Here is a 57,671-nt window from a genome sequence, read left to right as displayed (position 1 = left end):
GCGCGTCGTAGACGGCAATGTGCACGATTGCCATTGCCCGGCTGGTGCGCGTCGGCCCGAGCTGCTGGGCACGCTGCACCACGTTGCCGACGACGGCCGGGGTATGGTCGACCGCGATGGCGCGCTGCGCCACTTCGTTCCAGTACGCCAGGCGGGCACGCGCGTTCGGACCCGCCGGCGGCGTATAGCGCGGCGGCAGTTCGCGGGTGCCGGGCTGGGTCTGGTAGGTCGGGCCGCCGATCGGTGGATGGGAATCGGCCGAGGCCGGCGCCATGCACAGGGACACCAGCACACACCAGCAAAATTGCGAGCACAACAGCGCGGCGCGCGTCTTCATGACTACCTCCTGACGAGATGGGACCGGAGCCGGCGCGGCAGGCGCTCCTCTGGCGGCAGCAAAAGCCCCGGGTGGTGAAGTCGAGCTTAGGAACGGATGAGTCAAAAGACAAGCGGAACGGTGCCGGGCATTGATATCGCCCAGCGCAGATTCTGCTCTGCATTAAAGTGCTCAGCGCCATTCTTTCTTCTTGCCCAACACCAAAGGGAAGAGGACAGGCCTGCACGGGGCCGCCCGTCCTGCGATAATTCCACGCATGAGTGCACTCACCTTCCATGCCGGCCCGCGCGCGCTGGCCCGCATCCGCGCGCAGGGCCTGCGCGCCGCCGACGTTGCAGTCATCCCGGCCGCCGCCGGCGGTCCCAAGGGGCTGATCTTCCAGAAGCTCGACCAGTACATGTTCGGCGAGTGGCTGCCGGCAGCGCCGCGCGAGCGCACCCTGATCGGTTCCTCGATCGGCGCCTGGCGCATGGCCGCCGCCTGCCAGAAGGATCCCGTGCGCGCCTTCGAGCGCCTGGGCGCCCTGTACGCCGGCCAGCGCTACACGACCACCAAACCGAGTCCCGCCCAGATCAACGAGGTGGTGCAGGGGCTGCTGCACGCCTTCGTCAGCGGCCACGAGGACGACATCCTGGCCCATCCGCAACACCGCCCGCACCTGCTGGCCGTGCGCGGCAAGGGCGCCCTCGCTGCACCGACCCACCGCCGCGCCGAGATGCGCGGTTTCGCCGCCGCCGCGCTCACCAATTGCGCTTCGCGCGCACGGCTGGGAGGACTGCTCGAGCGCGTCGTGATCGCCGACGGCCGCGCCCAGGCAGGCTGGCTGAAGGAAGCCTTCGACGGCTTCGCCACCCATTTCGCGACGCTCACGCGCGCCAACCTGGCCGCCAGCCTGCTCGCCTCGGGCACGCTGCCTTTGATCATGCAGCCGGTCACCGGGATCGAAGGCGTGCCGCAGGGCCATTACTGGGACGGCGGCATCATCGATTACCACCTGGCGCTGCCCTACGCGCGCCTGGAGCGGGAAGAGCCGGACGCGCTCGTGCTGTATCCGCACTTTAACGAGCACATCGTGCCCGGCTGGCTCGACAAAGCCATGCCCTGGCGCCGCTGCGCGCGCGGGCCGAACCGCGCCTGGCTCGACAATGTGCTGATCGTTGCGCCCTCGAAGGAATTTTTGAAAACGCTGCCGCAGGGGAAATTGCCCGACCGCAGCGATTTCAAGCGATATGGCCTCGACCATGACGCCCGCATTCGTGCGTGGTCGCAGGCGATGGACGAGGGTGCCCGCCTGCGCGACGAGCTCGCCGCCTTTGTCGAGCGGCCCGACCTGTCGCGCTTGCGCGCCATCTAGGTTCGGGGGCCGGGGCGCCGTGGTACCGGGCGCCGCAAATGCGCCTGTTTTTGCGGCATTCGAGCGCATCCCCGGTTACAATGCGGGGTTTCGAGCTGAAGTTACCGGCTCCACCATCATCGAAAGAAAGAATTCCCATGAGTCTCCAATGCGGCATCGTCGGCCTGCCTAACGTCGGCAAGTCCACCCTGTTCAATGCGCTGACCAAGGCCGGCATCCCGGCCGAGAACTATCCGTTCTGCACGATCGAGCCGAACGTCGGCGTGGTCGAAGTGCCGGACCCGCGCATGCAGGCGCTGGCCGACATCGTCAAGCCGGAGCGCGTGGTGCCGGCCATCGTCGAGTTCGTCGACATCGCCGGCCTGGTGGCGGGCGCCTCGAAAGGCGAGGGCCTGGGCAACCAGTTCCTGTCGCACATCCGCGAAACCGACGCCATCGTCAACGTCGTGCGCTGCTTCGAGGACGACAACGTCGTCCACGTGGCCGGCAAAGTGAGCCCGATCGACGACATCGAAGTCATCCAGACCGAACTGGCGCTGGCCGACCTGGGCGCCGTCGAAAAGGCGATCCACCGCGAGAACAAGAAGGCGCGCTCGGGCGACAAGGACGCCGCCAAGCTCGTCGCCCTGTGCGAACGCATGCTGCCGCACCTGAACGAAGGCCAGCCGGTCCGGACGCTCGGCCTGGACGCCGACGAGATGGCGCAAATTCGCGAACTGCACCTGATCACGGCCAAGCCGGCGATGTATGTCGCCAACGTCTCCGACACCGGTTTTACCAACAACCCGCTGCTGGACCAGCTGACCGAATTCGCGAAGAAGCAGAACGCGCCGATCGTCGCCATTTCGGCGGCCATCGAGTCGGAAATCGCCGACCTCGACGATGCCGATAAAGCCGCTTTCCTGGGCGATATGGGCATGGAAGAGCCGGGCCTGGACCGCCTGATCCGCGCCGCCTATAAACTGCTCGGCCTGCAGACCTATTTCACCGCCGGCGTCAAGGAAGTGCGCGCCTGGACCGTGAAGGTCGGCGCCACCGCCCCGCAGGCGGCCGGCGTGATCCACACCGATTTCGAACGCGGCTTCATCCGCGCCCAGACGATTTCCTACGACGACTACATCGCCTACAAGGGCGAAGCCGGCGCCAAGGAAGCAGGCAAGATGCGCGCAGAGGGGAAGGAATATGTGGTCAAGGATGGGGATGTGTTGAACTTCTTGTTCAACGTCTAAGCATGCCCGCCTGCGGCTGAGCCGCCAGGTCGACAGCCCCGGTTCCTGATGAACCGGGGCTTTTTTTGGTCCGTTCGCCGCGGATGCTGTCATGAACGTGACATAAGGCTCAACTATTCTGCCCCTCCATGGACGCGGCCACCGCCGCACGCAATCACGCAAACCCTGGAGAAAACCGCATGACCACGAATCCCGAACTGTCCCGCCGCCGCCTGCTGCGCATGCTGGGTGGCATCCCGATGCTGCCGCTGGCGAGCGTCGCCGGCGCCTCGCTGCTGACCGCCTGCGGTGGCGGCAGCGACAACGATGGCGACACGCCGCTGGCCACCGCGCCCGTCGCGCCGGTCGCCACCATGGGCAGCGTCACCTTCAGCTCGATGCCCGCGCCAACGCTCGCCAACCCGGCCGCGATGGCGACCACCACCGTCGGCTCGACCATGACGGTCAACTTCAGCGACACCAGCAAGCTCGATTTCAAGCTCGCCTACCAGCCCTTCTTCGTGACCGGCGACATGGTCCCGAACGGCAGCGGCGGCACCATCCTCGCCGGCGGCTACTACAACATCCGCAACCAGCCGATCATCGACGCCACCGTGCCCGGCAAGGAGCGCCAGTTCTTCTCGGACGCGCCGGACGGCACCTCGCTCCTCTCCGTGCCGAATGCGAACGTGGCGGGCGTGAAGGGCAAGTCCGTGTTCGCCGTCGTGCAGTTCGAGTACGCGACCTATGCCCAGGACGGCAAGACCGGCATGTACGGCCGCCTGCCGTCGCCGATCGGCGTGCTGACCCTGGACCAGGACCAGGCGACCGGCAAGCTGTCGCTGGTGAAGTACCACAACGTCGACACCTCCAGCGTCGAAGGCCTGTGGATCACCTGCGGCGCCAGCCTGTCGCCCTGGGGCACCCACCTGTCGAGCGAGGAGTACGAGCCGAACGCCTTTACGGCCGCCCTTGATCCGCAGTTCCGCGCCTTCAGCCTGAACCTGTACGGCAGCGAGACCGCGGCCAACCCGTACAACTACGGTCACATGCCGGAGGTGACGGTCAACCCGGACGGCACCGCCTCGATCAAGAAGCACTACTGCATGGGCCGCATCTCGCACGAACTGGTGCAGGTGATGCCGGACGAGCGCACCGTGCTGATGGGCGACGACGCCACCAACAGCGGCTACTTCGTGTTCGTGGCCGACAAGGCGAAAGACCTGTCCAGCGGCACGCTGTACGTGGCCAAGGTCGGCGCCGGCTTCTCGCTCGACCCGCAGGCGGCCGGCGCGCCGCTCACCTGGATCAGGCTCGGCTCGGCCACCAGCGCCGAGATCCGCTCGCTCGCCGCCAGCCTGAAACCGACCGACATCATGGACGTGCGCACGAGCGATCCGCAGGACGCGGCGTACAGCAAGGTCGCCTCGAACGGCGCCATCGAATGGATCAAGCTGATGCCGGGCATGGAAAAGGCCGCGGCCTTCCTCGAGACCCACCGCTATGCGGGCCTGGTCGGCGCGTCGATGGGCTTTACCAAGATGGAAGGCACGACCGTCAACGCCGCCGACAAGGTGGCCTACTCGGCGCTGCAGAACTGCCAGAGTTCGATGGTTGCCGGCCACGCGCTGAACGCGCCGGGCAATGGCGTCTCGATCCCGAAGGCGCTCAATGCCGGCGCCGTGATGGCGCTGAACCTGCGCGGCGGGCAGCGCGATACGGCGGGCGCCGCGATCGCCAGCGAATGGATGCCGGTAGACCTGAAGGCCCTGCTGACCGGCGAGGACATCGCGGCCGACGCCCTCGGCAACACGGCCAATCCTGAGCGCATCGGCAATCCGGACAACCTGAAGTTCTCGGAAAAGATGCGCACCCTGTTCATCGGCGAGGACAGCGGCCAGCACGTGAACAACTTCCTGTGGGCGTACAACATCGACACCCGCGTGCTGTCGCGCGTGATGTCGATCCCGGCCGGCGGCGAGTCGACCGGCCTGCATGCGGTCGACGAACTCAATGGCTGGACCTACATCATGAGCAACTTCCAGCACGCGGGCGACTGGGGCGGCATCCACAATGTCGTCAAAGGGACGCTCGATCCGCTGGTGCGCGCGAACTACAAGGACAAGTTCGGCGCGGCGGTGGGGTATCTGACGGCGGAGTCGAGCCAGACGAAGCTGGCCAAGGCGTGATGGCGCGCCGTTTCCTTTTTTAGAAGCGGTACTGCAGGTCGGCCAGCACCATGGGCGAGGAGGCGCGGGCATCGGACTGCGCGGCGCCGCCGCGGCCGCGCCAGGCGGCGGCCAGCCCTCCGTACCAGGCGCCGCGGTGGTAGCGCACGCCGATGCCGCTGCCGGACAGGCTGCGGCGGTTGGCGTCGCCCGACCACGGGTTGCGGTTGACGGTCACCCTGCCGGCGTCATGGAACAGGTAGGGCGCCAGCGCGTGCGCCGTGTAGCGCAGCTCGATCTGCGCGATCGTGCCGGCGTCGCCGAAGCCTTCGCCGCTCGGGTAGCCGCGCACGCCCTGGGCGCCGCCGAGGCCGAATTTTTCCGACGAGTCAAGGTTCTTCGAGGCCCACTGGCGCGACAGGCGGCCGTACAGGTCGACGTGTTCGCCCAGCGCCTGGATGCGGGCGATGTCGAAATTGATCTTGTGGAAGCGGCCGGCGCTGCGCGCGCTGGCGCGGTCGGCGGCGGAGAGGACGTCGTCCAGGTCGAGTTCGCCGACGCTCCAGCGCAGGGCGCCGAAGGTGACGCCGGTGCGGATGAACTCGTCTCGCGCGTCGAAGTTCAGCGCTGCGCCCAGCACCTTGCTCGACTTGTCGGCCTCGGCGTCGACCGCGCCCTGGCGGTCGTTCAGGCGCTTGTGCTCGAACTGGCCGGACAGGGACAGGTTGCGCCGTTGCGAGCGCACGATCGGGTAGCTGAACCCGGCGCTGGCGATGTCGGCGGTGCCGGTGGCGTCGAGCGCGCGGAAGTCGCCCGCCAGGGTGTAGTACGAGTGGGTGAGGCCGATCCGGCCGCGCAGCCCGGAAGCGCCCAGCGGACGGCTGTAGGCGAGCGCGCCGAACCACATCTTTTCGTCGGTCACGAGCGCCTGCGCGGCGATCTGGTCGCCGAAGGTGAACAGGCTGTTCAGGTCGAGGGCGGAGCGCACGCGGTAGCGGCCCGTGTGACGGTTGCCGTGGTTGTCGATGGCGACTTCGCCCGACTGCGGCTGCTCGCGCTGGACGTCGACCAGCAGGTCGCCGGTGCCGAAGGCCTGGCCGGGGCGGATCGTGGGCGCGGTCTTGATGCCCGGCTGGTCGTCGAGGATCAGCGTGATGCGCTCGAGGCGGCTGCTTTCGATCGGCGCGCCCGGTGCCAGGAAGTCGAGGAAGTCCTGCGCCGGACCGGCGAGGCGGGGCGCGCCGGTGGCGGCGATCTTGCCGTAGCGGCCCTCGATGACGCGGATGCGCAGCTGCCCGCCGCTCACATCCTGCTGGGGCAGGAGGGCACGCGCGAACGGATAGCCGGCTCCCTGGTAGTGCGCGGTGATGCGCGCCGCCAGGCGGTTCAGGCCGGCGAAATCGAATTCCTTGCCGGCGACATCGCCCAGCAGGGCCAGCAGCGTGGCCTGGTCGAATGCGGTATTGCCTTCGATCGCGACCTGGCGCAGCGTGAGCTTCAGGCCGCCCTGGCTGGGTGCCGGCGCCGGAGGCTCGACCTGGACGCCGGGCGCCGCGCGCGGCGCCTGCAGCGGCGGGGCCGCGTTTTCCTGCAACAGGCGGCCGGCATCGGGCAGCTGCTGGGCGCCGGCGGGATGGGCCGCGAGCATCAGCAGGGCGGCCGGGAGGAGGGAGGGTAACTTCTTCATTTATCAGTGCAATCCAATATCGGTGAGCCGCGCATGCGCTCAGTTGCCGGGCGCCGGTGCGGCGGCGCCGGTGTTGATGCCGCCCGAGACGACCATCACGTCGAGGAACTTGACGTCGCGGCCCGACGTCGGCGCGTGCGAAGCGGCGCGTTCCAGCGTGCCGCCATCGGCGCTTTCCGTGCCGCCGTCGGCAGCCTTGGCGCTGTTGTCGGACACCATCACATACGAGAGGGCGCCCACCGTCGGCGGCACCAGCGGCGGCACGATCGTCGTGTATTGCGAGGCGTTGACGGCGGGGCGTGCCGGCGCGGGAACGACCGGCGCCGGCGGGAGCGGAGCTGGTGTTTCCACGACGGGCGGCAGCGGTTGGGGCTGCGGCATCGGCTGAAGCACCGGCACCGGCTGCGGCGCCGCGGCGATGTCGAGGCTGGCGCTGTTGAAGGCGATCGCATAATTGGCGTTGCCCAGCGTGCCCTGGCCGATCGCATAGCTGCCGGCGCTTTCGCCGGATGCGCGCGCCAGCTGGCCGGCGAGGCTGTCGTTGCCGACCAGGTTGCCGCCAGTAATGCGCCAGGTCAGGCGCGGGTCGGTGTCGCCGGTCTGCTTGCGCTGGCTGTCGGCGCTGACGGCGATCGGCCGCGCGGCGATCGACAGCGTGCCGCCCTGTACCGTCAGCACGTAATTGCCGTTGGCCAGGGCGCTGCCGTCGATCGTGTAGCTGCCGGCGTTCTCGCCGGACTGGCGCCGCAGCGCACCGCCGAGCAGGTCGCCGTTCACCAGCTGGCCGGCGGCGATGCGGTAGCCCAGCACCGGATCGGCCTCGCCATACACCTTGCTGGCGTTGTCGACCGTGATGGCGAGCGCGCGCGGAAGAATCGTCAGGGCGGCCGGCGTGCTGCTCAGGAGGTAGTTCGCACCGGCGCTGGCGTCGATCGCATAGCTGCCCACGTTTTCGCCGGCGGCGCGCACCACGTCCAGGGCATCGCCCGCCACCAGGCTGCCGGCCGTGATGCGGTAGGCCGGCAGTGGGTCGGCATCGCCATAGACCTTGTCCTGCGCCTGGAACAGCACCGAAAGCGGACGCGGCGCGACGTTCAGCACGCCGTTCTGCACCGTGAGCGCGTAGTTGCCGTTGGCGAGGCGCGAAGCATCGATCGCATAGCTGCCGACGTTTTCGCCGGCGGCGCGCGCCAGGCTACCGCTCAGGGTGTCGCTGCCGACCAGGTTGCCGTTGACGACGCGCCAGGTCAGGGCAGGATCGGCGTCGCCATACACCTTGCTGCGGTCGTTCGCGGCGACCGTGATGGCGCGCGGTGTGACGGTCATGTTCGCGCCGGTGGCAGTGACCGCATAGTTCGGATTGGCGAGGGCGGACGCATCGATCGCGTAGCTGCCGACGTTCTCGCCGGCGGTACGCGCCAGGCTGCCGTTCAAGGTGTCGCTGCCGACCAGGTTGCCGTTGACGACGCGCCAGGTCAGGGCCGGATCGGCATCGCCATACACCTTGCTGCCGCCGTTCGCGGCCACGCCGATGGCGCGCGGTGTCACGGTCAGGCTGGCGCCGGTCGCAGTGACCGCATAGTTCGGATTGGCGAGGGCGGAGGCGTCGATCGCATAACTGCCGACGTTCTCGCCCGCGATGCGCGACAGGATGCCGGACAGGGTGTCGCTGCCGACCAGGCTGCCGTTGACGACACGCCAGGTGAGGGCAGGGTCGGCGTCGCCATAGACCTTGCTGCCGCCGTTCGCAGCGACGCTGATGGCGCGCGGGGTGACGTTCAGGCTGGCGCCGGTGGCAGTGACCGCATAGTTCGGATTGGCGAGGGCGGAAGCGTCGATCGCATAGCTGCCGACGTTCTCGCCCGCTACGCGCGACAGGATGCCGGACAGGGTGTCGGCGCCAAGCAGGTTGCCATTGACGACGCGCCAGGTGAGGGACGGGTCGGCGTCGCCGTACGACTTCGACTGCGCGTCGACGGCGACGGACAACTGGCGTGCGCCGATGCTGCCGGCGACGTCCTTGCTGCTTGCGTCGAGGACGTAGTCGCCGGCGTTGGCGACGCCGCCCGTGACCGCGCCGACCGCCAGGCCGGAGACGGTGAGGCGCTGTGCTTCGGCCACGTTGGCGCTGTTGTAGGCGGCGCCCGTATGGGTCAGCGCGACGCTCGCGCCGAGGTCGGCCGCGGCCAGGCCGGTGAGGCTGTAGCCCGGCTGGTAGCCGGCCGGGGCGGCGGTGCTGCCGTCGTAGGTCTTGGCGACGTTGGCGTCGGTCAGCTGCACGCCCAGGGTACGCGGCGTGATCGCTGCCGTGTTGGCGGACGAGGCGGCGTTCAGCGCGGGCAGCACGTAGTTCGATGCCGATCCGAGCGTGCCGTTGCCCAGCACGATCGCACCGACATGGGTGGCGCCGTCGACATGCAGGCTGTTGGCGGCGGCGCCGGAGTAGGACAGGTCTTCGCCGGCGACCAGGTTGCCGATCACGACGGCGCCCGCCAGGCTGTCCGTGCCGTCATAGGTCTTCTGCGCGGCGAGGGTGACTTCGCGCGGCAGGATGGCGGCGCGCATGCCGCTCACCGCCGTGCCGCCGAGCGTGTAGTTGGCGGCGTCGGCGCCGCTCAGGGTGATGCCGCTGGCGCTGACGTTGTCGTACTGCCCGGCCTGGGCGGCGCCGAAACTGCCGCTGCCGCTCAGGCGCACGTTGTCGCCGGCGACCATCCCGGTGGCCGTGACGGCGGCCGCGCTGGTGCCGTCGTAGACCTTGTTCGCCACGACCGGGGTCAGGGCGCGCGGCGTGATGGCATAGGTCCCGCTGTTGAAATAGCCGACCGCGTAGTTCACCCCGTTGGCCGTCAGGCTGGTCGGGTTGGCGGCGTCGCGCACCAGGCGCGCGTAGGTGCCGACGTTCTTGCTGGTCGTGTGGAACAGCGGGGCAGGCTGCAGGCTGGACGGCGTGAAGCCCTGCGGGCCGCCGAGTCCCTGCAGGGTCAGGTTGGTCGCGAGCGTCGAGCCGTCGTAGACCTTGGTGCCGGCGCCGCTCTGGATCACGTAGGCGGCCTGGGTGGCCAGGCTGACCGACTCGTAGCCGGCATACAGGTAGCTGTTGTTCGAGCCCGGCACGACCAGGTAGCCGCAGTTCAGGTAGCCGGCCACGCAGTTGAGTTGCGGTGTGCGGGTGTAGCCCGACAGTTGGGGCACGCCGTTGATGAACACCAGCCAGCTGGCCACCGAGGGACCGTAGAACGACAGGCGGGCGACGCTGCCGTAGTTGACCATGCCCATGGCGCCGGCATCGCGCTCGGCCGCCGTGCCGGCCGAGCTGTTCACCGCGTTCATGAGCATGTTGCCGCCGTTCGTCGCGCTGCCGAGCACGGTGTTCGTACCGGACGCCGCTTCGAAGGCGATGCCGAAGGTTTTGAGGCCGCCGCTGCTTTCGCCGGTGACGTACAGGTCGCCGGTGCCGGACAGGATCTTCGCGCCCGACTTGATGTATACGCCGCCGGTCACGCCCCCATAGCTGCCGTTGTTCGAGCCGACCGTGGAGCGGCCGTTGATCGTGATGTTGCCGCCGTTTGAGAGAATCGATTTGTGCTGCTCGACGACGACCGCCGCTTCCGAGGCGTTCAGGTTGGCGGCGAAGCCGATGCCCTGGTTGGCCGTGCCGCGTGCGCCGCCGACCAGGATGTCGCCGCCATTGGCATTGAGGTTGCCGCCCACGCGTACGCCACCGTAGGCGCCGCCGCCGTTGCCGCCGCTGAGGACCATGCCGAGCTTGCCATTGGTGGCGCCGATGTCGGCGCCGACCAGGACATTGCGCCCGGCACGCAGGGTCAGCGTGGCGTCGCCGCCGGCGCTCTTGGCGACCGCGCTGGTGACGGCGATGTCGGCGCCGGCGGCCGTGCTGCCCGGCCGGGTGGCGACGGTGACGCTGGTCCCGGTGTTCAGGGCCGAGGAGATGGTCTGCGCAGCCGCCGCGTTGATGGTGTAGTCGGTCGGGGCCAGCAGCCACTGGCCGCCGCTGCCCTGTGCGGCCCCGGCATTCACGGCCAGGCCGGCCGAGGTAGCCACGCGTCCGGCCGAGGTCGTGACGGCGCCGCCGTCGCCGCCTGCCGGCGCGCTGGCATCGAGCGTGCCGCCGACGTTCAGCTGGCCCTGTCCCGCGTCGGCCAGCAGCAGGATCTCTCCCTTGGCGCCGGTGGCCAGCGTCTGGGCGCGCAGGGTGCCGCTCTGGTTGATCACGCTGCCGGCCAGTTCCGATGCCGCCGCCGCGGTGAGCAGCACCGTGCCGCCGTCGGCACGGATGGCGCCGCCATTGTCGATCAGCGCGTTGACGATGCCTTGCTGGACCTGCAGCTTCACCGGACCGCCCATGTCGACCAGGACTTTGGAGCCGGCGCCGAGGGCCACGCCGCCACCCGGCGCCTCGATGGTGCCGGTGTTGATGATCTGGGCGGCCACCAGCGCCACCGCGCCGCCGTTCGCGGCCTGCAGCAGGCCCTGGTTGATCACCATGCTGCTGTTGGCGCCTTCCAGCTGGTAGCGCCCGTTCATGAAGTCGGCCGTCTGCATGCCCAGCGTGGAGGCCAGCAGCCCGCCCGTATTCACCTGGGCGGTCGGCGCGAACAACACCCCGTTCGGGTTCAGCAGGAAGACCTGGCCGTTGGCGCGCAGCGCGCCTTCGATGAAGGAGGCGGTGCCCCCGACGACACGGTTCAGGGCCACTGAGGACGCCGACGGCTGGCGAAAGACGACGGTGTCGCCCTGGCCGATCGAAAAGCTGAGCCAGTCGATGGCGGCCTTCGCCGTCGACTGGTCGATCGTCATGACGTTGCCCGACTGGCTGATCGTCGCCTGGCCGGCCACGACCGTGCCGCCGCCCGGCAGCTGGCCCGACCAGGCCGCCGAGGCCAGCGCAAAGGCGGCCACGCCGGCGAAAGGACGCAGCGCGCGCGAAGACTTGTTCTTGCCGCGGCCTTTTGCGGTTTCGGGGGCGGCCTGCCACAGGCTGAGCGTGGCATTCCAGACGAGACGATAAGTATTGTTCATGATTTAGGGCAATAAAAGATGCTCTAATTCTATTCGATCTGCGTAGGAGCTGTCCTACAGGTTGAGTTAAAACAATTTTTTTGTAACTAAAAAACGACGTAAAATCAGTAACTTATCTATTTGTAAATATTGAACGGCAGGCTGTGGCAAGCGTGTTAAGCCAGGGCCATGACTGGAGGGTTTGATGCGATACTGTCGCCCCCGACATCTCCGACCGCTCCATGCCCACGCTCGCCCAACTCATCCTGTATCCCATCAAATCCTGCGCCGCCATGCCGGTGCTGGAGGCGCAGGTCACCGTCTCCGGCCTCGTGGCCCACGGTGTGCACGACCGCGAATGGATGCTGGTGACGAACGATGGCCAGTTCCTGACCCAGCGCGAATTCCCGCGCATGGCGACCGTCGTGCCGCGGGTGGAGGGCGACGCGCTGGTGGTAACGGCGCCCGGCAGGCCGCCGCTCCGGCTGGCGCTGGCACGGGAAGCAGGCGCCACGCTGCGCGTGCAGATCTGGGACGACCTGGTCGACGCCGACGACTGCGGCGATGCGGCCGCGCGGTGGTTCGGGCAGGCACTCGGCACAGTCTGCCGGCTGGTGCGCTTCAAGCCGGAGCTGGCGCGCCCGACCAGCACCAAATGGACCGGCGGGGCGGCATCGGGCGCGCACTTCGCCGATGCCTACCCGCTGCTGCTGATCGGGCAATCCGCCCTCGACGAGATCAACGCGCGCATGCTGGCCGCCGGCCGCGCGGCGCTGCCGATGGACCGTTTCCGTCCAAACCTGGTAGTGACGGGCACCGACCCCTTCGAGGAGGACTACACCGAGTCGCTGCGCGCTGGCGAAGTCGTGATCAAACCCGTGAAACCCTGCGCGCGCTGCCCGATCCCGGCGATCGACCAGGCGACCGGCATTCCCGGTCCGGATCCGCTCGACATCCTGCAATCCTGGCGCACCAAGGCCGTGCTCGATGGGGCCGTGTGCGTGGGCATGAACTGCATCGTGCTGGAGGGCTCCGGCGCAACCCTGAGGGTGGGGCAGGGCTTCGAAGCCAGCCTGTCGTTTTAAGGCCGCGCTTCCCGGGCGGCGCACCGGAAATCGTATCCAAGGCCGGAAAGATCACGTAATGTAACGGGTATTGCTGAAAGGAATGCCCCGATGTATCAGCCTGATCCCCAGCCGGATGCCCAGATGGAAGCGCAGTCGGACGCGCAGTTGGACGCACCATTACGCGACCTGATTGCCGAGAACGAAGCGCTGCGCGCACGCATCAGCTATGTCATGGAGCAGGGGCGGCGCAACCACGAGATCATGGCCCGCCACCAGGCCTTCGACCTCGAGATCGTCGGCGCGACCTCGTTCACGGAACTGGTCGGCACGATTTTCCGGCTGCTGCCCGTCATTTCCGACCTCGACGCCGTCACCCTGTCGCTGGTCGACCCGGACGCCGACATCTACACGGTGATGCACAAGCTGGGCGTCGATTTCGAGGCGCTGCCCGACCTGCAGTTCTGCGAGCACGGCGTCGAGCTGGGTTTTACGAACGCCCAGGACGGCCGCCCGCACCCGCGCCTCGGACCCTACTCGCGCGCCGAGCACTGCGCCGCCTTTCCCCATCCTCCCGCCGGGCTGCAAAGCGTGGCGCTGGTGCCGCTGCTGCGCAACAAGCGCCTGATCGGCAGCCTGAACCTGGGCAGCACCGACCTGCAGCGCTTCACCGCGGCCCTGGGCACCGATTTCGTCGAGCACATGGCCTCGATCATCGCGATCTGCCTGGAAAACGTGATCAGCAACGAGATGCTCAAATACATGGGGCTGACCGACCCGCTCACCGGCGTCTACAACCGCCGCTACATCGACCGCCGCCTGGTGGAAGAGGTGGCGCGGGCGCGCCGCCAGGGCTACCGGATTTCCGTCATGTTCATCGACGTCGACCATTTTAAGGCCGTCAACGACCGCGTTGGCCACCAGGCGGGCGACGACGTGCTGCGCGAAGTGGCGGCGCGCATCAAGATGGAACTGCGGGTGTCGGACGCGCTGGCGCGCTTCGGCGGCGAGGAATTCGTGGTGCTGCTGATCGATGCCGACCTGGACGCCGCGGCCATGGTGGCCGAGCGCATCCGTGTTGGGGTGGCCGGCAAGCCGGTCGACCTCGCGGACGGGGCGGGCATGGGGGTGTCGGTGTCGATCGGCGTCTCGGCGCTGGACATGGATGCGGGCGAGCTGCCGATCGAGGCGGTGGCGCAGCAATTGGTGGCGCTGGCCGACGGGGCCTTGTATCAGGCCAAGGAAGCGGGCAGGAATCGGGTCGTCACGGCAGGGTAGGGGAACCGGTTACAACAACCGCCCCTCCGCCCGCGTCACCGCGTCGGCCGACCCGCGCAGCACCACCACATCCCCCGCCGCCAGCACCGTGTCCGGCTCCGGTTCGACGCGCTTCCTGGCGCGCCGGATGCCGCTCACTTCCGCCCCCAGTTCCTCCAGCCCCAGCTCGTCGATGCGGCGCCCGACCGCCTGCGCCTCCTCGTTCAGCACCACCGAATGCAGGCGCACGTACATGTGCTCGGGGTCGTCGGTGATGTCGCTCGAGCCGTGGAAGTAGCCGCGCAGCGAAGCGTAGCGTTCGTCGCGCGCCTCCTGCACGCGGTGCACCACGCGCCGCAGCGGCACGCCGACCACCACCAGCGCGTGCGAGGCGAGCATCAGGCTGCTTTCCAGCGCCTCCGGCACCACCTCAGTGGCCCCTGCTGCGCGCAGGATGTCGAGGTCGCTGTCGTCGTGGCTGCGCACGATCACGGGCAGCGAAGGCGCCAGCTCGTGCACCAGGTGCAGCACTTTCAAGGCCGCGCGCGTGTCGGCGAAGGTGATCACCAGGGCGCTGGCCCGGTTGATGCCGGCCGCGATCAGCGATTCGCGCCGCCCGGCGTCGCCGTAGGAGACGCTGGAGCCGGCCGCCTGCGCTTCCTGGACCCGTTCCGGATCGAGGTCGAGCGCATACCAGGGCAGCTTCTCGTCGGTCAGCAGGGTCGCCACGCTCTGGCCGCTGCGCCCGAAGCCGGCCAGGATCACGTGCTTTTGCGCGGCCATCGTGCGGCTCGCCAGCTGCGTGAGCTGGAGCGACTGCATCATCCATTCGTTGGCCGACATCTTCATGACGATGCGGTCGGACTTGGCGATGACGAAGGGTGCGACCAGCATCGACAGCACCATCGAGGCCAGCACCAGCTGCATCAGGAAGGGATCGATCAGCTTCGAGCCCGACGCCATGTTCAGCAGCACGAAGCCGAATTCGCCGGCCTGCGCCAGCGCCAGGCCGGTGCGCATCGCGACGCCGTCCGAGGAACCGAAGGCCTTCGCCAGCGCCGCGATCAGCGCGAACTTCAGCAGCACCGGAACGACGAGCAGCAGGAGCACCAGCCACCAGTGCTCGAGCACCAGGCGCAGGTTGAGCAGCATGCCGATGGTGATGAAGAACAGGCCGAGCAGTACGTCGCGGAAAGGCTTGATGTCCTCCTCGACCTGGTGCTTGAACTGGGTTTCGGAAATCAGCATGCCCGCGACAAAGGCGCCCAGCGCCAGCGACAGCCCGGCGCGTTCGGTAATCCAGGCCGCGCCCAGCGTCACCAGCAGCAGGTTGAGCATGAACAGTTCCTGCGAGCGGCGCTTGGCGACCAGGGTGAACCAGCTGCGCATGAGCTTCTGGCCGAAGAACAACAGCAAGGCCAGCACCGCGGCCGCCTTCACGGCGGCCCAGGCCAGGGTCGGTGCCAGGTTTTCCGGGTTTTTTGCCAGCGCGGGGATCATGATCAGGAGCGGCACCACGGCCAGGTCCTGGAACAGCAGGATGCCGATGATGCGCCGCCCATGCTCGCTTTCGAGTTCGAGCCTTTCGGTCAGGAGTTTGACGACGATGGCGGTGGAGGACATCGCCAGCGCGCCGCCGAGGGCGAATGCGGCCTGCCAGCTCACGTGCAACTGCGGCAGCCAGAACGAAAAGGCGAGCGCCCCGAGCACGGTGGCGACGATGGTCAGCACCACCTGGGCCAGCCCGAGGCCGAAGACGATGCGCCGCATCGCGCGCAACTGGGCCAGCGAGAATTCGAGGCCGATCGAGAACATCAGGAACACGACCCCGAATTCGGCCAGCGCGTGGGTGGAGTGGGTTTCGGCGGCGAGGCCGAAGGCGTGCGGCCCAATCAGCACGCCCACGGCCAGGTAGCCCAGCATCGGCGGCAGGTGCAGCGAGCGGAACACGACCACGCCAAGCACGGCGCTGCCGAGCAGCAGGAGGGTCAGTTCGAGGCCGGATGCCATTCGTTCGTTAAATAGGGATAACTTTGTGTTAAATAAAGGTAACTTTGTGTAAGCAACGCGTTGTTTGATACGTCTGGCAAGTTTTTTGCTTTCCCAATTCGTTTATACTTCCGGGATGAGTGTAACCGATGAAAAAACAATGCTGAACAGTTTTGACGAGAACCAGTCGCGGCGCGTAATGGCGCTGGCGCGCGAGACGCTGGCGATCGAAGCCGAAGCCATTTCCGCCGTCCACGCCCGCCTCGATGCCGACGACAGCCTGGTGCGCGCCGTCGCCGTCCTCTACGCCTGCACGGGGCGCGTCGTGGTCTCGGGCATGGGCAAGTCCGGCCACATCGCGCGCAAGATCGCGGCGACCCTGGCCTCGACCGGCACCCCGGCCATGTTCGTGCACCCGGGCGAAGCCGCCCACGGCGACCTCGGCATGGTGACCGCGCAGGACGTGTTCATCGCCATCTCGAATTCCGGCGAATCGTCGGAGCTGATGGACATCCTGCCGGTCGTGAAACGCATGGGCGCGCCCCTGATCGCGATGACCGGCAAGCCGCAGTCGCGCCTGGCCCTGCTGGCCGACGTCCACCTCGACATCTCGGTGGCGAAGGAAGCCTGCCCGCTGAACCTGGCGCCGACCGCCAGCACCACCGTCACGCTGGCCCTGGGCGACGCGCTGGCCGTCGCGCTGCTCGATGTGCGCGGCTTCAAGGAAGAAGATTTCGCGCGCTCGCACCCGGGCGGCGCCCTCGGCCGCCGCCTGCTGACCCACGTGCGCGACGTGATGCGCAGCGGCGAGGCCATCCCGGCCGTCGCGCCGGACGTGCCGCTGGCCCGGGCCCTGCTCGAGGTGAGCCAGAAAGGCATGGGCATGACCGCCATCGTCGACGGGCAGAACCGTCCGCTGGGCGTGTTCACCGACGGCGACCTGCGCCGCCTGATCGAGCGCCAGCAGGACTTCACGCAGCTGCTCATCAGCGACGTCATGCACGTCGGCGCACGCACCGTGCACCCCGACCAGCTGGCGGTGGACGCGGTCGCGATCATGGAAGAATTCCGCATCAACCAGATGCTGGTGGTCGATTCGAACGGCGTGCTGGTCGGCGCGCTGCACATCCACGACCTGACCCGCGCAAAGGTGATCTGATGATGACTCCCTTGGCCCATGTGGAACGCGCCGCGCGCGTGAAAGTCATGATCTTCGACGTCGACGGCATCCTCACCGACGGCAGCCTGACCTATGGTCCGGACGGCGAAGTCACCAAGACCTTCAACGTGCTCGACGGCCTGGGCATCCAGCTGCTGCAAAAGACGGGCGTGGCCACCGCCATCATCAGCGCGCGCAAATCGCCGATCGTCAATGCCCGTGCAAAGGACCTGGGCATCACCCACGTCTGGCAGGGTTTTCACGACAAGCGCATCGCGTTCGCCGAACTGCTGGCGCAGACCGGGCTCGCCGCCGAGCAGTGCGGCTACATCGGCGACGACGTGATCGACCTGCCGCTCTTGAGCAAGGTCGGCTTTGCCGTCACCGTACCGACCGGCCACCCCGAGGTGCAGCACCGCGCCCATTACGTCACTAAAGCAGGTGGCGGGCGCGGCGCCGTGCGCGAGGTCTGCGACCTCGTGATGCGCGCCCAGGGGACCTACGAGCAGGCGCTGGCGCCATATTTTGCGTGAGTAGACAAGAACCATGGCGACCTACGTGAACAAACGCACCGCGCACCGCTGGCGCACGCTGGGGCTGATGCTCACCGCCGTGTTTTTCGCCTTTGGCAGTTTCTGGCTGCTGCAGGCGATCCAGTCGGAAGACCCGGTCGCCGGCGGCAATGCCGCCAACGAACCCGACTACATCGTCGAGAACTTCAGTTTCGTGCGCATGACCGAGACCGGCTCGCCGCGCTACGTCATGTCCGGCGAGCGCCTGGTGCACCATCCAGGCCCGGACATGTCGGAAGTGACCCGGCCCGTGGTCGAGAGCATGGCGCCGGGCCGCCCGCGCATGACGATGAACGCCGAACGCGGCCAGGTCTTCCATGGCGAGAACCGCGTCGAACTGATGGGCAAGGTCGACATCCTGCGCCCGGCCACGCCGACCAGCGAGAAGCTGCACGCCCAGACCGATGCGCTGACCGTGCTGGCCGACGACGAGATCGTCAAGACGAACCGCCCGGTACGCATGACGCTCGGCGCTTCCTCGGTCGACGCTGTCGGTTTGCATGCGGTGAACCCGACCCAGAAGATGCACCTCGGCGGGCGCGGGAAGATCGTCTATCCGCCGCGCCAAAACACGCCCACCCAATAACAGGAACGAGAACACATGAAAAAATTGCTTGCCGCCGCCTTCCTTTCGCTGCTGTCGCTGTCGGCCACGGCCGAGAAGGCGGACTCGCTCAAGCAGGCCGTCGTCGAATTCGACTCGCTCGACGTGGACGAAGTCACGCAGACGCGCATCCTGACCGGCAACGTCGTCGTCACCCGCGGCACGCTGCTGCTCAAGTCCGACCGCGCCCTGGTCAAGGAAACGCCCGAAGGCTACATGAGCGTGACGCTGACCTCGAATCCGGGCCGCGTGGCGACCTTCCGCCAGAAGCGCGACGGCGGGCCCGACCTGTGGGTCGAGGGCCAGGCCGAGCGCATCGAATACGAGGAGCGCGAGGAACTGGTGAAGCTGTTCTCGAAGGCGGTCGTGAAGGAGCTCGAAAACGGGCGCATGACGAACGAACTGGTCGGCCCCTACATCTCCTACGACAACCGCCGCGAAGTGGCGACCGTGCGCAACGACCCGAGCGGCCAGACCAAGGCCGGCGGCGGCCGCGGCACCCTGATCATCGCACCGCGCCGCACCGGCGCGGCAGCCCCCGCAGCGGCAGCGCCGACTGCACGCGCAGGCACCACGCCCGCGGCACCGGCACCGGCACCAGCAGGAAAGAAATAATGAAGGATGACCACGACAACCGCAGTACCCTGGTCGTGCGGGGCCTGCAAAAGAGCTACGGCAAGCGCCTGGTGGTGCGCGACGTCTCGCTCGAGGTGGGCTGCGGCGAAGTCGTCGGCCTGCTCGGGCCGAACGGCGCCGGCAAGACGACCTCGTTCTACATGATCGTCGGCCTGGTGCCCTCGGACGCCGGCACCATCGAAATCAACGGCACCGACATTTCCAGCCTGCCGATCCACCGCCGCGCGGTGCTCGGCCTGTCCTACCTGCCGCAGGAAGCGTCGGTGTTCCGCAAGCTGACGGTGGAGGACAACATCCGCGCCGTGCTCGAGCTGCAGCGCGACGACAACGGCAAGTCGCTGACCAAGGCCGCCATCAACGAGCGCCTCGATTCCCTGCTGGCCGAACTGCAGATCGAGAAGCTGCGCGAGAACCCGGCGCTGTCGCTGTCGGGCGGCGAGCGCCGCCGCGTGGAGATCGCGCGCGCGCTGGCGACCAATCCGCGCTTCGTGCTGCTCGACGAACCGTTTGCAGGTGTCGACCCGATCGCCGTGATCGAGATCCAGCGCATCGTGCGCTTCCTGAAGGAGCGCGGCATCGGCGTCCTGATCACCGACCACAACGTGCGCGAGACGCTCGGCATCTGCGACCGCGCCTACATCATCAACCAGGGCGCCGTGCTGGCTTCCGGGCGCCCTGACGACATCATCGCCGACGAGTCGGTACGACGCGTCTACCTCGGCGAACACTTCCGCATGTGACCACGGAACGAACAGCCGCACCATGAAACAATCCCTGCAACTCCGGACTTCGCAGCACCTGGCGCTCACGCCGCAGCTTCAGCAGTCGATCCGCCTGCTGCAGTTGTCCACGCTCGAACTGCACCAGGAGATCGAGCAGATCCTCTCCGATAATCCGCTGCTCGAGCGGATCGACGACCCGCTCGACAATTCCGTGCGCCTGCTGGCCGACGGCGCCATCAACGATGCGCCGGCCCAGCAGCCCGACGCGCCGGCGCCGGGGCAGGAAGAAAGCGCCGCGCCCGCGGACAATGGCGACGGGCTCGACGGCGGCGGCGACGTCGAGCGCGGCGAGGCCGACGACTGGGGCGACGCCCCGCGCGCCTCGGGCAGCGAGGGCGACGACGACGGCCGGCCGCAGCTGGGCGCGATCGGCGTCACGCTGCGCGAGCACCTGTCGGAACAGATCCGGGTCACCGCCGTCAGCGCGCGCGACCGCGCCCTGGCCGAACTGGTGATCGACGCCATCGACGACAACGGCTACCTGGAAGAGCAGCTCGACGAGATCCATGCCCGCCTGCCGGAGGAGCTGGAAGTGGAGATGGACGAGCTGCGCTGCGCGCTGGCGCTGGTGCAGAGCCTCGATCCGGTCGGCGTCGGCGCGCGCAGCGCCAGCGAGTGCCTGGCCTTGCAGATCCGGCAGATGCCCGGCGTCCCGCTGGTGACGCGGCGCATGGCTTTGAAGATCGTCGAGGGTTACCTGAGCTGGTTCGCCCAGCGCGAATTCAACAAGCTGAAAAAGGCGCTCGACTGCGACGACGAAGACCTGCGCGAAGCGCAGGCCGTGATCCGCCAGTGCAATCCGCACCCGGGCGCGGCCTTTGCGTCGAGCACCTCGGACTACGTGGTTCCGGACGTTATCGTCCGCAAGACGGCCTCCGGCTGGAGCGTGATGCTGAACCACGAAGTCATGCCGCGCCTGCGCGTCAACAATGTCTACGCGGCCCTGCTCAAGCAGGGCAAGGGCGAGGGCCAGATGAGCGCGCAGCTGCAGGAAGCGAAGTGGCTCATCAAGAACATGCGCCAGCGCTTCGACACGATCCTGCGTGTTTCCCAGGCAATCGTCGAGCGTCAGCGCAACTTTTTCAGCCATGGCGCGGTTGCCATGCGTCCCCTTGTGCTTCGCGAGATAGCTGATACACTAGGCCTACACGAGAGCACAATTTCTCGCGTAACAACTCAAAAATTCATGCTGACCCCGCACGGCATGTTTGAGCTGAAGTATTTCTTCGGAAGCCACGTCGCCACCGAAGCGGGGGGCGAAGCCTCGTCGACGGCGATTCGGGCGCTCATTGCGCAACTGACAGGAGCAGAGGACCCCAGGAACCCATTATCCGACAGCAAGATCGCGGAAATGCTCGGTGAACAAGGAATGGTCATCGCGCGCCGCACGGTTGCAAAATACCGCGAGGCACTCAAGATTCCTCCAGTCAGTCTCCGCAAATCCTTGTAACAGCGGCAGCCACGCGCTACCTGCGCGACCGGCCGCCGCTCCTCTTTCAAAGGAGTGTGTATGAATCTCACTATCAGCGGTCACCACCTCGATGTCACCCCCGCCATCCGTGAATACGTACAGAACAAGCTGGAACGCATCACCCGCCATTTCGATCAAGTGATCGATTCCCATGTGATCCTTGCGATCGACAATCTCACCGAAAAAGACAAAAGGCAGAAAGCCGAGATCAACTTGCGCATGTCCGGCAAGACTGTACACGTGGAAAGTGTGGCGCAAGACCTGTATGCCGCGATCGACCTGTTGATGGACAGGCTGGATCGCCAGGTGATGAAATACAAATCGATGCTGCAAAATCATAGTCACGAGGCGCTCAAGCGCCGTCCTGAAGGCGGAGAGGCTGTTGCTGTCTGATCGGCATTAAGCACCGTCTGAACGAGGGCGCCTGGAGGGCGCCCTTTTCATTTTGGCGGCACGCCGCGCACGGGCTTGGGTAGAATGCATGTCTTTCCCATAACCCTATTCACCATGACCGACCATGTCCTGACCCGCGTTGCCAACGGCACCGGCGTGATCACCCTCGACCGCCCCAAAGCCCTCAATTCGCTCTCGCTCGCCATGGTGCGGCGCCTGACCGAGACCCTGCTGGCCTGGCGCGACGACCCGGCGGTCGCTGCCGTCGTGCTCACCAGCAGCAGCGAAAAAGCCCTGTGCGCGGGCGGCGACATCCGTTTCTTCCACGACGCCGGCACGGCGACCCCGACCGGCGGCAGCGCGCTGCTGGAAGATTTCTTCACGGAAGAGTATGCGCTCAACCACCTGATCCATTTCTATCCGAAACCCTACATCTCGATCATGGATGGGGTCGTCATGGGCGGCGGCATGGGCATCGCCCAGGGCGGGCCGGATACGGGCCTGCGCATCGTCACCGACCGCATCAAGATGGCGATGCCGGAAGTGAACATCGGCCTGTTCCCGGACGTCGGCGGCAGCCATTTCCTGTCGCACGCGCCTGGCCAGCTGGGCAATTACCTGGGGCTGACGGGATTGACCATCGGCGCGGCCGACGCCCTGTATGTCGGGCTGGCGGACGTGTTCGTCCCTGGCGAGAAGCTGGGCGAGCTGAACGCGCTGGTCGAGGCGACGCCGGGTGCACAGCTGGCCGAAGCGATCCGCGCCTTTGCCGCGCCGCTCAAGGCCGGTGTAGGGCAGAGCCCCTTGGAAACGGCGCGTGCCGCGGTCGACACGCATTTCGGCGCCGGTTCGGTGCCGGCGATCATGGCCTCCCTGGCAACCGACGACAGCCCGTTCGCGCAGAAGGCCCTGGCCGCCATGCGCCAGCGTTCGCCGCTGCTGATGTGCGTGACGCACGAGATGCTGGTGCGCGGCGCCTCGCTCGGCGTGGCCGACTGCCTGCGGATGGAACGCTCGCTGGTGCGCCGCAATTTCGAGCACGGCGAAGTGCTGGAAGGCGTGCGCGCGCTGGTAATCGACAAGGACAATGCGCCGAAGTGGAATCCGCCGACGCTGGACGAGGTCACGCCTGGGATGGTGGAGCGCTTCTTCGAGCCGGTGTGGCCGGCGTATGCGCATCCGCTGCGGAATCTGGACTGAGGCGCCGTATCGTAGGGTGGGCACAAGTGCCCACCCTACAAATTCACATCAGAACGACTGCTCGCGGTGCCGCAGCACCACGCGCTCGGTCTCGCCGAAGTAGGCCGCCAGGCGCTCGGCCATGTACACCGAGCGGTGCTGCCCGCCGGTGCAGCCGACGGCGACCGTCAGGTAGCTGCGGTTGTCCGTTTTGAACGAAGGCAGCCATTTTTCGACGAACTGGCGGATATCGTTCAGCATTTCGCCGGCGCTCGGCTGGGCGTCGAGGAAGGCGATCACGGGGGCGTCCCTGCCGGTGAGCGGGCGCAGCGTGTGGTCGTAATAGGGGTTCGGGATCGCGCGCACGTCGAACACGAAGTCGGCGTCGAGGGGCACGCCGACCTTGAAGGCGAAGGACTCGAAGAACAGCGTCAGCGGCGCATGCTGCACCTCGGCCAGCTCCTTGATCCAGCCGCGCAGCTTGTTGGCCGAGGCTTCGGAGGTGTCGATCACGTGGCCGAGCTGCTCGATCGGCGCCAGGCGCTCGCGCTCTTCGGCGATGCATTCGATCAGGGTACGGCGCGAGGCCGGGTTTTCGCCCGGGCGCAGCTCGTGCGACAGCGGGTGGCTGCGGCGCGTTTCGGAAAAGCGCGCCACCAGCGAATGGGTGCTCGAGGTCAGGAACATCACCTTCAACTGGTGCCCTTGCTCTTTCAGCTCGCGCACCGTCAGCGGCAACTCGACCAGCGAATCCGAGGAGCGGGCATCGACCGCGACCGCCAGCTTGGCCGTTCCCTGGCCCGACACCGCCTTCACGACATGGGGCAGCAGGCCCGGCGGCAGGTTGTCGACGCAGTAGTAGCCTGCGTCTTCCAGGACGTTCAGGGCAACGGATTTACCCGAGCCGGAAATACCGGTGATGAGGACGATGTGCATGCCCCGATGATACCGCAACCGTATCTGCTTGTCGCGGCCACCTTTGCTGGCAAAGGGCGGGTTCGGCGTCAATACGTTCCGATGGCGCGAGTTGAAGGGGGATGCGGCCGCTGCGCTTGGGGACGCTTGTGGAATGGGTGGACTTGTGCGGCGTGAGCGACGTAGGGTGGTCGGCTTCACCCGGGTGCGTGATCACCCCTGGCGCTTGCGCCGCCCACGCGTTCAACGCACGTGTGAAGCGGCGCGACGTATCCGGGGCCGGTTGAACGCGTGGGCGGCGTCAACGTGAGCGATGATTCAGCTGCCCGGGTGGAGCCGACCACCCTACATCAATCTGCGCTCATGGCCTGTCGTTGCCGCTCCATGAACTCCTGCAGCGTATCGATGCCGCGCAGTTGCAGGATCGTGTTGCGCACCGCGGCTTCGAGCAGCACGGCGATGTTGCGGCCGGCGGCGACGGGGATGACGACCTTGCGGATCGGCAGGCCCAGCACTTCCTCGGTCGGGAAGTGGAAGGGCAGGCGCTCGACTTCCTCGTCGAGCACGCCGCGCTTGACCAGGTGCACGATGAGTTTCAGGCGCATCTTGCGGCGCACCGCCGTCTCGCCGAAGATCGCCTTGATGTCGAGCAGGCCCAGTCCGCGCACCTCGAGCAGGTTTTGCAGCAGGGGCGGGCAGCGGCCCTCGATCATGTTCGGCGCGATGCGCGAGAATTCGACGGCGTCGTCGGCCACCAGGCCGTGCGAGCGCGAAATCAGTTCCAGCCCCAGCTCGCTTTTGCCCAGGCCCGAGTCGCCGGTAATGAGCACGCCCACGCCCAGCACGTCCATGAAGACGCCGTGCATGATGACGCGCTGGGCAAGTTTTTTCGACAAATAGACCCGCAGGAAGTCAATGACTTGGGCTGCCGGCAGCGGGGTCGAAAACAGGGGGATGTTCTGCTCGTCGCAGATGGCGAGGATGTCGGGCGGGGTTTCCAGGCCCTGCGCGATGATGAGCGCAGGCGGGCCGCCGCCGATCAGTTCGCCGATGACGTGGCTGCGCGAACTCGACTTGAGGCGGTGGTAGTAATTCAGTTCCTGGTGTCCGAAGACCTGGATGCGCCCAGGGTGGATCAGGTTCAGGTGGCCGACCTGGTCGGCGGCCGAGGCGACGTCGCCCGAGATCAGCCGCTCGCCGCCGGGAAAGCCGGCGAACCAGCCGAGTTGCAGGTCGTCGCGGTTATCGTCGTATAACCGTTGGATGGTAAGCGGAGTCTGCAGCATGGGGATGGCCAAGTGGGGGGAACGCCCCCCAGTTTAACCCATGGCTTGCAAGCTGGGTTGCCAGTTGATAATACGTTCGTGCACCGAGCGCGGATCGGGATCGGTGGCCAGCGCCGTGCGGATCGCCTCATCCGAGAAGAGTTCCGCGATCTCGGACAGGATTTCCAGGTGCTGCTGGGTCACGTGATCCGGGATCAGCAGGAAGAACAGCAGGTTCACCGGCTGACCGTCGGGCGACTCGAAGGGGATCGGGTCGGCCAGGCGGACGAAGGCAGCGATCGGCTGCTTCAGGCTCTTGCTGCCCTTGATGCGTCCGTGCGGCACGGCCACGCCATGCCCCAGGCCAGTCGAACCGAGGCGCTCGCGCGCAAACAGGTTTTCCGACACGGTCGAACGGGCGATCCCGCAGTTGTTCTCGAAAATCAGTCCGGCCTGTTCGAAGGCGCGCTTCTTGCTCGACACTTCGATATCGAGCTGGACGTTTTCAAGCGACAGAATTTTGCTCAGGTTGGTCATAACACGCTTCTAATGTTGCGGCGCACAACGCCGACGTGCGTTGCAAATGATAGGCCCGATATGGCCAGGTAATTTGCGTCGCGTCGGTATCCTACGCCTGTCATCGGCCGCTTTCGAGTCCCCACCCAGCGGTGAGATGGCGGCGATTTGCGCTTCCACAAGGGGAGACGCAATTTCCGTCACGAAAATGAATGCGGGATGAATGAAATGGGGAAGACAAGGCGATTTGCCGATGTTTCCCCGTATTTGCACAAAAAACGTGCAAACCAAAACATTACGCTAACTGTTGTTTTTTCGTCAGTTTCTGTGGTGGGAAAGGTACACGCTTCTCCTTACGCACAGCTTATTTGTTGTTACTGGCGCGCGCCGCGCAGGTTGGGCGGACGTCCGGTACTGAAATTGGCGCGCCACGGGTTGATGTCGAGCCCGCCACGCCGCGTGTAGCGCGCATACACCGACAGCTTGCTCGGCTTGCACTGGCGCAGGATGTCGATGAAGATCCGCTCGACGCACTGCTCATGGAATTCGTTGTGTTCGCGGAAACCGATCAGGTAGCGCAGCAAGCCTTCCTGGTCGATCTGCGGTCCCGCGTAATGGATCTGCACGCTGCCCCAGTCCGGCTGGCCGGTCACCAGGCAGTTCGATTTCAGCAGGTTCGACACCAGCGTTTCCTCGACCGGCGCCTCGTCGAAGTTGGCAGTCAAGAGGTGCGGCGCCGGCGAATAGTCGTCGATCTCGATGTCGAGCCGGTCCAGCGAAAAGCCCTCGAGTTCGCCCATTTTCAGTTTGCCGAAGTTCTCCGGTTCCGTCAGCGTGATGTGCACTGGCGCGCCAAAGGCGTTCGACAGGTCTTCGCGCAGCAGCGCCTGCAGGGCCTCCAGACCGGCCACGCGGGTCTGGTTGAAGGAGTTCAGATACAGCTTGAACGACTTCGATTCGACGATGTTCGGCGAATCGGCCGGCGCGCTAATGGTCGCGATCGCCACTTGCGGCTTGCCGCGCATGTTCAGCCACGACAATTCATAGGCGTTCCAGATGTCCAGGCCGAAGAAGGGCAGCGTGCCGGTGATGGCGAGCTCGTCGCGCTTTTGCTGGCGCGGGATCGGGAACAGCAGCTCCGGGGCGTACTGGGTCTGGTAGGCGGAAGATTTGCCAAGTGGCGATTGATCGGGAGAATTCGCGGGGGTGTTGTTCATGGTCTCGTCTCGTGAGTCCGGCGGCGACAAAGCGGCGTATCGTACACCTTTCCGGGACTGTATGCGCGTCCAGCATGTTTGCCCCCTCGCATCGCGTTGCTGGGTAGGGTGGGCGGCCCTCCGCCCACGCAGTACGCACGTTTCCATCGTCGTCGGCCGCGGCCTGTCGCCACGCGGCCTTTGTCACATTGTGGTCGCCGAAGCACCTTGGCCTAAGAGCGCCTAACAAAACCTCCATAGCTGCGTTGCAGCTCCTCGTCGTACAGTCGTACTGTCTTCGTCGCTGCGCCTTGCTCTGAAGGCTTTGTTAGGCGCTCTAAGCATGCGTCACGAGCGACGATTTACGGGACGTGGCCAGGCGACGCGCACGTAGCGCGTGGGCGGAGGGCCGCCCACCCTACGAAGAGCGCGGCATGGCGGTCGTCACCGTACCGTCAGCAAACCATCACAAGAACAATTTATAAACCGGATTACTGCTCTCATCCCAATACCGGTACCCCAGCGTCGCCAGGAACTGCCTGAACTCCTCCATCTCGCCGCCCGGCACCTGCAGGCCGACCAGGATGCGGCCGACGTCGCCGCCCTGGTTCCGGTAGTGGAACAGCGAGATGTTCCAGTTCGGCGCCAGGCTGTCGAGGAAGCGCATCAGGGCGCCGGGGCGTTCGGGGAATTCGAAGCGGTACAGCAGCTCGTCCTGCGCCAGTCCGCTCTTGCCGCCGACCAGGTGGCGGATGTGCAGCTTGGCGAGCTCGTCGTGGGTCAGGTCGAGGGTCGGAAAATCGTGCTGCTCGAAGGTGCGCGCGAGCAGGCCGGATTCGCCGCGGCTGCCCACCTGCACGCCGACAAAAATGTGGGCCTGGCGCGCGTCGCTGATGCGGTAGTTGAACTCGGTGACGTTGCGTGGACCGACCAGCGAGCAGAAGCGGCGGAAGCTGCCGCGCTGCTCGGGGATGGTGACGGCAAACACGGCTTCGCGCGCCTCGCCCAGTTCGGCCCGTTCGGCCACGAAACGCAGGCGGTCGAAATTCATGTTGGCGCCGCAGGCGACCGCGACCAGCGTCTCGTTGCGGATCGGCTGGCGATCCATCTGCGAGCGCTCGACATAGGCCTTGGCGCCGGCCACGGCGAGGGCGCCGGCCGGTTCCAGGATGCTGCGCGTGTCCTGGAATACGTCCTGGATGGCGGCGCAGATCGCATCGGTGTCGACCAGGATGATCTCGTCCACGACTTCCTTCGCAACGCGGAAGGTTTCTTCGCCCACCAGGCGCACCGCGGTGCCGTCCGAGAACAGGCCGACGTCGGGCAGGGTGACGCGCTCGCCCGCCTTCAGACTTTTCGCCATCGCGTCCGAATCGACCGTCTGCACGCCGATGATGCGGATGTCGGGGCGCACCGCCTTCACATAGGCGCCGACGCCCGCGATCAGCCCGCCGCCGCCGATGGCGACGAAAATCGCATGGATCGGTCCCGCATGCTGGCGCAGGATTTCCATCGCGATCGTGCCCTGGCCGGCGATCACGTCGGGGTCGTCGAAGGGGTGCACAAAGGTAAGCTTTTGTTCGCGTTCGAGGGTCAGCGCGTGGTTGTAGGCGTCGGTATAGGAGTCGCCGTGCAGCACCACCTCGACCGCATGGCCGCCGCGCGCCTTGACCGCCTCGATCTTCAGTTGCGGCGTGGTGGTCGGCATCACGACCAGTGCGCGGCAGCCGAGGCGGGCGGCGGACAGCGCCACGCCCTGGGCATGGTTGCCGGCCGAGGCGCAAATCACGCCGCGTTTGAGGGCTTCCGGCGAGAGGTGGGCCATCTTGTTGTAGGCGCCGCGCAGCTTGAAGCTGAACACGCTTTGCATGTCCTCGCGCTTGAACAGAATGCGGTTGCCGAAGCGGTGCGACAGGGTCGGGGCGAGTTCGAGCGGGGTTTCCTGGGCGACGTCGTAGACGCGGGCGGTCAGGATTTTCTTGAGGTAGTCGGTCATAGTCAGGTCAAACGAAGAGGGTCGGCCAGTGTCCTGGTTCCTGTGACGCGAGACTGTGTTTCCCGATGGATGACCGGGGCTTGCAGTGCGATCCGTCGCGCCGGGTTGCGGCGGCGGCGTATCGTGTCGGGGCGATGAGTTTTCCTCATTATAATAAACACCTCCGACATAACATTCCACCGATGATCGAAACCGCTGTCCTCTGGCTGCTCAAGGTCCTCGCCGCTCCCACAGTCGGGCTCACTTCGGTTTTCGTCATCAGCTTCGTCTCCGCCACCCTGGTGCCGCTCGGTTCCGAGCCGGCCGTGTTCGCCGTCGTCAAGGCGAACGAGGCAATGTTCTGGCCGGCGATCCTCGTCGCCACGGTCGGCAATACGCTCGGCGGCGCGGTCGATTACTTCCTCGGCTACCGCGCCAAGATCGCCTTTGCCCGCGAACGCCAGAGCCGCTGGTTCGGCTGGCTGGCGAAATACGGGTCCAAAACCATGCTGCTGTCCTGGCTGCCGGGCATCGGCGACCCGCTGTGCACGCTCGCGGGCTGGCTGCACCTGCCGTTCTGGCCGAGCGTGATGTACATGGCGATCGGGAAGTTCGGGCGGTATCTCACCATGACGCTGGTGCTGCTGTATGTGCCGGACGATTTCTGGCGGCGGGTGGGCGACCTGATCACGCAAGTGATCGGCTAGCGTGTAGACTCTTGCAATATCGCATCAAAACCAGCGGAGTAGGGTATGAGTGGATCGTCCGGCAGCTGCGCATGTGGTCACATTCAGTACAGGATTGCCGGCCCGGCATTGCAGGTCGTTGCCTGCCACTGCGGCATGTGCCGGCGTATGACAGGCGCCCCCTTGTCTTCCTACGTCGTCGTCAAGGAAGAAGACTTCGATCTCGGTCCAGCGGACGGGGGACTTGCCAGTTACGCCGTGACGGAACGCACCACACGGCACTTCTGCCGCCGCTGCGGCACGCCGGTCTTCAACGCGAACCCCCACACGTACAAAGGCCTGAACATGGTGTACCTTGGCACCGTCCAGGGTCACGAGGCGCTCGCGCCAGGAATGGCGATCTACTGCGAGAGCAAGCTGCCCTGGGTAAGCTTGCCCGCATCGACCAGAAGCTTCGACAGCACACCGGCACAAAGGGCTTGAGGCCCCCGTCCGGACTCAGGTGATTCGGGCAAGAAGGACGGAGTGCATATCTTCCCCGGATCGAAGCTGGTTTTTGCAAAGAAAATTTGCATGGAGCCGTTCGAACACGCATTTTGTTGCTTGCCGAGCTGAGGCGAAATAGCCCGAGCCCAGCATGGTGCGGCGCAATAAGCTAGAATGGTTGTCCTTCGGGCCAGACCATTTTTGATCTCATCATGAACGCCCCAGCACAAATCCATACCCTCCTGGCCGATAACGCGCCGGCGCGCCTGCGCGAAATTCCTTATAACTACACCTCGTTTTCGGACCGCGAAATCGTCATTCGCCTGCTGGGCGAATCGTCCTGGCAGCTGCTCGACGAGCTGCGCGGCGCACGCCAGACAGGACGCTCGGCGCGCATGCTGTACGAAGTGCTGGGCGACATCTGGGTGGTACGGCGCAACCCCTACCTGCAGGACGACCTGCTGGACAACCCGAAGCGGCGCCAGAAGCTGATCGACGCCTTGCACCACCGCCTGGCCGAAGTCGACAAGCGCCGCCTGACGGTCGATGCAGGCGGCGGGGGCGACGCCAACGCTGCCGAATCCCGTAACTTCGCCGTCGAACAGTTATTGACCGCCGCGCGCCGCGCCGTCGACGACTTCGGCCGCGAGTTCCGCGAGATGTACGACCTGCGCAAGCGCGCCCGCGCCGTGCTGGGCGCCTACACCGATAAACGCAACATCCGCTTCGACGGCATGCACCGCGTCTCGCACGTCACCGACGCCACCGACTGGCGCGTCGAATACCCCTTCCTGGTGCTGGTGCCCGACAGCGAGGAAGAGATGGCCGGCCTGGTGAAAGGCTGCATCGAACTGGGGCTGACCATCATCCCGCGCGGCGGCGGCACCGGTTACACCGGCGGCGCGATCCCGCTGACCAATATGTCGGCCGTGATCAACACGGAAAAACTGATTGGCCTGGGCGAAGTCGAGATGACGCGCCTGCCGGGTGTGGACCGCGAGTACGCGACCATCCACACTGGCGCCGGCGTGGTCACCCAGCGCGTCTCGCAGGCCGCCGAAAAGGCCGGCTTCGTGTTCGCGGTCGACCCGACGTCGGCCCACGCCTCCTGCATCGGCGGCAACATCGCGATGAACGCGGGCGGCAAGAAGGCGGTCCTGTGGGGCACGGCCCTCGACAACCTGGCGTCCTGGCGCATGGTCGACCCGAACGGCGACTGGCTGGAAGTCACCCGCCTCGACCACAATCTGGGCAAAATCCACGACGCCCCGACCGCCGTCTTCAAACTGGAATGGACGCATCCGTCCACCAAAGGCGCGCCGAAGGGCCAACCCTTCCGCACCGAAACGCTGACCATCCCGGGCCGCAAGTTCCGCAAGGAAGGCTTAGGCAAGGACGTCACCGACAAATTCCTCTCCGGCCTGCCCGGCATTCAGAAAGAGGGCACCGACGGCCTGATCACATCAAGCCGCTGGATCCTGCACAAGATGCCGAAGTTCACGCGCACGGTCGCGCTGGAATTCTTCGGGCAGGCGCGCGATGCGATCCCGTCGATCGTCGAAATCAAGGATTACCTCGACGGCCTGCCCAAGAACGGCAAGCCCGAATTCGAGACCCTGCGCCTGGCGGGCCTCGAGCACCTGGACGAGCGCTACCTGCGCGCGGTCGGCTATGCGACCAAATCCAAGCGCGGCACGCTGCCGAAAATGGCGCTGTTCGGCGACATCGTCGGCGACGACGAAAATGCGGTGGCCCTGGCCGCCTCGGAAGTGGTGCGCATTGCGAACACCCGCGTGGGCGAAGGTTTTGTCGCCGTCAGCCCCGAGGCGCGCAAGAAATTCTGGCTGGACCGCGCCCGCACGGCCGCAATCGCCCGCCACACCAACGCCTTTAAAATCAACGAAGACGTCGTCATTCCACTGAACCGGATGGGCGAATACACCGACGGCATCGAGCGCATCAACGTCGAGCTGTCGATCCGCAACAAGCTGCAGCTGGCCGACGCCCTGCATGCCTACCTGTCGGGCGAGCACCTGCCGCTGGAAAAGAGCGACGACGCCACCGGCGACACGGTCGACCGCAACGAGATCATGGGCGACCGCCCCGAGCAGGCGCTGGCGCTGGTGGAAGCGGTGCGCGCACGCTGGACCTATGTGCTGGCCAATCTCGACCGGAAACTGGTCGACGCCCACCACCAGCTCGACGAACTCGGCTTCGGCCACCTGCTGGGCCTGATCGACAACCGTATCGGCAACCAGCCCGATGCGACCGTGTTCGACGTGGTGCAGGACCACACGGTGCGGGTGTCGTGGAAGCAGGAACTGCGCGCACCATTGCGCCAGATCTTCAACGGCGCCGCCTACAAATGCATCCTCGACGAATGCACGGCCATCCACCAGCGCGTGCTGCGCTCGCGCGTCTTCGTGGCGCTGCACATGCACGCCGGCGACGGCAACGTCCACACGAATTTGCCGGTGAACTCCGACGACTACGCCATGCTGCAGGACGCCCACCAGGCGGTCGAGCGCATCATGCGCCTCGCGCGTTCGCTCGATGGCGTCATCTCGGGCGAGCATGGCATCGGCATCACCAAGCTCGAGTTCCTGCAGGACGAAGAGATCCAGGAATTCCGCGACTACAAGCTGCGGGTCGATCCGGAAGGGCGCTTTAACAAGGGCAAGCTGCTGAACCTGAAGGAAGCCCACGCCGACCTGCGCAACGCCTACACGCCGTCCTTCGGCCTGATGGGCCACGAGTCGCTGATCATGCAGCAGAGCGACATCGGAGAAATCGCCAATTCGATCAAGGACTGCCTGCGCTGCGGCAAGTGCAAACCGGTCTGCACCACCCACGTGCCGCAATCGAATTTGCTGTACTCGCCGCGCGACAAGATCCTCGCCACCTCGGCCCTGATCGAAGCCTTCCTCTACGAAGAGCAGACCCGGCGCGGCGTCTCGATCCGTCACTGGGAAGAGTTCGAGGACGTGTCGGACCATTGCACGGTCTGCCACAAGTGCGTGACCCCATGCCCGGTGAACATCGACTTCGGCGACGTTTCGATGAACATGCGCAACCTGCTGCGCAAGATGGACAAGCGCAGCTTCAAGCCGGTGAACCGCGCGGCGATGTTCTTCCTGAACGCAACCGACCCGACGACCATCAACGCCACCCGCGCGGCCATGGTCGGCGTCGGCTTCAAGGCCCAGCGCCTGGGCAACCGCCTGCTGAAAAACTTCGCCAAGGAGCAGACCGCGGCGCCGCCGCCGACCACCGGCAAGCCGCCCGTGCGCGAGCAGGTCATCCACTTCATCAACAAGAAAATGCCGGGTAACCTGCCGAAGAAGACGGCGCGCGCGCTGCTCGACATCGAGGACGACAAGGTCATCCCCATCATCCGCAACCCGAAGGCGACGAATGCCGACAGCGAAGCGGTGTTCTACTTCCCCGGCTGCGGTTCCGAGCGCCTGTTCTCGCAGGTGGGCCTGGCAACCCAGGCCATGCTGTGGGAAGTCGGCGTGCAGACCGTGCTGCCGCCGGGTTACCTGTGCTGCGGCTATCCGCAACGGGGAGCAGGGCAGTACGACAAGGCCGACAAGATGATGACGGACAACCGCGTGCTGTTCCACCGCATGGCGAATACCTTGAATTACCTCGACATCAAGACGGTCCTGGTCTCCTGCGGCACCTGTTACGACCAGTTGGCGACCTACGAGTTCGAGAAGATCTTCCCGGGCTGCCGCATCATGGACATCCACGAATACCTGCTCGAAAAAGGGGTGAAACTGGAAGGCGTGAGCGGCACCCGCTACATGTACCACGACCCCTGCCACACGCCGATGAAGATGCAGGATTCGTTGAAAACGGTGAACGCGCTGGTGCAGACCTTCGATAACGTCAAAATCGAAAAGAACGATCGCTGCTGCGGCGAATCCGGCACCTTTGCCGTGACCCGCCCCGACATCGCCACCCAGGTCCGCTACCGCAAGGAGAGCGAGGTCGAGAAGGGCGCGGCCAAGCTGCGCGCGGACGGCTTCGATGGCGAAGTCAAGGTGCTGACCAGCTGCCCGTCCTGCCTGCAGGGCCTGTCGCGCTACAATGGCGACGCCGGCACGTCGGCCGACTACATCGTGGTCGAAATCGCCAAGCACCTGCTGGGCGAGAACTGGCTGCCGGACTATGTGGCACGCGCCAACAATGGCGGCATCGAAAGGGTATTGGTTTGACGGTAGAAAATGTGAAGCAGCAAGACTGCGAACTGTGCGCACTGGATGCGCCGACGGTGTACGCCGATAACAAGCTGTCGGTCATCCTCGTCGACGACGCGAACTATCCCGGCTTCTGCCGCGTGATCTGGCGCGACCATGTGCGCGAAATGAGCGACCTGGCGCAGGAAGACCGCCTGCTGCTCAACGAGGTGGTCTTCCACGTCGAACAGGCGGTGCGCGAGACGATGGCGCCCACCAAGGTCAACGTGGCCAGCCTCGGCAACGTCGTGCCCCACCTGCACTGGCACGTCATCCCGCGCTATGCCGACGACGCCCACTTCCCGGCGCCGGTCTGGGCCACGGCCGTGCGCAAAACCGAGGAATCCGTGCTGGAAGCGCGCCGCGCCCAGCTGCCGCACCTGGCCGAAGCCATCGCGCGCCGCCTGCAACAATCGTAGAGGAGTAGAGGACATCATGCCGAATCCGACCGAACTCACCGTCCACCAGAAGTCCCGCCTGCTCGACATCGCTTTCGATGACGGCAGCGCATTTTCGATCCCGTTCGAGCTGATGCGCGTGTACTCGCCCTCGGCCGAAGTCAAGGGCCACGGCGCCGGCCAGGAAGTGCTGCAAGTCGGAAAACGCGAAGTCGGCATCCGCGGCGTCGAGCCGGTTGGCAACTACGCCGTGAAACCGCTGTTCACGGACGGCCACGAGAGCGGCATCTTCACCTGGGATTACCTGTACAAGCTCGGCAGCGAGCATGGGGTGCTGTGGGCGGACTACATGGCGCGCCTGCATGCGGCCGGGTTCGAGGGTGACAGCGGCCGCGAGCCGGGGACCGTGCTGCCGGGTGCGCCGGTGCGCACGGGCGGGTGTGGCGGGCACAGCCACTGAAGCGGATTCCGAAAACGCGTGGAGTCAGGACTCCACCCTACATCTGGCGCAATGCGTAGGGTGTGAGGGGGGCGCCGAGCCTCCCGACTCCACGCGTTTCAACGCCACGGGACCCGAGGCAAAAAAACATCGATATCCCAAAAAAGAAAAGCGCCCCGAGAGGCGCTTTTTTCATGATCCCAGCCGCGCTGCACGCTCGAGACGTGCAACTGGCTAAACCATTACTGCGGCTGGATGTTGGCAGCCTGCTTGCCCTTCGGGCCGGTCGTGATCTCGAAGCTCACGCGCTGGTTTTCGGCCAGCGACTTGAAGCCGGTGGTGTTGATAGCCGAAAAGTGCGCGAATACGTCTTCACCACCGCCGTCCGGGGTAATGAAGCCAAAACCCTTCGCATCGTTGAACCATTTAACAGTACCGCTCGTCATGATGTTACTCCCCTAAAGATTATTTGTTGTTATGCCTTGCTTGGGCTTGCGGTGATGAAACGCGTAACGCCAGCGCCGGGCTCAACAAAGCGAATTGATTATAGGCATAACTGGAGAACAATGAAGCACGATTCGTTGTAATTTTGCTGTCGAGTTGGGTCTTTACGACGAGAAGTGCAGCGCTCAGCAGGAAAATTGCCTAACGGCATCGTTAAAGGGGCCAAAAAGGTGCAACAGCCCTCATTTCCCGCCGCCTGCGCTCGACAGCAGCGCGACCACTTCCTCGATCCGGTAGGGCTTGGCGACGATTTTTACGCCCGGCAGCGCCGCCTGCTGTTCGGTGTAGCCGGTGGCCAGCACCACCGGCAAACCCGGGTAGCGCTGGTGCAGGATGCGCGCGAGGTCGATGCCGCTGACCTGGCCCGGCATCACGACGTCGGAGAACACCACGTCGGGACGGCGCGCCGTGCTCTCGAGCAGGCGCAAGGCCGCCTCGCCATTGTCGGCGACCAGCACCTTGAAGCCGCTGTCGCCGAGCGCGCGCACCACCGCTTCTCGCACCAGGGCGTCGTCTTCCACGAACAGGACGGTGCCGCTCGCTTTCGGTGCGGTCGCCTCCGATGTGTCGTCGGCCGCCACCAGAACCGCGCCGGCGGCCCGCGCCAGGTAGATGTCGACCCGGGTGCCGATGCCCGGGATGCTGTCGAGCACCAGGGTGCCGCCGGCCTGGACCGCGAAGGCATAGGCCTGGGGCAGGCCCAGCCCCGTTCCCTGGCCCGGCGGCTTGGTCGTGAAGAAGGGATCCAGGGCGCGCGCCATGACCTCGGGTGTCATGCCGCAACCGGTGTCGGTCATGCTCACCAGCACATAGTCGCCGCGCGGCAGGGTGCCGGTCATGTCGCCCATGCCATCGTGCTCGACATTGGTGGCCTGCAGGCGCAGCGTGCCGCCGTCCGGCATGGCGTCGCGCCCGTTCAATGCCAGGTTGAGCAGGGCGACGTCGAACTGCAGCGGCTCGATCGCGACCGGCCACACGTCCTTCTCGCAATGCACTTCGACGCTCACGTCGTTGCGCAGCGAGGCCTTCATCAGCTGCACGGCGCTGTGCAACTGTTCGCAGACGTCGACGGTCGTCACGCGCGCTTCCTGCTGGCGGCCGAAGGAGCCGAGCTGGCCGGTCAGCGCCGTCGCCCGCGTCACCGTGCGCTGGCAGGTCTGGATCAGGGTTTTGACTTTTTCCTCGCGCGTGCTGAAGGCGGCCAGCTGCAGCGCCGTCGTCAGGGTCTGCAGCAGGTTGTTGTATTCGTGGGCGATGCCGCCGGTGAGGCGGCCGAGGGCCTCGAGCTTCTGGTTTTTCAGCAGGGCCGTTTGCGCGCGTTCGGTGGCGGCGATCGCCGTGGCGACGCGCGCCTCCATCTCGCCTTGCGCGTGGCGGATGCGGGTGCTGGCCTCGGCCAGGCGCTGCGCCACGTTGTCGAGCTCGGCCCAGCCGAGGCGGCGGTAGGGGACGTCGATGCCTTCGCCGAGGGCGCGCGCGCTGTCGCCCAGCGCCTCGATCGGCGCGATCGCGCGGTTGGCGAAGCGGCGTGCGGCGACCAGGCCGATCAGCAGCAGCAGGGCCATCAGGCCGCCGAGGAGGGCGGCCGCGCGCAGCGGCGCCTGGCGCAGCTCGCTGGTCGGGACGCTCAGCAAGACTTTCCAGTCGGCGCCCGGCACCGTGCTGGCGTAGACCCGCGAGTCGATGCCGTCGAGGGTGCGCGATTCGTACATCGTTTCCCGCGCCCGGAAGGCGTGCAGGCGCGAGGCCGGGCGCACCGGTTTGCCGACATAGCGTTCCGGCTGGCGGGTGCGCGCGACGATGATGCCGTTGCGGTCGACCACCGATGCCAGCCAGGCCTCGGGCAGGTGCTGGCGCATCAGCAGGCCCTGCAGCGAACTGGCGTTGACGCCCATCGCCAGCATGTAGCGCAGGGTGCCGTCGACCTTGACCGGAAGTTGGATCGCGAAATCCTGGCGTTTCGCCACTTGCCCCGTGAACAGGTCGGAGACCAGTGCGCGCTCGCTGCCGTAGCGGGCCATCAACGCAGCGATGTTCGAGGCATTCCGGGTCGGCAGGGCGCTGCCGAAGGGGCGGCGCGTGTTGAGCAGCTGGCGCGATTCCAGGTCGAACAGGATGACGGTCGAGTCCGGCGGCGGCACGACCCGCCTGGCGTGTTCATAAAAATCGGGCAGGCGGCCTTCGGCCAGCGCCGGCGAGACCGCCAGCGCGCGCAGCACTTCTTCCTTCTTTTCCAGCTCGTTGTCGACCAGCAGGGCCATGGCGCGGGCCGTCTCCGCCATGCTGCGGTCCTGCGCCTGCTGTGCGTCGCGGTACACGTAAGCGACGGCCAGCGCCGACGCAATGAAGGACGGAACCAGTACGGAAAGAACTAGCAGCAGGAAACGTGTCCTGGTTCGCATCGGAATAGGAATTGCCAGTGGGGAATTCAAAGTGGAGAAGGATTATACAAGAGTCAACAAAGACACGCCGCACCAGTCGGCGCCTGTGGCAGGTGTGCAGGAGACGCCTTGGCGTGGGGCGCTTGTATAATGCGACACGATCAAACAGTCACCTGAATATGACCAATACCACCCATTTCGGCTACAAGACCGTTTCCGAGGACGAGAAGGTCCACGAGGTCGCCAAGGTTTTCCATTCCGTGGCGGCGAAATACGACGTCATGAACGACCTGATGTCCGGCGGCCTGCACCGCATCTGGAAGACCTTCACCATTGCCCAGGCGGGCGTGCGTCCCGGCTTCAAGGTGCTCGACATCGCCGGCGGCACCGGGGACTTGTCGAAGGCCTTCGCGAAACAGGCCGGCCCGAGCGGGGAGGTGTGGCTGACCGACATTAACGAATCGATGCTGCGCGTCGGTCGCGATCGCCTATTGAATAAAGGTTTGGTAACCCCAACTTTATTGTGTGACGCCGAGAAGCTGCCCTTCCCGGACAATTATTTCGACCGGGTCAGCGTGGCCTTTGGCCTGCGCAACATGACGCACAAGGACCAGGCGCTGGCGGAAATGCGCCGCGTCCTGAAACCCGGCGGCAAGCTGCTGGTGCTGGAGTTTTCGAAAGTGGCCGCGCCGCTGCAGAAGCCGTACGACGTGTACTCGTTCTCGGTGCTGCCATGGCTGGGCCAGCGCATCGCCAACGATGCCGAGAGTTACCGTTACCTGGCCGAGTCGATCCGCATGCACCCGGACCAGGAAACGCTGAAAGGCATGATGCAGGACGCCGGCCTCGAGCGCGTGCAGTACTTCAACCTGACGGCAGGCGTGGCGGCTTTGCATACCGGTATCAAACTCTAAGCATCAAACTTTAAGGGGACCTCGATGAAGATGAAAAAATTCCTGGCCACGGCCATGCTGGCGCTGACCGCCACCGCCATTATCGCCGAGGCGACCGCACGCCCGATGGGCAGCAAGCGTTCCTTTGGCCGCCAGTCGCAGACGGTGCGCCAGATGCCTGCGCCTGCGCCTGCCCCTGCCGCGCCAATCAATCGCCAGGCTGCAACGCCTGCGCCGGCCGCTCCTGTCGCCGGTGCCGCCGCGGGTGCCGCCGGTGCGCGCGCCGCCACCCAGAAGCCGAGCATGTGGAAAGGCCTGCTGGGCGGCGCGCTGCTCGGACTGGGCCTGGGCGCACTGTTCTCGCATCTCGGCATCGGTGGCGCCATGGCGTCCTTCCTGTCGGGCCTCCTGATGTTCGCGCTGCTGGCGCTGGCCGTGATGTTCATCGTGCGCATGTTCCGCCGCAAGGACACGCCGGCCAACGCCCAGTTCAAGAGCGGCTTCGGCCAGCCGGTCCCGGCCGGTGGCACCCCGGCTATCGGTTCCGGCCTGGGTAACCAGCCGAGCGCCTTCCAGGGCAGTGCCTCGGGCGTATCGCTGAACAAGCCGGGTGCAGCAGCAGCGGGCGCAGCGCAGCACACCCAATGGGGCGTGCCGGGTGACTTCGATACCGAGACCTTCCTGCGCCATGCCAAGTCTTCCTTCATCCGCATGCAGGCGGCCTGGGACAAGGGCGACGTCGCCGACCTGCGCGAGTTCACCACGCCGGAAGTCTTTGCCGAGCTGAAAATGCAGATCGCCGAACGCGGCGGCAATGCCGACTTCACCGACGTCGTGACGATCGACGCCCAGCTGCTGGGCATCGAGACGACGGCCACCGACTACCTGGCAAGCGTCCAGTTCAACGGCATGATCCGTACCGCACAGAATGCGCCGGCCGAGCCTTTCGTCGAAGTGTGGAACATGGAAAAACCGATGTCGGGCAGCACCGGCTGGGTACTCGCGGGCATCCAGCAAGTCACCCATTAAAGAGACGAAGATACGCTGCCGCAATATTTTTTTGCAAAGTTTCCTGTGCGCCCGGGTTTGTACCGGGCAAACTGGTAAGATCAAAGCCGCCCGCGTCATCACGGGCGGTTTTGTTTTTTAGCGATCCCATTATGTTCCCGAACGTTTCACTCCTCGCACCGCAAGGCGCCCTGACGGCGGCCGGCGTCGCCACGATCAACCACCTGCTGGCAGGGGAGGATTGGGCGCGCGCGTCGCTGCGGCGCCATGCCGGCAAGCTTGCCTGCATCGACACCGAGCACCTGCAACTGCGCCTGCGCGTGGCGGCCGACGGTTTGCTCGAAGCCGGCGACCCTGCCGCCGTCCCGACCGTCACCATCCACGTCAAGCTGGCCGATCTGCCCCTGATCGCGCAGAACCGCGAGCGCGCGTTTTCCTATGTGCGCATCGAGGGCGATGCGGAATTCGCGAACACGATCTCGGGGCTCAGCCGCGGCCTGCGCTGGGAACCGGAACACGACCTCGAACGCCTGTTCGGCCCGATCGCAGCAAACCGCCTGGCAGGCGGCGCCCGCGGCGCCGTCTCGCATGCACGCGCCAGCGGACGCCGCCTGGCGGAAAATCTGGCCGAGTTCCTGGTCGAGGAGCGCCCCGTGCTGGCGCGCCCGGGCGGGGTCGAGGCCTTCGGCGCCGACGTGGTGCGCCTGCGCGACGACGTCGAGCGCGCCGCCAAGCGCGTCGCCCGGCTCGAATCGCTGCTGGCCCAGCGCAAGGCCGCCGCGGTCCCTGCACAACTGCCGCTTGAAAAACCTGTCGCCCTCATTCCGACAACCCGCCCGAGCGGGGACTCCATCCTGGACAGCTGATGATATTGAAATTCCTGCGCCTGCTTAAAATCTTCACGGTCGCAACCAAGTACGGCCTCGATGAAATTGCAATGTCCGGCTTCGACGCGCCGCGCACCGCGCGTTTTGTCAGCGGCATGTTTTTCTGGCGCAGGCGGATCACCACCCCGCGCGCGATCCGCCTGCGCCTGGCGCTGGAAGAGCTCGGCCCGATCTTCATCAAGTTCGGCCAGGTGCTGTCGACCCGGCGCGACCTGATGCCGCAAGATATTGCCGACGAACTGTCCCTGCTGCAGGACCGCGTTCCGCCCTTCGACTCCGCGCTGGCGATTGCCCAGATCACCGAATCGCTGGGCGCCCACCCGGATCAGCTGTTCGCCAGTTTCGACCCGGTGCCGGTGGCCTCGGCCTCGATCGCCCAGGTGCACTTCGCCACGCTGAAAAACGGGAAAGAGGTGGCGGTCAAGGTGCTGCGTCCGGGCATGAAGAAGACGATCGACGAAGACATCGCCCTGATGTATGCGGCCACTGGCCTGATCGAACGGCTGTGGGCCGAAAGCCGCCGCCTCAAGCCGAAGGAAGTCGTCGCCGAGTTCGACAAATACCTGCACGACGAGCTTGACCTGATGCGCGAGGCGGCGAATGCCGCCCAGCTGCGCCGCAATTTCGCGGACTCGGAACTGCTGCTGGTGCCCGAGATGTATTGGGACTATTGCTCGAGCAGCGTGATCGTCATGGAACGCATGAACGGGATTCCGGTCTCGCAGCTCGACCGCCTGGCGGCCGAAGGCGTGGACCTGAAAAAGCTGTCCAGCGACGGCGTCGAGATCTTCTTCACCCAGGTCTTCCGCGACGGCTTCTTCCATGCGGACATGCACCCCGGTAACATCCTGGTGTCGGTCGAGCCGGAAACCTTCGGACGCTACATTGCGCTCGACTTCGGCATCGTCGGCACCCTGAACGACTTCGACAAGGATTACCTGTCGCAGAACTTCCTCGCCTTCTTCCGCCGCGACTACAAGCGCGTGGCCGAGGCCCATATCGAATCGGGCTGGGCGCCGCGCAATACCCGCGTCGACGAACTCGAGTCGGCGGTGCGCGCCTGCTGCGAGCCGATCTTCGACCGCCCGCTGAAGGACATCTCCTTCGGCCAGGTCCTGCTGCGCCTGTTCCAGACCTCGCGCCGCTTCAATGTCGAGGTGCAGCCGCAGCTTGTTCTGCTGCAAAAGACCCTGCTCAACATCGAGGGCCTGGGGCGCCAGCTCGACCCGGAGCTCGACCTGTGGAAGACGGCCAGGCCGTATCTCGAACGCTGGATGGCCGACCAGGTCGGCTGGCGCGGCTTCATGGACAAGTTCAAGGACGAGGCGCCGCGCTATGCCCACCTCTTCCCGCAGTTCCCGCGCCTGTTGCACCAGACGCTTGCGCGCCACGCGCAGCCGCAGTCGACCACGAACCATGAAATGATGGCGAGGCTGCTGCTCGAAGTGCGCCGCAGTAACCGCATGCTGGGCTTCCTGGCCTGGCTTGCTGGAGGCATTGCCTCGGGCATTCTCTTCGCCGCCTTGTTCGTGCGCTACGGCAGCCCCATCTGATCATGCCGGACTTCGCCAGCCGCGACCCGCTGACGCCCGATTTCTGGGACGAGCGCTTCGAGCGCGGTTTCACGCCCTGGGACCTGAACGGCGTGCCGGCCGCCCTGCGCGATTTCGTGGCGCGCACGCAGGGGCTGCGTACGGTCCTGATTCCCGGTTGCGGCAATGCGCATGAACTGGTGCACCTGCTGGAGGCCGGCTGGGATGCGACCGCCATCGATTTCGCCCCGAGTGCAGTTAGCCGGGCCCGGCAGCTTGCCGGCCCTTGGGCGGAACGCGTCGTCGAGGCCGATTTCTTCCAATGGGAACCGCTGCACCCGCTGGACCTGATCTACGAGCGCGCCTTCCTGTGCGCGATGCCGCCCAGGATGTGGCCGCAGGTGGCGGCGCGCTGGGCCGCGTTGTTGCCGCCGGGCGGCTTGCTGGCAGGCTGCTTTTACTTTGGCGAGTCGCCGAAAGGCCCGCCCTTCGGCATCGCCAGGGGAGACCTGGAGGGGCTGCTGGCGCCGTATTTCGAGCTGGTGGAAGAGGGGCCGGTCGTCGACTCGCTGCCCGTCTTTGGGGACAGGGAACGCTGGATGACCTGGCGCCGCCTTTGAGTCGGCGGCCGGGCAAAAAAAATGCCCGCATAAGCGGGCTCGGGAAATACAGCATTCTTGTACGGCCATGCGGCGATGTTCGATCGCGCAAACTTCTGTTTCTTGATAATCCGTGCTCTGGTTGTTTGCCCCAACCGCAGCATGCTGTGCAGGGGTGCTATTTAATCATATAGTTGACTGTCGGCAAACTCAACCTTGCAGAATGCTGACGAAAAACAACACTCCTCGCCCCGCGCGCGCTATGACGGCTGCCCGTGGCGCATGGTCTCGCCGGGCTTTCCCCGGAATCGGCAACGCCCTCCCTAAAAGCTTTATAATTCAGGGTTTTGAAGATTTTTGCGGAGTACCAAATGCCGATTTACGCCTACCGCTGCGAAGAATGCGGTTTTTCCAAAGATGTACTGCAAAAAATTTCTGACCCGGTCCTGACCGACTGCCCGTCGTGCAACAAGAGCGCCTTTAAAAAGCAGGTGACTGCCGCCGGTTTCCAGCTCAAGGGCACCGGCTGGTACGTGACCGATTTCCGCGGTGGCAAAGCGCCGGCCACGGGCACGGCTCCTGCCGCCACTGCAGCCGCGCCGGCTGCGGCCACGTCGGATTCCGGTACGAGCACGGCAGCGCCCGCCGCGCCCGCCGCCGACAAGAGCGCGTCCTGATGGGATCACGCCCTGCGGCCTGTGGGCCGCAGCAATAACAATAACGAGAATTCGACAACGACAATTCGATGCGCAAATACTTCCTTACCGGCCTCCTGATCCTGGTTCCGCTGGCGATCACGGGCTGGGTCCTGAACCTGGTGATCGGCACGCTCGACCAGTCGCTGCTGTTCGTGCCTGAGCGCTGGCAGCCGCGCAACCTGATCGGCATGGACGTGCCGGGCATCGGCGCGATCCTGACGATCGCCATCGTCTTCCTGACCGGCCTGCTGACGAACAACCTGGTCGGCAACTACGTCGTGCGCCTGGGCGAGCGCCTGCTCAAGCGCATCCCCGTGGTCAGCTCGCTCTACGGCAGCGTCAAGCAGGTGTCCGATACCCTGTTTTCGTCCTCGGGCAATGCCTTCCGCCAGGCGGTGCTGATTCCTTACCCGCATGCCGAGTCCTATACCATCGCGTTCCTGACCGGCGTGCCGGGCGGCGACGTGAAGAACCACCTGGTCGGCGAATACGTCAGCGTCTACGTGCCGACGACGCCGAACCCGACCTCCGGCTTTTTCCTGATGATGGAACGCAGCAAGGTCGTCGAACTGGACATGACGGTCGACGCGGCGCTGAAATACATCGTCTCGATGGGCGTGGTGGCACCAAGCGACGCCACCGTGGCGGCCATCCCTGCAAACGCGTCCGCCAACCGCGACGCCGTCATTCATTAAGAACAAGCAAGCATCTGGGCCGCCCCTGGCGGTGCAACCGATACACCAACCTGGAATAGAGAAAAATATGTCCTCCATGCGTACCAACTATTGCGGCCTCGTGACCGAAGAACTGCTGGGCCAAACCGTCAGCCTGTGCGGCTGGGTACACCGCCGCCGCGACCACGGTGGCGTCATCTTCATCGACCTGCGCGACCGCGAAGGCCTGGTGCAGGTCGTTTGCCACCCGGACAATGCCGAGGTGTTCAAGGCGGCCGAGCATGTGCGCAACGAGTACTGCCTGCGCATCACCGGCACCGTCGTCAACCGCCTGGAAGGCACGGCCAACGCCAACCTGAAGTCGGGCAAGATCGAAATCAACACCACGCAACTGGAAGTGCTGAACGCCTCGGTGCCGGTGCCTTTCCAGCTGGACGACGACAACCTGTCGGAAACCACCCGCCTGACCCACCGCGTGCTCGACCTGCGCCGCCAGCAGATGCAGCACAACCTGCGCCTGCGCTATAAAGTGTCGATGGAAGTGCGCAAGTACCTCGACAACCTGGGCTTCATCGACATCGAAACCCCGATGCTGACCAAGTCGACCCCGGAAGGCGCCCGCGACTACCTGGTGCCGTCGCGCGTCAATCCTGGCAACTTCTTCGCGCTGCCGCAGTCGCCGCAGCTGTTCAAGCAGCTGCTCATGGTCGCCAACTTCGACCGTTACTACCAGATCACCAAGTGCTTCCGCGACGAAGACCTGCGCGCCGACCGCCAGCCTGAATTCACGCAGATCGACTGCGAAACCTCATTCCTGACCGAACAGGAAATCCGCGACCTGTTCGAAGACATGATGCGCGTCGTCTTCAAGAACGCCGCCGGCGTCGACCTGCCGAACCCGTTCCCGGTGATGGACTTCGCCACCGCCATGGGCAAGTACGGCTCGGACAAGCCGGACATGCGCGTGAAGCTCGAGTTCACCGAACTGACCGAACTGATGAAGTCGGTCGAATTCAAGGTCTTCAACAGCGCCGCCAACATGACGGGCGGCCGCGTGGTCGCCATGCGCGTGCCGCAGGGCGGTTCGATGCCGCGTTCGGAAATCGACGCCTACACCCAGTTCGTCGGCATCTACGGCGCCAAGGGCCTGGCCTACATCAAGGTCAACGAAAAGGCGAAAGGCCGTGACGGCCTGCAGTCGCCGATCGTCAAGAACATTTCCGATGAGGTGCTGGAACAGATCCTGGCGTTGACGGGCGCGCAAGACGGCGACCTGATCTTCTTCGGCGCCGACAAGGCCAAGGTCGTCAACGACGCCATGGGCGCGCTGCGCGTGAAGATCGGCCACTCGGAATTCGCGAAGAAGGCCGGCCTGTTCGACGACGTCTGGGCGCCGCTGTGGGTGATCGACTTCCCGATGTTCGAGCACGACGAAGAGTCGAACCGCTGGACCGCAACCCACCACCCGTTCACCGCACCAAAAGACGGCCACGAAGACATGCTGGAAACCAATCCGGGCGCCTGCATCGCCAAGGCCTACGACATGGTCCTGAACGGCTGGGAAATGGGCGGCGGCTCGATCCGTATCCACCGCGAAGAAGTCCAGAGCAAGGTGTTCCGCGCCCTGAAGATCGACGCCGAAGAAGCGCAGCTGAAGTTCGGCTTCCTGCTCGACGCCCTGCAGTACGGCGCGCCGCCGCACGGTGGCCTGGCCTTCGGCCTGGACCGCCTGGTCACCCTGATGACCGGCTCGGAATCGATCCGCGACGTGATCGCCTTCCCGAAGACCCAGCGCGCGCAAGACCTGCTGACCAACGCGCCGTCGGAAGTGGACGAGAAGCAATTGAAAGAGCTGCACATCCGCCTGCGCAACGAGCCAAAGGTGGGCTAATCACGCTCGGCCGTAGGGCTGGGTAGAATAGGGGGCTGGAGCGTCGACCATGACGCTCCAGCCCTTTTTTTTCGGAGCAACAAGTGCACAAGATCCCCGAATCGGTCCTCGTCGTCATCCACACGCCCGAGCTGGACGTGCTGCTGATCGAGCGCGCCGACCGGCCCGGCTTCTGGCAATCGGTGACGGGTTCGCTCGACGCGCCCGACGAGCCGCTGGCCGAGACGGCCGCGCGCGAACTGTTCGAAGAAACGGGGATCGTTGCCGACGGCGAGCGCATCCGCCTGGTCGATTGGCACCTCTCGAACGTCTACGAGATCTACGCGACCTGGCGCCACCGCTACGCGCCCGGCGTCACCCACAACACCGAACACGTGTTTTCCGTCTGCGTGCCGCGCGACATCGCGATTACCCTCAGTCCGCGCGAGCACCTGCAGTTCGCCTGGCTGCCGCTGCTCGAGGCGGCGGACCGCTGCTTTTCCTCGTCGAATGCGGAGGCAATCCTGCAATTGCCGCGGCACTACGGAAGCTGAGCGCGGCCTCATGCGCTGACGCACATAAAGAAGTGTGAGGAAAAGCCTTCGCTTCGCCTGCGCGCTGGAGTAATCTGGTCAAATGGACAACGACCAGACGGAGCAGGCCGGCTCCAGCCATTGGCACCTCGGCCCCATCATCGACGCGCTGCGCACCTCGCGCGAATCGACCCACAACATCCGCCATGCCGGGCGCGTGCGCGAGCTGCCTTCGCGGGCGGTGCTGCAGCAGGTCATCGAGGGCGTGTCGGCGGCGCTGTTCCCGACGCACTACGGGCGCCCGGACCTGAACGACGAAAGTATCGATTATTTCGTCGGCGACACGCTCAACGTCGCACTCGACCGGCTGTGCGGACAGGTGCGGCGCGCGCTGCGCTTCAATCCGGGGCTGGAAGACGCGGCCGACGCCGAGCTGGCGGAGCAGGCGCGCGCCATCACGCGTTCCTTCGCCGGCAACCTGCCGGGCATCCGCGCCTTGCTGGTGTCCGACGTGCAGGCGGCGCTGGCGGGCGACCCGGCGGCCAGTTCGGTCGCCGAGATCATGCTGTGCTACCCCGGCACCATCGCCGTGCTCTACCACCGGCTTGCGCACTGCCTGCATCGCCTCGGCACGCCTTTCCTGGCGCGCCTGGCGGCCGACATCGCCCATACCCTGACCGGCATCGACATCCATCCGGGCGCGCAGATCGGCGCCAGCTTCTTCATCGACCACGGCACCGGCGTCGTGATCGGAGAGACGGCAATCATCGGCCAGCGGGTGCGCCTGTACCAGGCAGTGACCCTCGGTGCGCGCCGCTTCCCGACGGACGAGAGCGGGGCCCTGGTCAAAGGCGCGCCGCGCCATCCGATCGTCGAGGACGACGTCGTCATCTATGCCGGCGCCACCGTCCTCGGACGGATCACCGTCGGCGCCGGCTCTACCATCGGCGGCAATGTCTGGCTGACGCAGAGCGTCGCGCCGGGCAGCAACGTCACCCAGGCGCAAATGCGTAACGCCTGAGCCGCGACGCCCGCCGTTCCCGATTCCCCTCGAGAAGCCCCGTATGGACTGTGCGCCTGCGGGGCTTCATTCTGTGCGCACATTTTTGCGGCGCGCGGCCTGTTCTCATTTACTGTCGAGGTATCGATTTTTGAAAAGTCAAGCGTTTTCCGCTTGTAGGCGCAAATACAACGGTCACCTAGAAAAAGTCCTACAAGTCTCTTGCCTAAAAACGTACAAAAAATGTCTTTTAAGAAAACAAAGTCGTTCTCGTTAGAAACCATAAGTCTATGTTTACATGGTGAAAGATCGTCAGATAGTCGGGAAAACACAGCGAATATGCATACAAATTGATACAATTATGCCCCTCGCTTATACAAATTATCTTAGGAAACTTTCTTGCTTACATCTTGAAACATGTTCCTGTAGGAAAAATACCCTTAGGAAATTTGCTATGTTAGCTGGAGCACAATAGATTCGGCGTTTGACAATTGGAAACGGGTCGAATATCGTCGGTATCTCGCTTCTGGCGAGTTTTTGAACTGCAACATATAAGTCCATCCAAACGGATTCTGGGAGAACGCAATGGAACAATTCGAAACGAAGCACGAGAAGGTCAAAGCAGTCAGCGTGGACGATGAGTGTTTTTACATCGACCTGCAATGCGGGTTACGCCTGAGCGGCCCGCGCCTGATCGCCGTGCCGTTATCCGAAGCGGAGCATTTGGCATCGCCCCGCAACGCGGCGCTTCGCCAGCACTGGGAAGCAGCACCTGCGTTTGAATGATCTGCGCACGGGGTAGCGGTTCCCAGAGATCGCGCCCCGTGTCCGCACGATTGGAAGCCTTATAAAAAAGAACACGGACTGATGGGGTTAGAATGTTCCCATGAAGATTCGTGTCGCAACCTACAATATTCACAAGGGTGTCTCGTCCTTGCGTAGTACCCCGCGGGTGCTGGCGCTCAAGAAAGCGATTTCCGAATTCCACGCTGACATCGTGTTCCTGCAGGAAGTGCAGGGGCGGCATGACCGTCACCAGGAACGCTACGGCAACCACAAGCGCGAACAGCGGATCTGGCCGGAAACGGCGCAATACGATTATTTCGCCGGCGACTCGCACCATTCCGCCTACGGCATGAACGCGGTCTACGACCACGGCCACCACGGCAACGCACTGCTCAGCAGTTTTCCCATCGAAAACAGCCATAACCATGACGTGTCCGACCACGCCTATGAACAGCGCGGCATCCTGCACTGCGTGCTGGAAACGCCGGCCGGCAAGGTCCATTGTTACGTGGTCCACCTCGGCCTCTTCGAAGGCGGGCGCGGGCGGCAGACGGTCCAGCTGATCGAGGCAGTAAAACATTCGGCGCCGAACGGCGAGCCGGTGATCATCGCCGGCGACTTCAACGACTGGCGCAACACCCTCAGCGACCGCCTGCGCCAGGCGCTCGGCGTGACCGAGGTGTTCGACGAGCTCGGGCCGAAATCGCCGCTGGGCGACATGGTGCGCAGCTGGGCCGGCCGCCAGCCGCGCCTGGCGCCGGCACGTACCTTCCCGGCCGCGCTGCCCTGGTTCCGGCTCGACCGCATCTATGTGCGCGGCTTCAAGGTCGACAACGCACAGGTCATGGCCGGCCCGATGTGGGCCAAACTGTCCGATCACGCGCCGATCGTCGCCGAACTGCAGCTGGTCTCGTAGTTGGCATCAGCATGCGCAGCGTGACCTATGTAGCGAACAACGACGTCGTCCTGCTCGAAACGGGGCAGGCCCTGTTTCCGGCGATGACAGCAGCGATCGACGCCGCCAGGCACGACATCCTCTTCGAAACCTATATCTTTGCCGAGGACACGGTTGCGAAGGGCATCGAGCAGGCCCTGATCCGTGCTGCAGGGCGCGGCGTCAAGGTGCGGGTGCTGGTCGACTGGTTCGGCACCGGGCACCGTGTCTGCTGCCGCCGTGCCGAAGCGTTTGCCGCCGCCGGGGTGCATTACCGGGTGTTCAACAAATGGTTCCGGCGCGGAGTCGCCCGTACCCACCGCAAGATCACGGTCATCGATGGCGAGACTGCTTTTGTCGGCGGCATCAACATCAATGACGACATGCTCTGCGATTACGATCCCGAGCGCCCGCTGCCGGCGCCGCGCTGGGATTTCGCCGTGCAGGTGAGGGGGCCGCTGGTGGCGCAGATCCACTTCGAGGCCCAGGCCCAGTGGATGCGCGCCGGCCACCTGAAGCTGCGGCACCGGATGGAACTGTTCCGCGAGACGCAGCGCGAAACCCGGCGCGAGACGCTGCGCCAGCCGCCGGGCGAGGCCGTGCGGCCGATGCGCGCCGCCTTCGTCGTGCGCGACAACCTGCGCAACCGGAGAACCATCCAGCGCGCCTACCTGCAGGCCATCGGCCAGGCCAAGAAAAGCGTGCTGCTGGCCAACCCGTATTTCGCGCCGGGGCGCAAGTTCCGCGATGCCCTGGCCCAGGCAGCGCGGCGCGGGGTCGAGGTGACGCTCCTGATCGGCGTCGGCGAATTCCGCCTGCAGGACGCCGTCGCGCGCTCCTTTTATCCGAAGCTGCTGGCCGCCGGCATCCACGTGGTCGAATACCGCAAGACCCAGCTGCACGCGAAGATCGCCGTGGTCGACGACGACTGGGCCACGGTCGGATCGAGCAATTGCGACGGCCTGTCGCTGTTCCTGAACCAGGAAGCCAATATCGTCGTGCGGAATGCCGCTTTTGCACGGGCAGTTCGTACCCATATCATGGGAGGCATCGCCGACGGCGTCATCGTGCGTCCCGAGGAGTTCGAAGGCATGGGATGGGTGCGCCGCGCACAGTATGAAATGGCGTACTTTCTGTACAAGCTGGCGATGCGGGTATTTGCCATTGGCTACGCATAAGGAAGAGCAGGGTTATGGAAGACAACAACGTACGCATCGACAAGTGGCTGTGGGCCGCACGCTTTTTTAAAACCCGCTCGCTGGCGGCGGACGCGGTCGATCGCGGCCGGGTGCGCATCGCAGGCGAACCGGTGAAACCGGCGCGCAATGTAAAGCTCAACGAGAAGATTTTCATCGACAACGGCTCGGATCGCTGGGAAGTGGTCGTGCTCGGTCTTTCCGATAAACGCGGCGCGGCGCCGATTGCGCGCGCGTTGTATCGGGAGACGGAGGAGAGCATCCAGCGGCGCGAGAACGATTCGGAGGCGCGCAGGTTGTTTCCGGAGCCGGGAAGCAGTATCAAGGGGCGGCCGACCAAGCGGGATCGGCGGGCGATTTCGCGGGCGGGTGGTTAAGGGCCGGCAGACATCGCAATTGATCCGGTGTTTGTTGAACGCGTGGGCGGCGCATCGGCAGCGGGAATGCACATCGTCGGGTATAGCCGACCACCCTACGAAGGGATGTAGGGTGGACGGCTCTGCCGTCCACGCGTTCAACCAGCTCCGGCGCATCCACAGCGCCAGAGTTCAACAGTAGAACCCCACCTCTAAGTTCCCGTTTGACATTCCACGGCCGATAGATAATAGTACGAGCGTTCGGATTTTTCGATTCACGCGGGGGACAGTCATCAACACTTCAGCCAAATTCATGCGCAAGGGCGAGCAGACGCGGGCGGCGATCCTCGACGTCGCGCTCGAGCTGGCCAGCCGCAATGGCCTCGAGGGCCTGACCATCGGCTTGCTGGCCGATCGCATGAGCATGAGCAAGTCGGGCGTGTTTGCCCACTTCGGGTCGCGCGAAGACCTGCAGATGGAAGTGCTGAAGCTCTACCACCACCGTTTCGAGCAGGAAGTGTTCTATCCCAGCGTGAAGGAGCCACGCGGCTTGCCGCGCCTGGAATCGATGTTCGCGCGCTGGGTCAAGCGGGTATCGGTCGAAATCGCGTCGGGCTGTATTTATATCAGCGGTGCGGTGGAGTACGATGACCGGCCAGGCCCGATCCGCGAATCGCTGGTCGCCATGGTCCGTGCCTGGCAGGGCGCCTTGCTGCGCTGCGTGCAGCAGAGCATCGATAGCGGCGACCTGAAGAGCAACACCGACCCCGAGCAACTGGTCTACGAATGTTACGGGCTGATCCTGGCCCTGCACCACGACGCACGTTTCCTGCGGATTCCCGGCGCGGTCGAACGCGCCAACCGCGGCTTCGCGCGGCTGATCGAGAATTACCGTAATCCCAATCAAGGCAGTCAGGCAGGCTAAGCGCCCGCCCTGTCCGTTTCAAAACACGTTCCAACATACCTTACCTTCGTCAGGAGAAAACCATGGGTCAGTACGTCGCGCCAATCCGGGATATGCAGTTTGTGCTGCACGAATTCCTCAACGTCACCGAAGAGTTCAAGAACCTGCCTGCATACCAGGAAATCGACGCCGACATCATCAACCAGGTGCTGGAAGAGGGTGCGAAATTCACGCAGGAAGTGCTGTTCCCGCTGAACCATTCCGGCGACCGCGAAGGCTGCCATTTCGACGCCGCCACCAAGACCGTGACGACCCCGAAGGGTTTCAAGGAAGCGTACAAGCAGTACGTCGAAGGCGGCTGGGCGGCGCTGGCCTGCGATCCGGAATACGGCGGCCAGGGCCTGCCTGTCTCGTTGAACAATTCGTTCTATGAAATGCTGAACTCGGCCAACCAGGCCTGGACCATGTACCCGGGCCTGTCGCACGGCGCCTACGAGTGCCTGAAGGAACACGGCACCGACGAACAGAAGCAGTTCTACCTGCCGAAGCTGGTCTCGGGCGAGTGGACCGGCACCATGTGCCTGACCGAAGCGCACTGCGGCACCGACCTGGGCCTGCTGCGCTCGAAGGCCGAGCCGCAAGCCGACGGCACTTATAAAATTACCGGCTCGAAGATCTTCATCTCGGCCGGCGAGCACGACGTCGCCGAAAACATCATCCACCTGGTGCTGGCGCGCCTGCCGGACGCACCGGAAGGCTCGAAGGGTATCTCGCTGTTCCTGGTGCCGAAGTTCCTGCCGAACGCGGACGGCTCGCTGGGCGAACGCAACCCGATCTTCTGCGGCGCGATCGAAGAAAAGATGGGCATCCACGGCAACGCCACCTGCCAGATGAACCTGGACGGCGCCGTCGGCACCCTGATCGGCCAGCCGCATAAAGGCCTGAACGCGATGTTCGTGTTCATGAACGCCGCCCGCCTGGGCGTGGGCATGCAGTCGCTCGGCCTGACCGAAGTGGCTTACCAGAACGCGCTGGTCTACGCGAAGGACCGCATCCAGATGCGTTCGCTGTCGGGCCCGAAGGCGCCGGACAAGCCAGCCGACCCGATCATCGTGCACCCGGACGTGCGCCGGATGCTGCTGACCGCCAAGGCCTACGCCGAAGGCGCGCGCGCCGTGTGCTCGTATGTCGCGCTGCAGATCGACCGCGAACTGAACCACCCTGACGAAGACGTGCGCAAGGAAGCCGCCGGCGAAGTCGCGCTGCTGACCCCGATCGTGAAAGCCTTCATCACCGACAACGGCTGGATCGCGACCTCGGAAGCGATGCAGGTCTACGGCGGCCACGGCTACATCAGCGAGTGGGGCATGGAGCAGTACGTGCGCGACGCGCGCATCAACATGATCTACGAAGGCACCAACACCATCCAGTCGCTCGACCTGCTGGGCCGTAAGATCCTGATGGACAACGGCGCCAAGCTGCGCGCCTTTGGCGAGAAGATCAAGGCCTTCGTCGAAGAGAACGGCCTGGACGAATCCATGTCCGAATTCGTGACGCCGCTGGGCGAGCTGGGCGACAAGGTCGGCAAGCTGACCATGGAAATCGGCATGAAGGCCTTTACGAACCAGGACGAAGTGGGCGCGGCTGCCGTGCCTTACCTGCGCGTCGTCGGCCACATGGTGTTCAGCTACTTCTTCGCGCAGATGGCGAAGATCGCGCTGGAAAAGAAGGATTCGGGCGACCGCTTCTACGAAGCCAAGCTGGCGACCGCACGCTTCTACTTTGCCCGCCTGTACCCGGAAACCGCGATGCTGATCCGCCAGGCACGCTCGGGCGCGAACAACCTGCTGGCGCTCGACGCCGACCTGTTCTAAGAACGAAGGGATAAAACCATGACCAATTTCACCGTCAAGAAAGTCGCCGTCCTGGGCGCGGGCGTGATGGGCGCGCAGATCGCTGCGCACTGCGTCAACGCCAAGGTGCCTGTGGTGCTGTTCGACCTGCCTGCGAAGGAAGGCGCGAAGAACGGCATCGTCCTGAAAGCCATCGAAGGCCTCAAAAAACTGTCGCCGGCCCCGCTGGGCAACAAGGACGACGCGAGCCTGATCGAAGTCGCGAACTACGAGGACAACCTCGAAGTGCTGGCTGGCTGCGACCTGATCATCGAAGCCATTGCCGAGCGCATGGACTGGAAGCACGACCTGTACAAGAAGGTCGCTCCGCACATCGGCGCCAATGCCATCTTCGCCTCGAACACCTCGGGCCTGTCGATCAACAAGCTGGCCGAAGGTTTTGACGACAACCTGAAGGCGCGCTTCTGCGGCGTGCACTTCTTCAACCCGCCGCGCTACATGCACCTGGTCGAGCTGATCCCGACCACGTCGACCAATCCGGCGATCCTCGACCAGCTCGAGACCTTCCTGACCTCGGTCCTGGGCAAGGGCGTCGTGCGTGCGAAAGACACGCCGAACTTCATCGCCAACCGCGTCGGCATCTTCGGCATGCTGGCCACCATCCACGAAGCCGAGAAGTTCGGCCTGTCCGTGGACGTGGTCGACGACCTGACCGGCGCCAAGCTGGGCCGCGCGAAATCCGGCACCTTCCGTACCGCCGACGTCGTGGGCCTGGACACCATGGGCCACGTCATCAAGACCATGCAGGACACGCTGCAGGACGACCCGTTCTTCGCCCTGTACAAGACGCCTGAGGTCCTGTCGAAACTGATCGAGAAGGGCGCCCTGGGCCAGAAGACCGGCGGCGGCTTCTACAAGAAGGTCGGCAAGGAGATCCAGCGCCTCGACTTCGCGACCGGCGAATACGTCGCCGGCGGTGCCAAGGCGGCCGACATCGTCGCGCGCATCCTCAAGGAGAAAGACCCGGTCAAGAAGTTCAAGGCCATGCGCGAATCGACCAACCCACAGGCGCAGTTCCTGTGGGCGATCTTCCGCGACGCCTTCCACTACATCGCGATCCACCTCGACACCATCGCCGACAACGCGCGCGACATCGACTTCGCGATGCGCTGGGGCTTCGGCTGGAGCGTCGGCCCGTTCGAGACCTGGCAGGCGGCAGGCTGGAAGCAGATCGCCGAATGGGTCAAGGAAGACATCGATTCCGGCAAGGCGCTGACCAACGCACCGCTGCCAGCCTGGGTCTTCGAAGGCCAGGTGGCTGAGAAGGGCGTGCACACCGCCGAGGGTTCCTACTCGGCCGCCTCGAACAGCTACGTGCCGCGTTCGAACCTGGCCGTCTACGAGCGCCAGGCCTTCCGGGCGCCGGTGCTGGGCGCCGGCGCGGCCGATGCGAAAACCGCCGGCACCACCGTGTTCGAGGACGACTCGGTGCGCCTGTGGCACACCGGCGACGACGTGCTGATCATCTCGCTCAAGACCAAGATGCACGTCATCGGCGACGGCGTCATCAAGGGCCTGAAACGCGGCCTGGCCGAAGCCGAAGCCAACTTCAAGGGCCTGGTGATCTGGAATACCGACGCCACCGAAGGCGGCGCGTTCTCGGCGGGCGCCGACCTGCAATCGGCCCTGCCGGCCTTCATGACCGGCGGCGCGAAGGCGATGGAGCCGATCGTGCGCGAGCTGCAGGACACCTTCATGCAGATGAAGTACTCGAACATCCCGGTCGTCGCTGCCGTTGCCGGCCTGGCGCTGGGCGGCGGTTGCGAACTGGCGCTGCATGCGTCGAAGCGCGTCGCCTCGATCGAGTCCTACATCGGCCTGGTCGAAGTCGGCGTCGGCCTGGTGCCGGCCGGCGGCGGCCTGAAGGAAGCGGCGGTACGCGCCTTCACGGAAGCCAAGGGCAACGACATCCTGCAATTCCTGAAGACCGGTTTCACCAACGCGGCCACCGCACAAGTGTCGAAGTCGGCGCTGGAAGCCAAGGCGATGGGCTACCTGAAGGAAGACGACATCATCGTCTTCAATACCTACGAGCTGCTGCACGTGGCGAAGGTCACCGCGCGCGCCATGTTCGACGCCGGCTACCGCGCACCAAGCAAGCGTCCGGTACAGGTGACCGGCCGCTACGGCTGGGCGACCATCCGCGGCCAGCTGGTCAACATGCGTGACGGCGGCTTCATCTCGGCGCACGACTACAAGCTGGGCGACATGATCGCCGAGATCGTGACCGGCGGCGACGTCGACCAGGGCAGCGTGGTGTCCGAGCAGTGGCTGCTCGACATGGAACGCAAGGCCTTCATCGAACTGCTGAACAACCCGAAGACGCAAGAGCGGATCATGGGCATGATGCAGACCGGCAAACCAGTGCGTAACTAAGCCGCGACAGAACAGGACTACTGACATGAGCAAACAACTTCAAGACGCATACATCGTCGCAGCGACCCGCACCCCTATCGGCAAGGCGCCACGCGGCATGTTCAAAACGACCCGCCCGGACGACCTGCTGGTGGCCGCCATTCGCGGCGCCATGGCCGCCGTGCCCAACCTCGACCCGGCCCTGATCGTCGACGCCATCGTCGGCTGCTCGTTCCCGGAAGCGGAGCAGGGCTTCAACATCGCCCGTAACTCGGTGGTGCTGGCAGGCCTGCCGAACACCGTCGGCGGCGTGACGGTCAACCGCTACTGCGCCTCGGGCATCACGGCCCTGGCCATGGCGGCGGACCGCATCCGCGTCGGCGAAGCCGACGTGATGATCGCCGGCGGCGTCGAATCGATGTCGATGGTGCCGATGATGGGCCACCACCCGTCGATCAACATGGAGACCTTCAAGGACGAGAACGTGGGCCTGGCCTACGGCATGGGCCTCACCGCCGAGAAAGTGGCGCAGCAGTGGAAAGTGTCGCGCGAAGACCAGGACGCCTTCGGCCTGGAATCGCACCGCCGCGCCATCGCCGCCCAGCAGGCAGGCCAGTTCAAGGACGAGATCACCCCGGTCGAAATCATCACCCGCACGCCGAACCTGGCGACCGGCGAAATCTCGGTCAAGCGCCGCACCGTCGACATGGACGAAGGCCCGCGCGCCGACGCCTCGCTCGAATCGATGGCCAAGCTGAAGCCGGTCTTCGCCGCCAAGGGCACCGTGACGGCTGCGACCTCGTCGCAGATGTCGGACGGCGCCGGCGCGCTGATCGTGGTGAGCGAAAAGATCCTGCGCGAGCACAACCTGACCCCGCTGGCCAAGTTTTCCTCGTTCGCCGTGCGCGGCGTGCCGCCGGAAATCATGGGCATCGGCCCGAAGGCGGCGATCCCGGTCGCCTGCGCAGCCGCCGGCATCACCCAGGACCAGCTGGACTGGATCGAGCTGAACGAAGCGTTTGCAGCCCAGGCCCTGGCCGTGATCCGCGACCTGGACCTGGACACCAGCAAGGTCAACCCGATGGGCGGCGCGATCGCCCTCGGCCACCCGCTGGGCGCGACCGGCGCCATCCGCGCCGCGACCGTCGTGCACGCACTGCGCCGCAACAGCCTGAAGTACGGCATGGTGACGATGTGCGTCGGCGCCGGCATGGGCGCGGCGGGTATTATCGAGCGCGTTTAATTTTGATAGTGGCCGTGTCAGCGTATTGCGTTGATATGGCCTGCACGTATCACCGCGTGGGCACGAGTGCCCACCCTACCGAAACGTAGGGTGGGCATTCATGCCCACGCGGTCTTTCGTGCATCCAAAACACCCCGGAGACCGAACACAATGAGCATCCTCGTCAACAAATCCAACGGCATCCTCGCCATCGAATTCGACCGCCTCGAGCGCAAGAACGCCATCACCGGCGCCATGTACACCACCATGGCAGAGGCCTTGGTCGACGCCGAACAGGACCCGCAGGTGCGCGCCGTCCTGATCGCCGGCAAGCCCGAGATCTTTACCGCCGGTAACGACCTCGACGACTTCCTGAACAACGCCGGCGAAGGCGCGATGACCGAGGACCGCCCGGTGTTTCAGT

General features: G+C 65.2%; 48 protein-coding genes (2 of these 48 only partly in view). 37 read left to right on the top strand and 11 right to left on the bottom strand.

Annotated elements, in window-relative coordinates:
- Positions 1 to 337, bottom strand: the beginning of a protein-coding gene (locus ACWCIA_RS14620; RefSeq protein ID WP_454164400.1) for a vanadium-dependent haloperoxidase. The gene continues 1,193 nt to the left of window position 1, outside the view; 337 of the gene's 1,530 nt are visible here — the first part of the coding sequence; it begins with the start codon at positions 335 to 337; the stop codon falls past the left edge of the window.
- A 256-nt stretch (positions 338 to 593) separates the two neighbouring features.
- Here ACWCIA_RS14620 and ACWCIA_RS14615 point away from each other — a divergent pair, with 256 nt between their 5' ends.
- The 3 genes from ACWCIA_RS14615 to ACWCIA_RS14605 all read left to right on the top strand — a co-directional run bounded on the left by ACWCIA_RS14615 (position 594) and on the right by ACWCIA_RS14605 (position 5,088).
- A complete protein-coding gene (locus tag ACWCIA_RS14615; protein WP_454164399.1) occupies positions 594 to 1,691 on the top strand; it encodes a patatin-like phospholipase family protein in 1,098 nt (365 codons plus the stop codon).
- Positions 1,692 to 1,828: 137 nt separating this feature from the next.
- The gene (ychF, locus tag ACWCIA_RS14610; protein WP_454164397.1) at positions 1,829 to 2,920 is read left to right on the top strand and encodes a redox-regulated ATPase YchF; all 1,092 of its coding nucleotides are present in this window, start codon (positions 1,829 to 1,831) and stop codon (positions 2,918 to 2,920) included.
- Between the two features lie 179 nt (positions 2,921 to 3,099).
- The gene (locus tag ACWCIA_RS14605) at positions 3,100 to 5,088 is read left to right on the top strand and encodes a PhoX family protein (protein ID WP_454164395.1); all 1,989 of its coding nucleotides are present in this window, start codon (positions 3,100 to 3,102) and stop codon (positions 5,086 to 5,088) included.
- 19 nt (positions 5,089 to 5,107) lie between these two features.
- Here the strand turns inward: ACWCIA_RS14605 and ACWCIA_RS14600 are convergent, their stop codons facing one another.
- Together ACWCIA_RS14600 and ACWCIA_RS14595 are read right to left on the bottom strand one after the other, a co-directional pair.
- A complete protein-coding gene (locus tag ACWCIA_RS14600; protein ID WP_454164394.1) occupies positions 5,108 to 6,754 on the bottom strand; it encodes a ShlB/FhaC/HecB family hemolysin secretion/activation protein in 1,647 nt (548 codons plus the stop codon).
- A gap of 39 nt (positions 6,755 to 6,793) precedes the next feature.
- On the bottom strand, positions 6,794 to 11,797 hold the full coding sequence (locus ACWCIA_RS14595) for an MBG domain-containing protein (protein WP_454164392.1): 5,004 nt from the start codon (positions 11,795 to 11,797) through the stop codon (positions 6,794 to 6,796).
- Between the two features lie 221 nt (positions 11,798 to 12,018).
- Here ACWCIA_RS14595 and ACWCIA_RS14590 point away from each other — a divergent pair, with 221 nt between their 5' ends.
- Both ACWCIA_RS14590 and ACWCIA_RS14585 read left to right on the top strand, forming a co-directional pair.
- The gene (locus ACWCIA_RS14590) at positions 12,019 to 12,861 is read left to right on the top strand and encodes an MOSC domain-containing protein (RefSeq protein ID WP_454164390.1); all 843 of its coding nucleotides are present in this window, start codon (positions 12,019 to 12,021) and stop codon (positions 12,859 to 12,861) included.
- Positions 12,862 to 12,984: 123 nt separating this feature from the next.
- Complete coding sequence (locus ACWCIA_RS14585; protein WP_454164416.1) at positions 12,985 to 14,118, top strand: DUF484 family protein; 1,134 nt, start codon at positions 12,985 to 12,987, stop codon at positions 14,116 to 14,118.
- Positions 14,119 to 14,127: 9 nt separating this feature from the next.
- On the opposite strand, the gene ACWCIA_RS14580 is transcribed toward ACWCIA_RS14585, so the two are convergent.
- Positions 14,128 to 16,107, bottom strand: a complete 1,980-nt coding sequence (locus tag ACWCIA_RS14580; RefSeq protein WP_454164388.1) for a monovalent cation:proton antiporter-2 (CPA2) family protein — start codon at positions 16,105 to 16,107, stop codon at positions 14,128 to 14,130.
- Positions 16,108 to 16,222: 115 nt separating this feature from the next.
- On the opposite strand from ACWCIA_RS14580, the gene ACWCIA_RS14575 reads away from it, so the two are divergent.
- From ACWCIA_RS14575 to ACWCIA_RS14540, 8 genes are all read left to right on the top strand, one after another.
- Positions 16,223 to 17,245, top strand: a complete 1,023-nt coding sequence (locus ACWCIA_RS14575) for a KpsF/GutQ family sugar-phosphate isomerase (RefSeq protein ID WP_454164386.1) — start codon at positions 16,223 to 16,225, stop codon at positions 17,243 to 17,245.
- Complete coding sequence (locus ACWCIA_RS14570) at positions 17,245 to 17,778, top strand: KdsC family phosphatase (protein WP_454164385.1); 534 nt, start codon at positions 17,245 to 17,247, stop codon at positions 17,776 to 17,778. The genes ACWCIA_RS14575 and ACWCIA_RS14570 overlap by 1 nt, the downstream gene beginning before the upstream one ends.
- A 25-nt stretch (positions 17,779 to 17,803) precedes the next feature.
- Entirely contained in the window at positions 17,804 to 18,403 is a 600-nt protein-coding gene (gene lptC / locus ACWCIA_RS14565) for an LPS export ABC transporter periplasmic protein LptC (RefSeq protein WP_454164383.1), read from the top strand.
- A gap of 15 nt (positions 18,404 to 18,418) precedes the next feature.
- Positions 18,419 to 19,036 carry a lipopolysaccharide transport periplasmic protein LptA gene (lptA, locus tag ACWCIA_RS14560; RefSeq protein WP_454164381.1) on the top strand — a complete coding sequence of 206 codons (618 nt, stop codon included), beginning with the start codon at positions 18,419 to 18,421 and terminating at the stop codon, positions 19,034 to 19,036.
- The gene (lptB, locus tag ACWCIA_RS14555; protein WP_454164379.1) at positions 19,036 to 19,797 is read left to right on the top strand and encodes an LPS export ABC transporter ATP-binding protein; all 762 of its coding nucleotides are present in this window, start codon (positions 19,036 to 19,038) and stop codon (positions 19,795 to 19,797) included. Before lptA ends, lptB begins: the two co-directional genes overlap by 1 nt.
- Positions 19,798 to 19,819: 22 nt before the next feature.
- Positions 19,820 to 21,289 carry an RNA polymerase factor sigma-54 gene (locus ACWCIA_RS14550; protein ID WP_454164377.1) on the top strand — a complete coding sequence of 490 codons (1,470 nt, stop codon included), beginning with the start codon at positions 19,820 to 19,822 and terminating at the stop codon, positions 21,287 to 21,289.
- 60 nt (positions 21,290 to 21,349) lie between these two features.
- Positions 21,350 to 21,703 carry a ribosome hibernation-promoting factor, HPF/YfiA family gene (hpf, locus tag ACWCIA_RS14545; protein WP_454164375.1) on the top strand — a complete coding sequence of 118 codons (354 nt, stop codon included), beginning with the start codon at positions 21,350 to 21,352 and terminating at the stop codon, positions 21,701 to 21,703.
- A 114-nt stretch (positions 21,704 to 21,817) separates the two neighbouring features.
- Positions 21,818 to 22,903, top strand: coding sequence for an enoyl-CoA hydratase/isomerase family protein (locus ACWCIA_RS14540; RefSeq protein WP_454164373.1), 1,086 nt, complete (start codon positions 21,818 to 21,820; stop codon positions 22,901 to 22,903).
- 48 nt (positions 22,904 to 22,951) lie between these two features.
- Here the strand turns inward: ACWCIA_RS14540 and rapZ are convergent, their stop codons facing one another.
- The 5 genes from rapZ to ilvA form a co-directional block, all read right to left on the bottom strand.
- Positions 22,952 to 23,818, bottom strand: coding sequence for an RNase adapter RapZ (gene rapZ / locus ACWCIA_RS14535; RefSeq protein ID WP_454164372.1), 867 nt, complete (start codon positions 23,816 to 23,818; stop codon positions 22,952 to 22,954).
- Between the two features lie 329 nt (positions 23,819 to 24,147).
- Entirely contained in the window at positions 24,148 to 25,083 is a 936-nt protein-coding gene (hprK, locus tag ACWCIA_RS14530; RefSeq protein WP_379738795.1) for an HPr(Ser) kinase/phosphatase, read from the bottom strand.
- A 33-nt stretch (positions 25,084 to 25,116) separates the two neighbouring features.
- On the bottom strand, positions 25,117 to 25,599 hold the full coding sequence (locus ACWCIA_RS14525) for a PTS sugar transporter subunit IIA (protein WP_379738798.1): 483 nt from the start codon (positions 25,597 to 25,599) through the stop codon (positions 25,117 to 25,119).
- A gap of 353 nt (positions 25,600 to 25,952) precedes the next feature.
- Entirely contained in the window at positions 25,953 to 26,795 is an 843-nt protein-coding gene (gene queF, locus ACWCIA_RS14520) for an NADPH-dependent 7-cyano-7-deazaguanine reductase QueF (RefSeq protein ID WP_454164369.1), read from the bottom strand.
- 445 nt (positions 26,796 to 27,240) lie between these two features.
- Entirely contained in the window at positions 27,241 to 28,770 is a 1,530-nt protein-coding gene (gene ilvA / locus ACWCIA_RS14515; RefSeq protein WP_454164367.1) for a threonine ammonia-lyase, biosynthetic, read from the bottom strand.
- 182 nt (positions 28,771 to 28,952) lie between these two features.
- Here ilvA and ACWCIA_RS14510 point away from each other — a divergent pair, with 182 nt between their 5' ends.
- From ACWCIA_RS14510 to ACWCIA_RS14490, 5 genes are all read left to right on the top strand, one after another.
- Positions 28,953 to 29,456: a YqaA family protein gene (locus ACWCIA_RS14510; RefSeq protein ID WP_454164365.1), complete on the top strand. Its 504-nt coding sequence runs from the start codon at positions 28,953 to 28,955 to the stop codon at positions 29,454 to 29,456.
- A gap of 45 nt (positions 29,457 to 29,501) precedes the next feature.
- Positions 29,502 to 29,918, top strand: a complete 417-nt coding sequence (locus tag ACWCIA_RS14505; RefSeq protein WP_454164363.1) for a GFA family protein — start codon at positions 29,502 to 29,504, stop codon at positions 29,916 to 29,918.
- A gap of 215 nt (positions 29,919 to 30,133) precedes the next feature.
- Positions 30,134 to 34,144 carry a DUF3683 domain-containing protein gene (locus tag ACWCIA_RS14500; protein ID WP_454164361.1) on the top strand — a complete coding sequence of 1,337 codons (4,011 nt, stop codon included), beginning with the start codon at positions 30,134 to 30,136 and terminating at the stop codon, positions 34,142 to 34,144.
- A gap of 11 nt (positions 34,145 to 34,155) precedes the next feature.
- Positions 34,156 to 34,584 carry an HIT family protein gene (locus ACWCIA_RS14495; protein ID WP_454164359.1) on the top strand — a complete coding sequence of 143 codons (429 nt, stop codon included), beginning with the start codon at positions 34,156 to 34,158 and terminating at the stop codon, positions 34,582 to 34,584.
- 16 nt (positions 34,585 to 34,600) lie between these two features.
- A complete protein-coding gene (locus ACWCIA_RS14490) occupies positions 34,601 to 35,023 on the top strand; it encodes a gamma-butyrobetaine hydroxylase-like domain-containing protein (RefSeq protein WP_454164358.1) in 423 nt (140 codons plus the stop codon).
- A gap of 221 nt (positions 35,024 to 35,244) precedes the next feature.
- Here the strand turns inward: ACWCIA_RS14490 and ACWCIA_RS14485 are convergent, their stop codons facing one another.
- Positions 35,245 to 35,448 carry a cold-shock protein gene (locus tag ACWCIA_RS14485; protein WP_454164356.1) on the bottom strand — a complete coding sequence of 68 codons (204 nt, stop codon included), beginning with the start codon at positions 35,446 to 35,448 and terminating at the stop codon, positions 35,245 to 35,247.
- Positions 35,449 to 35,688: 240 nt separating this feature from the next.
- Positions 35,689 to 37,908: a response regulator gene (locus ACWCIA_RS14480; RefSeq protein ID WP_454164355.1), complete on the bottom strand. Its 2,220-nt coding sequence runs from the start codon at positions 37,906 to 37,908 to the stop codon at positions 35,689 to 35,691.
- Between the two features lie 158 nt (positions 37,909 to 38,066).
- Here ACWCIA_RS14480 and ubiE point away from each other — a divergent pair, with 158 nt between their 5' ends.
- From ubiE to ACWCIA_RS14385, 19 genes are all read left to right on the top strand, one after another.
- Complete coding sequence (gene ubiE, locus ACWCIA_RS14475) at positions 38,067 to 38,801, top strand: bifunctional demethylmenaquinone methyltransferase/2-methoxy-6-polyprenyl-1,4-benzoquinol methylase UbiE (RefSeq protein WP_454164354.1); 735 nt, start codon at positions 38,067 to 38,069, stop codon at positions 38,799 to 38,801.
- Positions 38,802 to 38,825: 24 nt separating this feature from the next.
- Positions 38,826 to 39,809, top strand: coding sequence for a Tim44 domain-containing protein (locus ACWCIA_RS14470; RefSeq protein ID WP_454164350.1), 984 nt, complete (start codon positions 38,826 to 38,828; stop codon positions 39,807 to 39,809).
- Between the two features lie 131 nt (positions 39,810 to 39,940).
- Positions 39,941 to 40,654: a ubiquinone biosynthesis accessory factor UbiJ gene (locus tag ACWCIA_RS14465; protein ID WP_454164348.1), complete on the top strand. Its 714-nt coding sequence runs from the start codon at positions 39,941 to 39,943 to the stop codon at positions 40,652 to 40,654.
- Positions 40,654 to 42,228: a ubiquinone biosynthesis regulatory protein kinase UbiB gene (gene ubiB, locus ACWCIA_RS14460; RefSeq protein WP_454164346.1), complete on the top strand. Its 1,575-nt coding sequence runs from the start codon at positions 40,654 to 40,656 to the stop codon at positions 42,226 to 42,228. The genes ACWCIA_RS14465 and ubiB overlap by 1 nt, the downstream gene beginning before the upstream one ends.
- 2 nt (positions 42,229 to 42,230) lie before the next feature.
- Entirely contained in the window at positions 42,231 to 42,827 is a 597-nt protein-coding gene (locus ACWCIA_RS14455; RefSeq protein WP_454164344.1) for a methyltransferase domain-containing protein, read from the top strand.
- Positions 42,828 to 43,177: 350 nt separating this feature from the next.
- Positions 43,178 to 43,483 (top strand): FmdB family zinc ribbon protein, encoded by a 306-nt coding sequence (locus tag ACWCIA_RS14450; RefSeq protein ID WP_454164342.1) that lies wholly within the window; start codon positions 43,178 to 43,180, stop codon positions 43,481 to 43,483.
- Positions 43,484 to 43,551: 68 nt separating this feature from the next.
- A complete protein-coding gene (locus tag ACWCIA_RS14445) occupies positions 43,552 to 44,199 on the top strand; it encodes a DUF502 domain-containing protein (protein WP_454164340.1) in 648 nt (215 codons plus the stop codon).
- A 67-nt stretch (positions 44,200 to 44,266) separates the two neighbouring features.
- The gene (gene aspS, locus ACWCIA_RS14440; protein WP_454164338.1) at positions 44,267 to 46,069 is read left to right on the top strand and encodes an aspartate--tRNA ligase; all 1,803 of its coding nucleotides are present in this window, start codon (positions 44,267 to 44,269) and stop codon (positions 46,067 to 46,069) included.
- A gap of 83 nt (positions 46,070 to 46,152) precedes the next feature.
- Positions 46,153 to 46,602, top strand: coding sequence for a dihydroneopterin triphosphate diphosphatase (gene nudB / locus ACWCIA_RS14435; RefSeq protein ID WP_454164336.1), 450 nt, complete (start codon positions 46,153 to 46,155; stop codon positions 46,600 to 46,602).
- An 82-nt stretch (positions 46,603 to 46,684) separates the two neighbouring features.
- Entirely contained in the window at positions 46,685 to 47,602 is a 918-nt protein-coding gene (gene epsC, locus ACWCIA_RS14430; RefSeq protein ID WP_454164334.1) for a serine O-acetyltransferase EpsC, read from the top strand.
- Between the two features lie 564 nt (positions 47,603 to 48,166).
- Positions 48,167 to 48,367 carry a hypothetical protein gene (locus ACWCIA_RS14425; protein WP_454164332.1) on the top strand — a complete coding sequence of 67 codons (201 nt, stop codon included), beginning with the start codon at positions 48,167 to 48,169 and terminating at the stop codon, positions 48,365 to 48,367.
- A 100-nt stretch (positions 48,368 to 48,467) separates the two neighbouring features.
- The gene (locus ACWCIA_RS14420; protein ID WP_454164331.1) at positions 48,468 to 49,283 is read left to right on the top strand and encodes an endonuclease/exonuclease/phosphatase family protein; all 816 of its coding nucleotides are present in this window, start codon (positions 48,468 to 48,470) and stop codon (positions 49,281 to 49,283) included.
- An 11-nt stretch (positions 49,284 to 49,294) separates the two neighbouring features.
- Complete coding sequence (gene clsB, locus ACWCIA_RS14415) at positions 49,295 to 50,479, top strand: cardiolipin synthase ClsB (RefSeq protein ID WP_454164329.1); 1,185 nt, start codon at positions 49,295 to 49,297, stop codon at positions 50,477 to 50,479.
- A gap of 14 nt (positions 50,480 to 50,493) precedes the next feature.
- Positions 50,494 to 50,874 (top strand): RNA-binding S4 domain-containing protein, encoded by a 381-nt coding sequence (locus ACWCIA_RS14410; protein WP_454164327.1) that lies wholly within the window; start codon positions 50,494 to 50,496, stop codon positions 50,872 to 50,874.
- A 292-nt stretch (positions 50,875 to 51,166) separates the two neighbouring features.
- On the top strand, positions 51,167 to 51,778 hold the full coding sequence (locus tag ACWCIA_RS14405) for a TetR/AcrR family transcriptional regulator (protein WP_454164325.1): 612 nt from the start codon (positions 51,167 to 51,169) through the stop codon (positions 51,776 to 51,778).
- 62 nt (positions 51,779 to 51,840) lie between these two features.
- Positions 51,841 to 53,631 carry an acyl-CoA dehydrogenase C-terminal domain-containing protein gene (locus ACWCIA_RS14400; RefSeq protein WP_454164323.1) on the top strand — a complete coding sequence of 597 codons (1,791 nt, stop codon included), beginning with the start codon at positions 51,841 to 51,843 and terminating at the stop codon, positions 53,629 to 53,631.
- An 18-nt stretch (positions 53,632 to 53,649) separates the two neighbouring features.
- Positions 53,650 to 56,046, top strand: coding sequence for a 3-hydroxyacyl-CoA dehydrogenase/enoyl-CoA hydratase family protein (locus ACWCIA_RS14395; protein WP_454164321.1), 2,397 nt, complete (start codon positions 53,650 to 53,652; stop codon positions 56,044 to 56,046).
- A 25-nt stretch (positions 56,047 to 56,071) separates the two neighbouring features.
- Complete coding sequence (locus tag ACWCIA_RS14390; protein WP_454164319.1) at positions 56,072 to 57,268, top strand: acetyl-CoA C-acyltransferase; 1,197 nt, start codon at positions 56,072 to 56,074, stop codon at positions 57,266 to 57,268.
- A 150-nt stretch (positions 57,269 to 57,418) separates the two neighbouring features.
- Positions 57,419 to 57,671, top strand: partial view of an enoyl-CoA hydratase gene (locus ACWCIA_RS14385; protein ID WP_454164318.1) — the beginning only. Its footprint extends 521 nt past the window's final position; 253 of the gene's 774 nt are visible here — the first part of the coding sequence; it begins with the start codon at positions 57,419 to 57,421; its stop codon lies off the right edge, out of view.

It is taken from the genome of Massilia sp. SYSU DXS3249 (genome assembly GCF_053668055.1).
The sequence above is the reverse complement of the archived record's forward strand: the minus strand, read 5'-3'. Positions and strand labels throughout refer to the sequence as shown.

Bases quoted from the DNA above. Each gene is read 5' to 3' on its own strand.
- ACWCIA_RS14615 (WP_454164399.1), top strand. From the start codon at position 594: ATGAGTGCACTCACCTTCCATGCCGGCCCGCGCGCGCTGGCCCGCATC.
- ACWCIA_RS14510 (WP_454164365.1), top strand. From the start codon at position 28,953: ATGATCGAAACCGCTGTCCTCTGGCTGCTCAAGGTCCTCGCCGCTCCC.
- ACWCIA_RS14585 (WP_454164416.1), top strand. From the start codon at position 12,985: ATGGAAGCGCAGTCGGACGCGCAGTTGGACGCACCATTACGCGACCTG.
- ACWCIA_RS14465 (WP_454164348.1), top strand. From the start codon at position 39,941: ATGTTCCCGAACGTTTCACTCCTCGCACCGCAAGGCGCCCTGACGGCG.
- ACWCIA_RS14425 (WP_454164332.1), top strand. From the start codon at position 48,167: ATGGAACAATTCGAAACGAAGCACGAGAAGGTCAAAGCAGTCAGCGTG.
- ubiE (WP_454164354.1), top strand. From the start codon at position 38,067: ATGACCAATACCACCCATTTCGGCTACAAGACCGTTTCCGAGGACGAG.
- ubiB (WP_454164346.1), top strand. From the start codon at position 40,654: ATGATATTGAAATTCCTGCGCCTGCTTAAAATCTTCACGGTCGCAACC.
- ACWCIA_RS14400 (WP_454164323.1), top strand. From the start codon at position 51,841: ATGGGTCAGTACGTCGCGCCAATCCGGGATATGCAGTTTGTGCTGCAC.
- rapZ (WP_454164372.1), bottom strand. From the start codon at position 23,818: ATGCACATCGTCCTCATCACCGGTATTTCCGGCTCGGGTAAATCCGTT.
- ACWCIA_RS14485 (WP_454164356.1), bottom strand. From the start codon at position 35,448: ATGACGAGCGGTACTGTTAAATGGTTCAACGATGCGAAGGGTTTTGGC.
- queF (WP_454164369.1), bottom strand. From the start codon at position 26,795: ATGAACAACACCCCCGCGAATTCTCCCGATCAATCGCCACTTGGCAAA.
- ACWCIA_RS14480 (WP_454164355.1), bottom strand. From the start codon at position 37,908: ATGCGAACCAGGACACGTTTCCTGCTGCTAGTTCTTTCCGTACTGGTT.
- hprK (WP_379738795.1), bottom strand. From the start codon at position 25,083: ATGCTGCAGACTCCGCTTACCATCCAACGGTTATACGACGATAACCGC.
- ACWCIA_RS14540 (WP_454164373.1), top strand. From the start codon at position 21,818: ATGACCGACCATGTCCTGACCCGCGTTGCCAACGGCACCGGCGTGATC.
- ACWCIA_RS14595 (WP_454164392.1), bottom strand. From the start codon at position 11,797: ATGAACAATACTTATCGTCTCGTCTGGAATGCCACGCTCAGCCTGTGG.
- hpf (WP_454164375.1), top strand. From the start codon at position 21,350: ATGAATCTCACTATCAGCGGTCACCACCTCGATGTCACCCCCGCCATC.
- lptB (WP_454164379.1), top strand. From the start codon at position 19,036: ATGAAGGATGACCACGACAACCGCAGTACCCTGGTCGTGCGGGGCCTG.
- ACWCIA_RS14605 (WP_454164395.1), top strand. From the start codon at position 3,100: ATGACCACGAATCCCGAACTGTCCCGCCGCCGCCTGCTGCGCATGCTG.
- ACWCIA_RS14570 (WP_454164385.1), top strand. From the start codon at position 17,245: ATGATGACTCCCTTGGCCCATGTGGAACGCGCCGCGCGCGTGAAAGTC.
- ACWCIA_RS14470 (WP_454164350.1), top strand. From the start codon at position 38,826: ATGAAGATGAAAAAATTCCTGGCCACGGCCATGCTGGCGCTGACCGCC.
- ACWCIA_RS14505 (WP_454164363.1), top strand. From the start codon at position 29,502: ATGAGTGGATCGTCCGGCAGCTGCGCATGTGGTCACATTCAGTACAGG.
- ACWCIA_RS14450 (WP_454164342.1), top strand. From the start codon at position 43,178: ATGCCGATTTACGCCTACCGCTGCGAAGAATGCGGTTTTTCCAAAGAT.
- ACWCIA_RS14550 (WP_454164377.1), top strand. From the start codon at position 19,820: ATGAAACAATCCCTGCAACTCCGGACTTCGCAGCACCTGGCGCTCACG.
- ACWCIA_RS14525 (WP_379738798.1), bottom strand. From the start codon at position 25,599: ATGACCAACCTGAGCAAAATTCTGTCGCTTGAAAACGTCCAGCTCGAT.
- ACWCIA_RS14420 (WP_454164331.1), top strand. From the start codon at position 48,468: ATGAAGATTCGTGTCGCAACCTACAATATTCACAAGGGTGTCTCGTCC.
- ACWCIA_RS14590 (WP_454164390.1), top strand. From the start codon at position 12,019: ATGCCCACGCTCGCCCAACTCATCCTGTATCCCATCAAATCCTGCGCC.
- ACWCIA_RS14455 (WP_454164344.1), top strand. From the start codon at position 42,231: ATGCCGGACTTCGCCAGCCGCGACCCGCTGACGCCCGATTTCTGGGAC.
- clsB (WP_454164329.1), top strand. From the start codon at position 49,295: ATGCGCAGCGTGACCTATGTAGCGAACAACGACGTCGTCCTGCTCGAA.
- ACWCIA_RS14395 (WP_454164321.1), top strand. From the start codon at position 53,650: ATGACCAATTTCACCGTCAAGAAAGTCGCCGTCCTGGGCGCGGGCGTG.
- ilvA (WP_454164367.1), bottom strand. From the start codon at position 28,770: ATGACCGACTACCTCAAGAAAATCCTGACCGCCCGCGTCTACGACGTC.
- ychF (WP_454164397.1), top strand. From the start codon at position 1,829: ATGAGTCTCCAATGCGGCATCGTCGGCCTGCCTAACGTCGGCAAGTCC.
- aspS (WP_454164338.1), top strand. From the start codon at position 44,267: ATGTCCTCCATGCGTACCAACTATTGCGGCCTCGTGACCGAAGAACTG.
- ACWCIA_RS14500 (WP_454164361.1), top strand. From the start codon at position 30,134: ATGAACGCCCCAGCACAAATCCATACCCTCCTGGCCGATAACGCGCCG.
- ACWCIA_RS14600 (WP_454164394.1), bottom strand. From the start codon at position 6,754: ATGAAGAAGTTACCCTCCCTCCTCCCGGCCGCCCTGCTGATGCTCGCG.
- ACWCIA_RS14490 (WP_454164358.1), top strand. From the start codon at position 34,601: ATGCCGAATCCGACCGAACTCACCGTCCACCAGAAGTCCCGCCTGCTC.
- ACWCIA_RS14390 (WP_454164319.1), top strand. From the start codon at position 56,072: ATGAGCAAACAACTTCAAGACGCATACATCGTCGCAGCGACCCGCACC.
- ACWCIA_RS14410 (WP_454164327.1), top strand. From the start codon at position 50,494: ATGGAAGACAACAACGTACGCATCGACAAGTGGCTGTGGGCCGCACGC.
- ACWCIA_RS14445 (WP_454164340.1), top strand. From the start codon at position 43,552: ATGCGCAAATACTTCCTTACCGGCCTCCTGATCCTGGTTCCGCTGGCG.
- lptA (WP_454164381.1), top strand. From the start codon at position 18,419: ATGAAAAAATTGCTTGCCGCCGCCTTCCTTTCGCTGCTGTCGCTGTCG.
- ACWCIA_RS14575 (WP_454164386.1), top strand. From the start codon at position 16,223: ATGAGTGTAACCGATGAAAAAACAATGCTGAACAGTTTTGACGAGAAC.
- ACWCIA_RS14405 (WP_454164325.1), top strand. From the start codon at position 51,167: ATGCGCAAGGGCGAGCAGACGCGGGCGGCGATCCTCGACGTCGCGCTC.
- ACWCIA_RS14580 (WP_454164388.1), bottom strand. From the start codon at position 16,107: ATGGCATCCGGCCTCGAACTGACCCTCCTGCTGCTCGGCAGCGCCGTG.
- epsC (WP_454164334.1), top strand. From the start codon at position 46,685: ATGGACAACGACCAGACGGAGCAGGCCGGCTCCAGCCATTGGCACCTC.